This is a genomic window from Pelomonas dachongensis (assembly GCF_043555865.1).
GTDB classification, from domain to species: Bacteria; Pseudomonadota; Gammaproteobacteria; order Burkholderiales; family Burkholderiaceae_C; genus Pelomonas; species Pelomonas dachongensis.
Genome location: NZ_JBIGHY010000010.1, coordinates 1 through 57,360 on the forward strand (window position 1 = coordinate 1; position 57,360 = coordinate 57,360).

General features: G+C 66.1%; 50 protein-coding genes (1 of these 50 only partly in view). 15 read left to right on the forward strand and 35 right to left on the reverse strand.

Annotated features, from left to right (window positions below; genetic code table 11):
* Positions 1-242 precede the first annotated feature (242 nt).
* From ACG02S_RS21780 to ACG02S_RS21790, 3 genes are all read right to left on the reverse strand, one after another.
* Positions 243-758, reverse strand: coding sequence for a hypothetical protein (locus ACG02S_RS21780; protein WP_394472598.1), 516 nt, complete (start codon positions 756-758; stop codon positions 243-245).
* A 70-nt stretch (positions 759-828) separates the two neighbouring features.
* Positions 829-1,407, reverse strand: coding sequence for a hypothetical protein (locus ACG02S_RS21785; protein WP_394472599.1), 579 nt, complete (start codon positions 1,405-1,407; stop codon positions 829-831).
* A gap of 262 nt (positions 1,408-1,669) precedes the next feature.
* On the reverse strand, positions 1,670-2,881 hold the full coding sequence (locus tag ACG02S_RS21790) for a hypothetical protein (protein ID WP_394472600.1): 1,212 nt from the start codon (positions 2,879-2,881) through the stop codon (positions 1,670-1,672).
* Between the two features lie 129 nt (positions 2,882-3,010).
* Here ACG02S_RS21790 and ACG02S_RS21795 point away from each other — a divergent pair, with 129 nt between their 5' ends.
* Positions 3,011-3,553: a hypothetical protein gene (locus ACG02S_RS21795; protein WP_394472601.1), complete on the forward strand. Its 543-nt coding sequence runs from the start codon at positions 3,011-3,013 to the stop codon at positions 3,551-3,553.
* Between the two features lie 180 nt (positions 3,554-3,733).
* Here ACG02S_RS21795 and ACG02S_RS21800 read toward each other — a convergent pair whose 3' ends face one another.
* The 10 genes from ACG02S_RS21800 to ACG02S_RS21845 all read right to left on the reverse strand — a co-directional run bounded on the left by ACG02S_RS21800 (position 3,734) and on the right by ACG02S_RS21845 (position 15,050).
* Positions 3,734-5,839 carry a DUF3732 domain-containing protein gene (locus tag ACG02S_RS21800; protein ID WP_394472602.1) on the reverse strand — a complete coding sequence of 702 codons (2,106 nt, stop codon included), beginning with the start codon at positions 5,837-5,839 and terminating at the stop codon, positions 3,734-3,736.
* Positions 5,836-6,297, reverse strand: coding sequence for a three component ABC system middle component (locus ACG02S_RS21805; protein WP_394472603.1), 462 nt, complete (start codon positions 6,295-6,297; stop codon positions 5,836-5,838). The genes ACG02S_RS21800 and ACG02S_RS21805 overlap by 4 nt, the downstream gene beginning before the upstream one ends.
* Positions 6,294-7,385 carry a hypothetical protein gene (locus ACG02S_RS21810; RefSeq protein WP_394472604.1) on the reverse strand — a complete coding sequence of 364 codons (1,092 nt, stop codon included), beginning with the start codon at positions 7,383-7,385 and terminating at the stop codon, positions 6,294-6,296. The genes ACG02S_RS21805 and ACG02S_RS21810 overlap by 4 nt, the downstream gene beginning before the upstream one ends.
* Before the next feature lie 552 nt (positions 7,386-7,937).
* Positions 7,938-8,453 (reverse strand): DUF6933 domain-containing protein, encoded by a 516-nt coding sequence (locus tag ACG02S_RS21815; protein ID WP_394472605.1) that lies wholly within the window; start codon positions 8,451-8,453, stop codon positions 7,938-7,940.
* A gap of 432 nt (positions 8,454-8,885) precedes the next feature.
* Entirely contained in the window at positions 8,886-9,959 is a 1,074-nt protein-coding gene (locus ACG02S_RS21820) for an NAD(P)-dependent alcohol dehydrogenase (RefSeq protein WP_394472606.1), read from the reverse strand.
* 159 nt (positions 9,960-10,118) lie between these two features.
* Positions 10,119-10,631 carry a hypothetical protein gene (locus tag ACG02S_RS21825; RefSeq protein WP_394472607.1) on the reverse strand — a complete coding sequence of 171 codons (513 nt, stop codon included), beginning with the start codon at positions 10,629-10,631 and terminating at the stop codon, positions 10,119-10,121.
* 54 nt (positions 10,632-10,685) lie between these two features.
* Complete coding sequence (locus ACG02S_RS21830) at positions 10,686-12,263, reverse strand: hypothetical protein (protein WP_394472608.1); 1,578 nt, start codon at positions 12,261-12,263, stop codon at positions 10,686-10,688.
* Complete coding sequence (locus tag ACG02S_RS21835) at positions 12,260-13,126, reverse strand: ABC transporter ATP-binding protein (RefSeq protein ID WP_394472609.1); 867 nt, start codon at positions 13,124-13,126, stop codon at positions 12,260-12,262. Before ACG02S_RS21835 ends, ACG02S_RS21830 begins: the two co-directional genes overlap by 4 nt.
* Before the next feature lie 124 nt (positions 13,127-13,250).
* Positions 13,251-13,460 (reverse strand): DUF3820 family protein, encoded by a 210-nt coding sequence (locus ACG02S_RS21840; protein ID WP_394472610.1) that lies wholly within the window; start codon positions 13,458-13,460, stop codon positions 13,251-13,253.
* Between the two features lie 27 nt (positions 13,461-13,487).
* A complete protein-coding gene (locus ACG02S_RS21845) occupies positions 13,488-15,050 on the reverse strand; it encodes a methyl-accepting chemotaxis protein (RefSeq protein ID WP_394472611.1) in 1,563 nt (520 codons plus the stop codon).
* A 277-nt stretch (positions 15,051-15,327) separates the two neighbouring features.
* Here ACG02S_RS21845 and ACG02S_RS21850 point away from each other — a divergent pair, with 277 nt between their 5' ends.
* Positions 15,328-16,062, forward strand: a complete 735-nt coding sequence (locus ACG02S_RS21850) for a type 1 glutamine amidotransferase (RefSeq protein ID WP_394472612.1) — start codon at positions 15,328-15,330, stop codon at positions 16,060-16,062.
* Positions 16,063-16,069: 7 nt separating this feature from the next.
* On the opposite strand, the gene ACG02S_RS21855 is transcribed toward ACG02S_RS21850, so the two are convergent.
* From ACG02S_RS21855 to ACG02S_RS21910, 12 genes are all read right to left on the reverse strand, one after another.
* The gene (locus ACG02S_RS21855) at positions 16,070-16,657 is read right to left on the reverse strand and encodes a hypothetical protein (RefSeq protein ID WP_394472613.1); all 588 of its coding nucleotides are present in this window, start codon (positions 16,655-16,657) and stop codon (positions 16,070-16,072) included.
* Entirely contained in the window at positions 16,657-17,340 is a 684-nt protein-coding gene (locus tag ACG02S_RS21860; RefSeq protein WP_394472614.1) for a response regulator, read from the reverse strand. Before ACG02S_RS21860 ends, ACG02S_RS21855 begins: the two co-directional genes overlap by 1 nt.
* A gap of 73 nt (positions 17,341-17,413) precedes the next feature.
* Positions 17,414-20,101 carry a DUF4118 domain-containing protein gene (locus ACG02S_RS21865; RefSeq protein WP_394472615.1) on the reverse strand — a complete coding sequence of 896 codons (2,688 nt, stop codon included), beginning with the start codon at positions 20,099-20,101 and terminating at the stop codon, positions 17,414-17,416.
* Positions 20,098-21,069, reverse strand: a complete 972-nt coding sequence (locus tag ACG02S_RS21870) for a magnesium and cobalt transport protein CorA (protein ID WP_394472616.1) — start codon at positions 21,067-21,069, stop codon at positions 20,098-20,100. Before ACG02S_RS21870 ends, ACG02S_RS21865 begins: the two co-directional genes overlap by 4 nt.
* Positions 21,070-21,217: 148 nt before the next feature.
* Positions 21,218-21,850, reverse strand: coding sequence for a potassium-transporting ATPase subunit KdpC (gene kdpC, locus ACG02S_RS21875; RefSeq protein ID WP_394472617.1), 633 nt, complete (start codon positions 21,848-21,850; stop codon positions 21,218-21,220).
* A gap of 14 nt (positions 21,851-21,864) precedes the next feature.
* Positions 21,865-22,569, reverse strand: coding sequence for a TorF family putative porin (locus tag ACG02S_RS21880; protein ID WP_394472618.1), 705 nt, complete (start codon positions 22,567-22,569; stop codon positions 21,865-21,867).
* A 17-nt stretch (positions 22,570-22,586) separates the two neighbouring features.
* Entirely contained in the window at positions 22,587-24,650 is a 2,064-nt protein-coding gene (kdpB, locus tag ACG02S_RS21885; RefSeq protein WP_394472619.1) for a potassium-transporting ATPase subunit KdpB, read from the reverse strand.
* On the reverse strand, positions 24,647-26,443 hold the full coding sequence (kdpA, locus tag ACG02S_RS21890) for a potassium-transporting ATPase subunit KdpA (RefSeq protein ID WP_394472620.1): 1,797 nt from the start codon (positions 26,441-26,443) through the stop codon (positions 24,647-24,649). The genes kdpB and kdpA overlap by 4 nt, the downstream gene beginning before the upstream one ends.
* A gap of 82 nt (positions 26,444-26,525) precedes the next feature.
* Positions 26,526-26,618 carry a K(+)-transporting ATPase subunit F gene (gene kdpF / locus ACG02S_RS21895; protein ID WP_394472621.1) on the reverse strand — a complete coding sequence of 31 codons (93 nt, stop codon included), beginning with the start codon at positions 26,616-26,618 and terminating at the stop codon, positions 26,526-26,528.
* A gap of 177 nt (positions 26,619-26,795) precedes the next feature.
* A complete protein-coding gene (locus ACG02S_RS21900; RefSeq protein ID WP_394472622.1) occupies positions 26,796-27,500 on the reverse strand; it encodes a riboflavin synthase subunit alpha in 705 nt (234 codons plus the stop codon).
* 46 nt (positions 27,501-27,546) lie between these two features.
* A complete protein-coding gene (locus ACG02S_RS21905) occupies positions 27,547-28,752 on the reverse strand; it encodes an ammonium transporter (RefSeq protein ID WP_394472623.1) in 1,206 nt (401 codons plus the stop codon).
* A gap of 152 nt (positions 28,753-28,904) precedes the next feature.
* Entirely contained in the window at positions 28,905-29,252 is a 348-nt protein-coding gene (locus ACG02S_RS21910) for an ArsC family reductase (protein ID WP_394472624.1), read from the reverse strand.
* Between the two features lie 15 nt (positions 29,253-29,267).
* Between ACG02S_RS21910 and ACG02S_RS21915 the strand changes: the two genes are divergently transcribed.
* The 4 genes from ACG02S_RS21915 (at position 29,268) to ACG02S_RS21930 (ending at position 33,750) form a co-directional block, all read left to right on the forward strand.
* Positions 29,268-30,008: a leucyl/phenylalanyl-tRNA--protein transferase gene (locus tag ACG02S_RS21915; RefSeq protein WP_394472625.1), complete on the forward strand. Its 741-nt coding sequence runs from the start codon at positions 29,268-29,270 to the stop codon at positions 30,006-30,008.
* Positions 30,005-30,790: an arginyltransferase gene (locus ACG02S_RS21920; RefSeq protein WP_394472626.1), complete on the forward strand. Its 786-nt coding sequence runs from the start codon at positions 30,005-30,007 to the stop codon at positions 30,788-30,790. The genes ACG02S_RS21915 and ACG02S_RS21920 overlap by 4 nt, the downstream gene beginning before the upstream one ends.
* Before the next feature lie 129 nt (positions 30,791-30,919).
* The gene (locus ACG02S_RS21925; protein ID WP_394472627.1) at positions 30,920-32,371 is read left to right on the forward strand and encodes an oligosaccharide flippase family protein; all 1,452 of its coding nucleotides are present in this window, start codon (positions 30,920-30,922) and stop codon (positions 32,369-32,371) included.
* A gap of 227 nt (positions 32,372-32,598) precedes the next feature.
* Positions 32,599-33,750, forward strand: a complete 1,152-nt coding sequence (locus ACG02S_RS21930; protein ID WP_394472628.1) for a glycosyltransferase family 4 protein — start codon at positions 32,599-32,601, stop codon at positions 33,748-33,750.
* Positions 33,751-33,754: 4 nt separating this feature from the next.
* Here ACG02S_RS21930 and ACG02S_RS21935 read toward each other — a convergent pair whose 3' ends face one another.
* Positions 33,755-35,017, reverse strand: a complete 1,263-nt coding sequence (locus ACG02S_RS21935; RefSeq protein WP_394472629.1) for a pyridoxal-dependent decarboxylase, exosortase A system-associated — start codon at positions 35,015-35,017, stop codon at positions 33,755-33,757.
* Positions 35,014-36,612, reverse strand: a complete 1,599-nt coding sequence (locus ACG02S_RS21940) for an acyl-CoA ligase (AMP-forming), exosortase A system-associated (RefSeq protein ID WP_394472630.1) — start codon at positions 36,610-36,612, stop codon at positions 35,014-35,016. The genes ACG02S_RS21935 and ACG02S_RS21940 overlap by 4 nt, the downstream gene beginning before the upstream one ends.
* 324 nt (positions 36,613-36,936) lie before the next feature.
* Here ACG02S_RS21940 and ACG02S_RS21945 point away from each other — a divergent pair, with 324 nt between their 5' ends.
* From ACG02S_RS21945 to wecB, 9 genes are all read left to right on the forward strand, one after another.
* Positions 36,937-40,347 (forward strand): hypothetical protein, encoded by a 3,411-nt coding sequence (locus ACG02S_RS21945; protein WP_394472631.1) that lies wholly within the window; start codon positions 36,937-36,939, stop codon positions 40,345-40,347.
* 103 nt (positions 40,348-40,450) lie between these two features.
* Positions 40,451-40,708 (forward strand): acyl carrier protein, encoded by a 258-nt coding sequence (locus ACG02S_RS21950; RefSeq protein ID WP_394472632.1) that lies wholly within the window; start codon positions 40,451-40,453, stop codon positions 40,706-40,708.
* Between the two features lie 86 nt (positions 40,709-40,794).
* Positions 40,795-41,607, forward strand: a complete 813-nt coding sequence (locus tag ACG02S_RS21955; RefSeq protein WP_394472633.1) for a hydrolase 2, exosortase A system-associated — start codon at positions 40,795-40,797, stop codon at positions 41,605-41,607.
* Positions 41,604-42,437, forward strand: coding sequence for a hydrolase 1, exosortase A system-associated (locus tag ACG02S_RS21960; RefSeq protein WP_394472634.1), 834 nt, complete (start codon positions 41,604-41,606; stop codon positions 42,435-42,437). Before ACG02S_RS21955 ends, ACG02S_RS21960 begins: the two co-directional genes overlap by 4 nt.
* 5 nt (positions 42,438-42,442) lie before the next feature.
* The gene (locus tag ACG02S_RS21965; protein ID WP_394472635.1) at positions 42,443-43,129 is read left to right on the forward strand and encodes an ABC transporter permease; all 687 of its coding nucleotides are present in this window, start codon (positions 42,443-42,445) and stop codon (positions 43,127-43,129) included.
* A gap of 48 nt (positions 43,130-43,177) precedes the next feature.
* Positions 43,178-44,434, forward strand: coding sequence for a glycosyltransferase (locus tag ACG02S_RS21970; RefSeq protein ID WP_394472636.1), 1,257 nt, complete (start codon positions 43,178-43,180; stop codon positions 44,432-44,434).
* Positions 44,435-44,815: 381 nt separating this feature from the next.
* Positions 44,816-46,687: a GNAT family N-acetyltransferase gene (locus ACG02S_RS21975; RefSeq protein ID WP_394472637.1), complete on the forward strand. Its 1,872-nt coding sequence runs from the start codon at positions 44,816-44,818 to the stop codon at positions 46,685-46,687.
* A gap of 15 nt (positions 46,688-46,702) precedes the next feature.
* Entirely contained in the window at positions 46,703-48,376 is a 1,674-nt protein-coding gene (locus ACG02S_RS21980) for an asparagine synthetase B family protein (RefSeq protein ID WP_394472638.1), read from the forward strand.
* A 19-nt stretch (positions 48,377-48,395) separates the two neighbouring features.
* Positions 48,396-49,511 carry a non-hydrolyzing UDP-N-acetylglucosamine 2-epimerase gene (gene wecB / locus ACG02S_RS21985; protein ID WP_394472639.1) on the forward strand — a complete coding sequence of 372 codons (1,116 nt, stop codon included), beginning with the start codon at positions 48,396-48,398 and terminating at the stop codon, positions 49,509-49,511.
* Between the two features lie 6 nt (positions 49,512-49,517).
* Here wecB and ACG02S_RS21990 read toward each other — a convergent pair whose 3' ends face one another.
* The 8 genes in view from ACG02S_RS21990 to ACG02S_RS22025 are tightly spaced (at most 53 nt apart) and all read right to left on the reverse strand, a layout consistent with a single transcriptional unit that may run on beyond the window.
* Positions 49,518-50,615 (reverse strand): DegT/DnrJ/EryC1/StrS family aminotransferase, encoded by a 1,098-nt coding sequence (locus tag ACG02S_RS21990; RefSeq protein WP_394472640.1) that lies wholly within the window; start codon positions 50,613-50,615, stop codon positions 49,518-49,520.
* Entirely contained in the window at positions 50,616-51,203 is a 588-nt protein-coding gene (locus ACG02S_RS21995; RefSeq protein ID WP_394472641.1) for an acyltransferase, read from the reverse strand.
* A 10-nt stretch (positions 51,204-51,213) separates the two neighbouring features.
* Positions 51,214-52,293, reverse strand: a complete 1,080-nt coding sequence (locus ACG02S_RS22000; RefSeq protein ID WP_394472642.1) for a Gfo/Idh/MocA family protein — start codon at positions 52,291-52,293, stop codon at positions 51,214-51,216.
* Positions 52,294-52,346: 53 nt separating this feature from the next.
* The gene (locus tag ACG02S_RS22005; RefSeq protein WP_394472643.1) at positions 52,347-53,285 is read right to left on the reverse strand and encodes a polysaccharide deacetylase family protein; all 939 of its coding nucleotides are present in this window, start codon (positions 53,283-53,285) and stop codon (positions 52,347-52,349) included.
* A gap of 17 nt (positions 53,286-53,302) precedes the next feature.
* Complete coding sequence (locus ACG02S_RS22010) at positions 53,303-54,619, reverse strand: putative O-glycosylation ligase, exosortase A system-associated (RefSeq protein ID WP_394472644.1); 1,317 nt, start codon at positions 54,617-54,619, stop codon at positions 53,303-53,305.
* Complete coding sequence (locus ACG02S_RS22015) at positions 54,612-55,817, reverse strand: glycosyltransferase (protein WP_394472645.1); 1,206 nt, start codon at positions 55,815-55,817, stop codon at positions 54,612-54,614. The genes ACG02S_RS22010 and ACG02S_RS22015 overlap by 8 nt, the downstream gene beginning before the upstream one ends.
* 2 nt (positions 55,818-55,819) lie before the next feature.
* Entirely contained in the window at positions 55,820-57,025 is a 1,206-nt protein-coding gene (locus ACG02S_RS22020; protein ID WP_394472646.1) for a glycosyltransferase family 4 protein, read from the reverse strand.
* A protein-coding gene (locus tag ACG02S_RS22025) for a nucleotide sugar dehydrogenase (RefSeq protein WP_394472647.1) crosses the window boundary here: on the reverse strand, positions 57,022-57,360 show its end. 978 nt of this gene lie beyond the right edge of the window; only the last 339 of its 1,317 coding nucleotides appear in the window; the start codon falls outside the window, past its right edge — the gene reads right to left on this strand; it ends in the stop codon at positions 57,022-57,024. The genes ACG02S_RS22020 and ACG02S_RS22025 overlap by 4 nt, the downstream gene beginning before the upstream one ends.

Below are 57,360 nucleotides of genomic sequence, written 5' to 3' on the forward strand. Positions count from 1 at the left end.
GTGGCCGTCGTTTGCCAGAGGCTGGTCGGCTGGTCGGAACGGCTGCTTCCGGGTACCAGGGCAGGTCGAGCCTCCCGGTCAGCTCGCCGATTTAGACGCAGCGCCGCGAATGGCAGCGTTGTGCCCAAAGCCGAAATTGGTCGGGTGGCAGCAGGAGGCTGGTTGCGGTCTCTCGTCGCCAGCTCGTCGTGCGGCAGCTATGGACCGTGAAGCGGTCGTCTGGCCAAGCTACGGGCAGCAGCTCAACGCCGAAGTTCAGCGGGCAGCGAAGCGTCCGCTGCAATGACCGGTTGGGCCTCAACGATGGGAAGCCATGCGTCATGCTCTTCTAACCAGTCATGGACTATTAGGAGTTGTTCGAGATCGAAAGCCGGTTGGCTAAGCTGCTTGAATTCGAACCGGTCCGACATGGACGGGGCCATTGACCTAAAGATGACGTTGTTCGCCAGCATCTCGTGCGCGATGTAGTTCCGTTGCTTCACGAACCTCTTGAGTAGTTCGATGTAGTCCGCTCGGAATCCGCGTGAGGCGAGTTCTGACGCTACTTTTCCCAGAGTCCACTTCTCCATTTCCGCGTCGTCAATTCCACACCGCCTGTTCAACAGGTTCTTCAGGCCGAATTCCAAGATCTGCGCTTTGCCCATAAGTAACGCGAAGCATTCGAACGAATTTCGCTCCCCGTAGCTTCCCAAGTTGATCAAGACCTGGCGCTGAAGCTCGGATGGGTCGAGTTGCGGCGGTGCGAGAGGCGCCGTCATCTTTGATGCCCAACGTGGAAGGTGACGGCCGAGCGGGCGCTCAGCAACCGAACCGCAAACGCCCTGGCCGTCAGGCTGCGCCCGTGGACCCGAGCAAGCCGGCCAGCTTTCCGACCTCCGGCTCGATCTCATCACGAGTGGCATAAAGCGGTGCGGCCGACGCCATCCCGGAGATTTTCATAAGGTAGACCATGCCGCCGAAGACGAGCCCAAAGAGTAGCCCGCCTATCGCGCCACCTATGCCGCCTTGCACCAAGCCATACAGGGCTCCTCCGGCTGCAAGAAGGCCCCAGATCCAGCGCCCGATGCTCGTCGCCACCTTCATCTTGTCGCCGGCTTTGACGAGTTCTTCCACATCGTTGAACTGTCGACCACTCGCCTGGTTGGCGACGGCATACACGTAGCTCAACCCCTTCGCGTTCGGAAAGGCGTTGCTCACGGCATTCTCGGTGTAGGCATAGAGCATGGCGATGCGCTGACCCACTACGACGCCGCGCGCGCACTCGTTGTGGACGATGGCGTTGTTGATCCGGTCAATCTGACCGCCATCAGTTCGGATCTCCAAGAAGGAGTACACGCGGCACTCGTTCTCGTTGATGGACTTGCCGGCTTCAATCAGCTCGCCGACGGTGGTAAGGATCTGTCGCATGGTTTGGCTAGAGGGCGTGTCTTGGGTTGTGTGCGCGTTCTGAGGGATGCGCGCTGCTGTCTGGAAAGCCCAGTGAAGGCTACCCGAGGTAGTCGCATCAGTAGCTTTCCGCAAAGCCTCGCATGTGCGCTGAGTCACAGTTTCAGTGCCTCCAAGAAGGGTTGGGCTATCGGTTGGGGACCTAATCGGCCTTGATGAGTCGCTTAGATTTCCCAAGGGAAACAGCCTTCTCGCAAGAAAGGCCGCGACCGGCAACGCAGCGTCACTTCATGCTGGGAGCTGACGTATGGCGAGCCAGCGTCCAGCTGAACGCTTTCCGGGCACCCCCGCGTTGACCCATCAAGGCCAAAAGCCCCGCGCTCAGCAGCGCGAGTGGAGCGGGCTCGGGCAGCTCGTTGGCGACGCCCATCGGAGTCAGGACGAAGACCGCCCAGCCGCCCACGTTGTCCAAACCCGAAGCGAGGATTTGTCCGGCGTCATTGATGTCCAGCGACGAACTAAGCACCCATCCGAACTGGTCATCCTCAACCAGCGAGGTGAGATCGTGCTCCACCCCGTCGAACCACACTGAGGCGCGGCTGCGCCCGTTCGACGAGCGGGTCGAGCCAACAATCACGCCGTGATTGTTGATATCGACCAGGTTTGCGACTCCCATGTCAGTCATCGAAGTTCCGTCCCACAGGAACGAACCGCTCGGACGACCTTCTCCATAGTGGATCGCACCAACGACCTGCCCTAGATCGTTCACCCCGGTGGCATGGCTGGCCAGGCCGTCGAGGACACCGAGATCCGTAGCAACACCGGAGGCGCTCCAGACCATAGCGTGACCCACCACGCATCTAGCTGCCCCAGGCCATTCCATGCACTGATAGGTCGGATCCCCCTGTATCCCGCTCACGCCCACCGCGATGCCGGTGTCGCTCAGTGCTGCCACGCTGCTTTGCGAGCCGCCCGCGGTTCCGAGCTCAATGACCTGCGATCCTGACCAGATCGTGGCCCGCCAAGTCGAGCTGTGCCCAGCAACAACCCCTTGGTTGTTGATTGCAGATGCAACGCCGTCAAACACAGTCGCGGCGCCGTTCCGAAGCACCACTACTTCATAACCGCTCGTTGACAGCACGTTGACCACGATGTCGCCAGCATCATTGATCGCCACTGCTTGTGCTTGTGAGTACGGGTCGCCGGTGATATTGGAGAACCGGCCGAGGTTCGTCGCATCGCCGTTTTGCCACAGTGTTGCGGCAGTACTTGGCCCCCTCAAGTCCCTGGTGTATCCGACCACCTGCCCAGCGCCATTCATCGCGCCGGCGTGAAAGCTGATCGGAGACCACGCGCTTGGCGGCGCGGGCACTGCCGTCGGGTCAGCGACTGCCTTAAGCTGGGTTACCGAGTACGTTGGGACAGGAACTGCCCATGCCCCTGCTGCAGACGCGATGAGTGAGAAGCCGGCGGCAAAGCGTGCAAATGGTTTCATTGTTCGTCTCCCTATCTGCACAGTGTCTCCCAGCTTGGTGAGCCCGCCGGCCCCCATCCCCCCGTCCACGGGAGAAGCAGCGTATGACACGGGCTCGGGTAAATTTGCGCCCATCTTGCGAGAACCGTCATGACGCTGAACCAGTCCATTTCTGCTGTTTTTTCCATCGCGCTTCTCTTCAGCGGCCACGCTAGGGCGGTTGATCAAGCTCAAATCGACGAGGTGACAGCGGCATACCCGGTCCAGAAGTTGATGACGCTGGAGGACACCAAAAGGCGGTACGCGCTTACTGGGCTGTACAAGAGCAAGGAAGACGAGACCCCCGTTATTGCTTTCGCCGAAGTGCACCTCGAGAAGAACGGCGTGTCGGTGGCGTTCCGGCTGAACCTCACATGTGCCCCGACGGACCTTTCGGACCGCACGCGGCCGCTGCCCCAGCAGGTCATCTCTGTAGGCAACCAGAAGGTGGAGGCCTACTGGGTCTGCAGCAGGGAGCCAAGCGGCGAAATGTCGAACCTGTTCCTCATTAAGTCGGACGCTGGAAAGACGTTCGTGAATGGCGAGTTCTCGAAGGAAGGCTTGGTGTTCGTCAGGCTCAATGGAACCCTCGTGCCTTTCAACGCGAAGGGTTTCAGCCAAGCGCTATCCGCAGGCGGGGGCAAGGCGCTGTAGCTTCCCTACGGAATAAGCTCCGCAGGGCGAGGCTTCTAGGGGGCAGCGGTTTGGCTGCCTGCCTGCACTGCAAACCGCAGGCGCCTAAAAACAAAGTTTCGAACTCGGCGCAGGACAAAGCCTGCCAGGTCCATCCAGGCGATGCGGGCGGGCCGATGTCGAACTGGGCCTGCTGTAGGGTCACGTCGCGATGAAGCCACGGTCACGCCAGCGGTCGGCGACGAAGTCCTCGAAGTTGTAGCCCTCGCCGAGCTCCAGTCTGTCGGCATGGTCGCAGACGATGATTTGCGGCTTGTTGCCGACCTCCTGTGCCGTGTCATCACAGAACTTGGCCAGGATGGTGAACATCTTGGCGACGGTATTCAAGTCGTCATCGGCCGTCGAGATGCGTGTGTGCGTGTCCACAGGCGAGTTCGCGGCGCGTGTCGCGGGCTCGTCCGCAGTCTCTTCGGACTGCGGGCTGCCGGGCGCACTGGCGGATGTGTTGTCCTGGTTCGCGCGCAATTGGGCAGCATTGAATTCCTTGCCGTAATCGGCGGAGGGGAAGTAGACCTGCGTCGGCTGGTCGAGAAACAGCACCGGCGGCAGCTTGCAGTCGGCGTAGGCTGCAAACTGGTAGTGCAGGGACAGGAACAGCGTCAGGTGCGAATACAGCCAGTTCGCGCCACTACCCATCGACCGCAGGAAGACTTTCTTCTCCGGCGCGCCGTTTACCCCCGGTGTCTCATGCCATAGGTCGAAGGAATCGATGTCGAACTTCAGGGATCCATTCTTGTAGGAGTCCTCGAAGTCGAAATGTGTGCCGACGATCTCCAGGCGCCGGTTGATATCGCGCTGCAAGGCCAGCAGCCGTGGCGCGACATCGAGCAAAGCCATCTTCGATTTCAGGTCCGCCACCCGGTCCTGGAGCAACTTCACCAACTCCGTGGTCTCCGTGGGCGGACTCTCGATGCGGCGCTCAATGGCGATTTCCAACTTGAGCTTGGCTTTCTGCGCTGCCGCATCGACAGATTTCGAGCGCTGCAGGCGGTCGGCCTCCTGGTCCAGTGGCCGCAGTGTGCGTTCGACCTGCCACAAGGCCTGGCGCGCCTTCTTGAGTTGCTCGTCAATGTCCCGACGCTCCTGGCCAAAGCCCTCGCGGGCATAGGCTGAGACCTTCAACTCACCGTTGAGCCAGTGGATGGCCGCCGAGAGTCTGTTGGCCTCATCTTCGGCGGCTTCCGAGGGTGACGCACAGACCGGGCAAACGGCATGGTCCAGATGGGTCGCTTTCGGGATGGGCAAATCAGTCATGGCTCCGGCGAATCCCTCGACTTGCTGTGTCGAGACGTCAAGCAGGTAGCGAGTGTTCAGGGCCTTCTGGATCTCGGCCATGAGTTCGGCCTTGCGTGTCCGCAGTTCCTTGCGGGTGGCGTCGAAGGTATCGGACTGCCCATCGACCGTGACGGCGATGCCCGTTAAGCGTTCCAGGGCCTGCGCCGGGCGCATCCAGATTTCTTCGGCGGTCAACTCTGTCAGCGGCGTGCCCGCCAGGGCGTGGAACTCACGCAGATAGCCCGCCACCTCTCCGATGCCGGCCGATCTGATCTGCTCCTGCTTGGGGATGACGGCCAGGGCACGCTTGAGCTCGGTTTCAGCTTCGGCGAGTTCCTTGGCCAAGTCGAAATAGTCTTCACCCACGATCCCCATGAAGATCTTGAAGTGATCGATGGCCTGTTCGCGTTTTCGCTTTTCGTCGAAGCGGTAAAAGATCGCATGCCGGTTGGCCACCAGGTTTTGATGCTGGAGCATGAACGAGGCAAAACTGCGGATGGAAGGCGTCGGGCTTTTCTGACCCATGAGCTGCTTCTGCAGCGGGTCGGTGTCGATGTCGTCCATGGTGACGCCGAAGTATCGCCCCAGGCTCTTGGAGAATTCGATCCGGCTAAGCTGGTATTGCGCGGTGAAGAAGTTGTCCACGTCCTTGATGTAGGCCAACACATGCCTGGCCTGCTCGCCACTGACTTCTCTCAGGAAGCATTGGTTGGCGTTGCCTGCCTTGCGGCCGGCGACGACTGCCATTTCGGAAAAGCGCCATACAGTAAAGAATATCTGCGCCCGCTGGGTAATAATTCCCTGCGGAATCGTGTCTTCGGAACTGCCCATGCAGTAGTCGAAGATGTCGAGAATGGCACTTTTGCCCTTTGAAGACTTGCCGGTGATAATATTCAAGCCCTGCTTGAATTTCACACTGTGCGACTCATTTTCATGATCGATCACGCCGATGTATCGAACATAACATTTCATAGCGACTTCAGTCCCAGCAGTCTATAAATGGTCACGACACTCTCATTCCGGAACACCATGGCAAGCTGACGCGCACAACGCAGCATCTTGGGGTCTGCATTCTCTGAATGTTGGTTTTCACTGACGATAACAGACAGGTCGTCGCGGAGTTGGAGGCTCTCATCCGAGCGCAATATCAACAGCGCCTTGTTGGTGATGGGCTTGTATTCCGAGATGCGAAGCGGCAAGCCGACCAATCGGGAGGCCTCGGATGTCATGGTCCGGATCGAACTGGTTCGATTGGCAGTATGCAAATAGTCCTGCATCGCGGGAAATGACACTAGGGGCAGAACTAAATAGCTCAGCAGGATGTCTTTCTCCAGCGGCTCCCTGTTCAGGTAGAAGCTTTGGATCACTGGCGCGAGCGCAAACGCGTTGCGATGCAAGGTATAGAGGTGATCGGCGGCGGCATTCATCATTCCCAGAGTTTCCAGTGAAATTCTTCGTCCTTATTTTCTGGATTCTCGTCGGCCAGCATGTGATATATGCCATTGCGGAATTCAGGCATGGTATTTGCCATGGCGCAAAAAGGTTCCGTCGAAGCTCTCAGACGTGTCAGGTAGAACCTGAGTGACGCCTTCTTGAGAGCCGCGTCGTCCTGCAGGCCGTCGCAATCCAGAATGGCCGCTTCTCGCTCCACAAAATGGTTGCTGCGGTGGTTGTGGAGATAAAGGTCAAGAGAGGGCTTGATGGGAATCTGATCCTTGAGGAGCCCGGAAATCGTGTCCTGCGCAAACAGGCGGTGCAGGGCCGCGTGCTTGAGATATTTTTCGCCCCCAATCTCGAGGATTTTCCTGGCGAAGAGCATGGGCCTGATTACGTCGATATCGACTTTTTCTTCCAGCGGCCGAAGATCTCTCAAAGGGAACTCTTGCGGATGCTTCATGCACGAGGAGTTCAGAGCAGTCAGCTTGGCGGTGAACGCCTCGTGGGTGATCTTCCAGCCGTTCAGGACGAGTTCGGTGCTGAACATGAAGCCCAGCAAGTCATCCAGGTACTGTTGCTGCAGCGACGGTCGTATGGCTTTGAGGTAGCGGGTCTTGTAGCTGTCGATGCGCTCAGGCAGGGCGTCTTCGCCCGGGATGATGAGCATGCGTTCCAACACCTCCATCAGCGCCGCGCGGCTCTCGGGCGCTAGTACCTCCTGCTGTAGTGCCCGCGCCTTCGACGGCTTGCGGGCCGTAGTTTCAGCAGTTTGGACGGCCTCGTACTGCGGCTCGGGTGGCTCCTCCATTTGCGACCGCGGCGCGCCAGCCCCGTCGGTGCCGATCTCCTGCATGCGCTCAAGCCGCTGAACAGCGGTCAGGATGTTCCAGTCCTTGAGGCGGCTCTGGGCGCCGAACTCCTGAGTCGTCAGAAGCACCAGGGACTTGTAGCTCCTGCGGTCAAACCGCTCATGCAGCCAGTTCCGGGTCGTGTTCCAGAAGTTCTGGTGGCTGTCGGTCAGCTTGTCGCTGTAGTGCTTGACCTCGATCTGCGTCTTGCCCGGCACGGTGACATCGCCCATGGCTTCAATCCATAGGCACTCTCCGGGCATGAGGTAGTGGCACTGTTCTACGGCCACGAGCAACTGGTACTGCAGCGCTACGAAAAGTACAGTTGCATCGACGGGCAGAGCTTGCGTATCGGTCTGCAGCTGTCTGGACGGAGGTGGCACGGGCGGTGTCGGATGCAACTCGGAGTCTCCTGTTTCCTCTGTCTCTGGCGGCTGGGCTTATGGAGCATGCCCGCAGTCACCATCCGGCGCGGCCTGCATAGGTCAGGAAACGGCCAGTGCTGGCATTGATTCTTGACATGTAAACAGACTGTAATTGGAACGCTTGGGCTGTTGACCACGCTGGCTGCATCAGGTTTTCAGATATGAGCGGCGAGCCCGGTTGCTCTCAAGTGTCTGCTCTTGCTGGCAGCCGTCATTCAGGGGAAGGCGGCCGAACAGCAGCTCACAGCCTGGACCCGTAGTTCGACCGAGGTCTGCTTCGGGCACTAAGCAGCCGCAGTGGTCGCTTGCGCATTCAGCAGCAACTCGCAGCGGCTTCCCACCCGCTTCAAAGTGAAGCGGTCATCGGCCGATGACCGCCTGCAGTGCCCGGTGCGCAGCGAACGCCGCGAGTGTGGTCTGGTCGGGGGCACCGTAGTCGATGACCTTCAGTGGCGTCTTGGCCAACCAGAGCGATTGCGCTAGCAGTGTTCGATCCGGGAAGTCGAGCAGCCCGACTTGAAGCTGAAATGCCAAGTCGTTGAGCGACCCCAGGACGCGACGGTTCGCCGTCTTTCCAACGGTCCAATGTTGCATGGCACCGCGCTCGGCAGTCGCATCGCCCGCTGGAACGCCGATGGCGGTGAGCATCGGCTCCAGGGCCTCGCAGAGCCGCTGAACGAGGGCTCGACCATCCCGTGCCGGCACCACTACAGGCAGCAAACTCCGCTCACTGACAGCGAGCACCACCTGGATTCGGCCTACGCGGATCAGATTGGCGTACCAGTCGCCCAGCACGGTATCCGCCGGAGCTGGATCTGAATCAGGCGTGGCGTTGAGACGATCGAGGAGTTTCTGAGTGCAGCGAAGGACAAACACGATGCGGAGCCTGGGAGGCAAGCGCCAAGTATCGAGCCTGGCCAATGTTCGCTATCAGCAGTAGTGCGGTCGTACCTCGCCCGGGACATCGAATGCCCGGTGACGGGCGTCGCCGCCACTCGGGACTTCAACATCGACTGACTCAGATCAGCCTGAAAGCGACGCTCGCTCATAGGCGCGCTGCTGAGCCCGTCAGATTCAGCACGTATTGATGAACCTCCCGGCCCGCCGCCGCCTCATCGCGCGTTCGTCCGCAATCCGCACCATGCGAGCCAGCTCGCTGCAGATGGTGAAGAAGCGCAGGCCAACGTCCTGACGCGCCAGCGGCGCCACTCTGGCGCGGCGGCGGGTCGGCTGCAAGGCCCCGTCACCACGACCGAGCTCCGTGAGAGAAGCCGGCCGATACGGGCGGCTGCTGATGCCGCTCCCGCTTCAAGGAGTTATGGCCACCTTCAGCACGCCGTCGCGCTGGTGGCCGAACAACTCGTAGGCGGCTTCGATGTCGTCGAGCTTGAAGCGGTGCGTCACCATGGCCTCCAGGTTGACGCGGCGCGCAGCGATGACGGTCATCAGGCGGCGCATGCGCTCCTTGCCGCCGGGGCACAGCGTGGTGACTATCTTGTGGTCGCCCAGGCCGGCCGCGAAGGCACCGAGCGGTATGGTCAGGTCGCTGGAGTACACGCCCAGGCTGGACAGCGTGCCGCCCGGCCGCAGCACGCGCAGGCAGGCCTCGAAGGTCTTCTGAGTGCCTAGGGCCTCGATGGCCACGTCCACGCCACGGCCGTCGGTCAGCCGCATGATTTCCTCGATGGGCTCAACCTTGCTGGCGTCGATGACATGGTCGGCACCCATCTGTGTGGAGATGTGCAGGCGATTGGCGAGGCGGTCGACACCGATGACCGTCGACGCGCCGCTGAGCTTGGCGCCGGCCGTGGCGCACAGGCCGATGGGGCCTTGCGCGAACACGGCTACCGTGTCGCCGATGCGCACGCCCGCATTCTCGGCGCCGCTGAAGCCGGTGGACATGATATCGGGGCACATCAGCACCTGCTCGTCGCTCAGCGTGTCGGGCACGGGCGCAAGGTTGACCATGGCGTCGGGAACCAGCACGTACTCCGCCTGACAGCCGTCGATGGTATTGCCGAAGCGCCAGCCGCCCATGGCCTTAAAGCCGTGCGCGGTGCCTGCGCCGTCCTGCGAGCCACAGCCGCACAGGCAGGCGGTGCTCCAGCCGCTGGGCGTGATGGCACCGGCAATCACGCGCTGGCCCTCGCGGTAGCCACGCACGCCGGAGCCCAGCTTCTCGATGACGCCCACGGGCTCGTGGCCGATGGTGAGGCCACGCTCGACGGGGTACTCGCCCTTGAGGATGTGGATGTCGGTGCCGCAGATGGTGGTGGTGGTGACGCGGATCAGCGCGTCCTGCGGACCGACATCGGGGATGCGCTTGTCTTCGAGCACGATGCGACCGGGCTCGACAAAGACGGCTGCTTTCATCATGGCCATGGCAATTCCTCCAGAGGGCGCTGCGCGCCTGGAAGGGTTCCACGGCGTCGGGCCACGTCGAGTCGCCGGTTGACCGGGCACCGAGCGTGGAAGCGCGTTGGCAGGTTAGGCCGCGAAGACGCGCGCCGGTTTGAGCCAGATCAGGTTTGCAGCAGGCCGTCAGGGGCAGCGCAGGAAAACGCCTTGCACGGTGCACGAGCCCCTGGGGCCGACCAGGCCGGGCCCCACGCGCGTCAGCGTGGCACCGTCGCTGGTCGTGCAGGTGGCAGCGTTGCAGTGCGTGACGGTGACAGGCGGCGGCTCGGCGCGCGGCAGGTCCAGCGGCGGCAGCGGGCGCGGTTGCGCGCGCGGCGGCAGCGGCTGCGCGCGGGCTGGGGCGGCGGGCAGCAGCCAAGTGCGCTGAGACGGCGGCGGCGATGTGGTCAACCCGCCCAGGCAGGCATCGGCAACGCGCTGGCGCAGCGGCTTGAGCTTCGCGGCCACCTCGTCACGCTGGCGGGCAGGTGCGGACGCGGCACTCTCCACGAGCGCATCCTCGGCCAGCTCCAGCGCGGCAATCGACGTGCGGCAGGCGGACGACCCGGGCAGGTCTTCCGCCTGCGCTGCTGCGTGCAGTGCCACGCACCACAGCCCGCACAGACCCGACACCAGGCACGACGATGCTTTCATCATGGGTGGATCTTGCGCCGTTTGCCGCGCCAGCGCTTGTAGGCCAGGGCCGGCCGTTCAGGTCCGACCGTGCCGGGCCTGCATCTGCAACGCCCCCAGGCCCACCATCGCGGCCAAGGCATAGCCCGCCACGCTGGCGGGCTGCGCGTCGCCGCTGAGCCCCAGCATGTCCAGCGCCGCGACGCCCGTACGCTGCAGGTTCACGTACAGGCCGAACAGGAACAGTGCCAGGAAAGTGCGCGAGCCGTGCGTCAGCCGCCCCAGCAACACGGCTGCCACGCTGAGGCACAACAGGCCGGACACGCAGGCGGCAGCGCTCAGCGGCGCATGCCAGGCCCAGCGCCACAGCGCCGGCGCGCTCACCAGCAGGCCCAGTCCGAAGGCCGCGAGCCCCTGGCGCCAGCCGCGCTCCACCGCGCCGCCGGGCACGGCGCTGGCCAGGGCCAGCGTGCCGCTTTGCAGGTCACGCGCACTGACATCCGCCACTGCGACGCCCCAGGCGGCGAGCACCACCGCCAGCACGCCGTTGATCGTCTCATCTGGCACCAGGGCCGACGCGAGGGCGCCGCCCGCCATCACCAGCGCCAGCAGCGGCTGGCTGACCAGCACCAGGCTTACGTCGGCCAGCAAGCGGCCGGGCCTGCCGGGCAGGTGGGCGCCCAGGCGCATCGGCATAGCCAGCAACCGGGTGAACGGCTGCATCAGCGGGCGCAGCAGCCACTGCAGCGCCCGGGTTGCACGCCAGCGGCCCGCGGTGGGGCGCCGCTTCACGCGGTCTGGCGCATAGCGGTGGAAGCAGAGCGCGGCGGGCAACAGCGGCAGCAACGCCAGCAGCATGGAACCCACACGCAGCGCCACAAGCTCGCGCGTCCACAGGCCCTCGGGCATGTGCAGCAGCGGCAGCGTGGCGTCGAACGGGCCGCCGCCCACCTGCACGCTGGTCACGTCCATCAGCCCGCTCAGGCCCACCAGCAGCGGCGACACGCCGTTGATGTCGAACACCTGCCAGCCACTCAGCTGGATGGCGCCCTGCCCCAGCGCCGCGGGGATGAACGCGAACTGTGCCATCCACAACACCCAGTACAGCAGGTCGCCGCGCTTGCCCATCAGCGGCGCCCAGGCGTCGGACAGCACGGCCAGGCTGGCGCACAACATCAGGCCCGGCGCAAGACCGAGCGCCAGCATCTGCAGGTAAGGCAACGGCTGCAGCGGCCCCTCGCCGCGCACCAGCTGCAGCACCCAGACGGTCAGCATCACCACCATGCCCAGCGAAAGCAGAAAGCCGAACGCGCCCAGCCAGCGCACGCCCAGCAGCTGCGCATTGGTGACGGGTGTGGCGGCCAGCACGCCGGCCGTGCCGCAGCGCACGTCTTCCTGGCTGCGCCCGCGCGCGAGATAGAAGCCCGCCAGGCCGAACATCAGCGACGCGATCAGCGTGGTGGCGAAAGCCAACGCCTCGCTGTCGTAGGCCACGCGCTGCTGGTGCACCACCATCATGGCGGCGCCGCTCCTGGGGTCCAGCACCATCAACCAGGTGGCGGCCACCGCCGCCAGAACGATGAGAAGCGTGCTCACGCGCCGGCTGCGCAGCCGCCATTCGTTGAGCACGAGCGCCTTGGCAAGCGCGGTGTTCATGCGGCCACCCGCGCATCGGCATAGCGCTGCGCCATCAAGGCCTCCTCCAGGCTGGCCTGCACCGGCTGCGCCTCGGCGAACGGCTGCCTGGGATGCACCATGCGCACCTGCATGCGCCCGCCCTGCGGCTGGGCCTGCAACACGTGCACGTGCTGGCGCAGCGCCTCGTAGTCCGCCGGCGCGAGCGACGCCGCCCAGACCTGGCCCGCCGCGCGCGCCAGCACCGCTTCGGGTGTCTCGAACGCCACCAGCCGGCCCTGCCGCAGTATGGCCAGGTGCGACGCCAAGTTCTCGACGTCCGACACGATGTGCGTCGACACGATCACCAGCCGGCGCCGCCCCAGGTCGCCGAGCAGGTGTCGCAAGCGCAACCGCTCCTCGGGGTCCAGGCCCGCGGTGGGCTCGTCGACGATGAGCACGTCGGGATCGTTGAGCAGGGCCTGCGCGATGCCCAGCCGCTGGCGCATGCCGCCGGAGAAGGTCATCGCCGGCCGGTGCGCCTGTTCGTGCAGGTTCACCAGCGACAGCAGTTCATGCAACCGGCGCGCGTCGCGCACGCCCTTCAGCGCGGCGAAATACTGCAGGAACTCCAGCGCCGTGAGGTGCGCGTAGACGCCGAAGTCCTGCGGCAGGTAGCCCAGGCGGCCGCGCATCAGCGCGGGCCTGGCGACGATGTCCTGGCCGTCCAGCAGGATGGCGCCGCTGGTCGGCTTGCACAGCGTCGCCAGCATCTGCATCAACGTGCTCTTGCCCGCGCCGTTGTGGCCGATGAGGCCCACGACACCCGGCTGCAGGTCCAGCGTCACGCCGTCGACGGCGTTCAACTTGCCGAAGCGCTTCACGACATCTTGCATCTGCAGCATGGCCAGCTCCTGTTGTGCGTTGCACACAGGGTAGGCAGGCGGCCAGGCGCCGCGAACGCGCTTCCGACAGACCGCAGCGCATGCGGCTCAGGCGGGCAAAAACCCGGGGCGGACGCGCGCTGCGTCAGCGCCGCAGGGGCTGCAGCAGGCCGCGCAGGTCGTTGTGATCCAGCTCGTACATCAGGGCCAGCAGGCGGCCGATCTGGCCTTCCGGGAAGCCCTCGCGGGCGAACCAGCCCAGGTAGTTGCCGGGCAAGTCCGCGAGCAGCGTGCCCTGGTGCTTGCCAAACGGCATCTCGGTGGTGACGAGCTTCAGAAGGTCATCCGGGTTCATCGCCGCAGTGTCGCCGCGGGGGCGACCTCAGTGCGACATGCGGAACATGCCCACCGCCCGCACCAGCTCCAGTGCCTGGCTCTTGAGGCTGGAGGCCGCGGCGGCCATCTCCTCGACGAGCGCGGCGTTCTGCTGGGTCGTGCGGTCCATGCTGGACACCGCGCCGCCCACCTGCCCCACGCCCTCGCTCTGCTCTGCGCTGGCGGTGCTGATCTCCCCCATGATGGCCGTCACGCGGCCGATGCTGGCCACCACTTCCTTCATCGTGGTGCCGGCCTGGCCGACCTGCTCGGCACCGGCCTCTATGCGCGCGACGCTGTCGGAGATGAGGTCCTTGATCTCGCGGGCCGCCTCGGCGCTGCGGTGCGCCAGCGCGCGCACCTCGCCGGCCACCACGGCAAAGCCGCGGCCCTGCTCGCCGGCACGTGCGGCTTCCACGGCGGCGTTCAGCGCCAGGATGTTGGTCTGGAACGCGATGCCGTCGATGACGGACGTGATGTCGGCGATACGCTTGCTGGCCTCACTGATGCCGCGCATCGTGTCCACGGCCTGCTCGACGACCTCGCCGCCGTGGCGCGCCACGCTGCTGGCGGTGGTGGCAAGCGCGTTGGCCTGGCTGGCGTTGTCGGCGTTCTGGCGCACGGTGGCGCTCAGCTGCTCCATGGACGACGCCGTCTGCTGCAGCGCGCTGGCCTGGGTCTCGGTGCGCGACGACAGGCTGTGGTTGCCCTGCGCGATCTCGGCGCTGGCCAGCGACAGGCTGTCCGCGCCCTGACGCACGGAAGACACCAGCGATCGCAGGCCGCCCTGCATGGAGGCAATGGCCTGCAACAGTTGGCCAAACTCGTCGCGGCCGTTCGCGTCGATGGCGGTGTCCAGGTTGCCCTGGGCGACGTCGTTGATCAGCGTGACGGCGTGGTTCAGCGGCACGACGATCGTGCGCGTGATGGCGAACGCCGCGATGCACGACAGCACCACGATGAGCGCGCAGCTCCCGGCCAGCATGAGCATTCGGCTGGCGTGCACCTCTTGCTGCTCGGCAATGAGGCGGGCGGAGGTTTGGGCGGTGTAGTCGATGTAGTCGTCGGTGGACTTCACCAACGCGGCCAGCAGCGGGCGGCAGCGCTCGTTCATGCGGCCGATGGCGGCCTCGCGGTCGCCCGAGAACACCAGGCGCAGGATGTTCTCTGCGACGAGGGAGTACTGCATCTCGATCTGGACGATCTCGTCCACCCGCCGGCGGGCCTCGGCCGGCACGCCGGCGCGGCCGGACATCTCCTGCAGCGCGTCCAGCGACTTGCGCACGTCCGCCACGGCGGCCGTGACAGCGTCCTTCTCCAGCGCGGCGTCTTCGGGCTTGGTCACCAGCACGAGGTTGCGCGCGGCGATGGCGCGGCGGTCCACCGCCAGCCGCACCTGGTTGGCGGCGGCAGCACGGGCTTCCACGCCATGCACGTAGCCGCTGAACTGATCGGCATCGGCCTTGCTGGCGTGCAGCGATGCGGCGGACAGCACCACAATCAGCAGGATCAGCAGCCCGAAGGCGCCGAGCAGCTTGGACTTGACAGACAGGTTGTTCCAGAACGACACGGCAGCTCTCCCAAGTGGTTGGCGACGATCCCGGATGACACGGTGATCGAACGGTTGTCATCTTCAGCCGCCCGCACCGCCCGCACGAGCCGGTGATGCCTGACTGGCGCACCCACGGTTTGCCCTTCCTCCCGTAGGCAATTTGCCTACACGGCGTACCTGCGGCGGTCTTGATGCGGCCGTGGCACGCGCCCCTCGAATCTTGATGAGGCCTTGAGGCGGCGACGCCTAGATTGGCAAACCTCGCAACACCGCCGGCATCCCGCCGGCCGCTCTGATGAGATCCATCGCCGTGCTGCAGCATGAAGCGCTGCAAGGCCCCGACTTCCTCGCCCACTGCCTCCAACAGCAGGGCTGGTCCACCCGGATCTTCCGACCCGACAAAGGCGAACCCGTACCGCGCCAGGCCCGCGACTTCGCCGGCCTCGTCGTGCTGGGGAGCGACCACAGCGTGCACGACCACCTCGACTGGATCGCGACCGAGCGCGCGCTGCTGGCTGACGCGCTGGCGCACGACGTGCCCGTACTGGGCCACTGTTTCGGCGCGCAACAGTTGGCCGTCGCCGCCGGCGGCAGCGTGTGCCGCAACGCCTGGCCCAACATCGGCTGGAGCCGCGTGTGGCTCACGCCCGACGCCCGCGAGATGTTTCTGGGAGCCGCCGAGCTGCAGGTCTTCAACTGGCACTACGACACCTTCGCGCTGCCGCCCGGCGCCCGACGCACGATGTACGGCGCGCACTGCCTGAACAAGGGTTACCGCCTCGGGCCGCACCTGGGCTTCCAGTGCCATCTGGAGGTCACCGAGGACGGCGTGCGCCGCTGGTGTGAATCCGGCCGCGCTGAAATCGCCGCGCACCCCGGCCCGGCCGTGCAGACCCGCTCGGAGCTGCTGCGCGACCTGCCGCTGCGCGCCCGGCAACTGCAGCGCTTCGCGCGCGAAGCCTACCGCCGCTGGGCCGAGTCGCTGCCGCGCCCGCCGGTGTCGTTTGCAGGCGGCGTGGCCAGGTTCTGAAGCGGGCTCATTCGCAGACCGAGACGTCGATGCCGCGGTGCCCCGTGCGCGCCTCGATGTTGCTGACCGCGCGTTGGAGGCGGCCCATCCAGCGGCGCACCGAACCATCCGGCAGCCGCTCCTCGCGCACGCACAGTTGGTTGTCGATCGCCATCGCCATGCGCTCCTGGGCGGTCGGCCGGGGCGAGTTGGAGCGCGGGTCCTGCGTGGCCGGATTGGCCAGCGCGCCGCGCAGCACCTCCCGGGACGGCACCAGCACCAGCGGCGCCACCGCGGGCGGACCGGCCGGGGCCGCGCCCACCCCGGGCGCCGCTGGGGCGTCACCGGCGCCCGCAGTGAGCTCGCCCGACGACACCGGTACGGGCGCTGGCGCCGCCGCCGCAGGCCTGGCATCCACCCGCCGCGCTGCCGGCGGCGCCGGTTTCTCGGCCGCGGGCTGCAAGGGCACGGGCAAGGGCAGCAAGCGCACCACCGTCCGCCACGACGGCGCCGCCGGCTCGCGGTCCGCCAGCGCGCGCCACACCAGCCAGATCGCCAGGCCATGCACCGCCAGCACCAGCGCCATGCCGGCGGCACGCGAGCGCCGCAACCGCATCAGGTCCGCAGCCGGTAGCCCACGCCCGCCTCCGTTACCAGCCATTGCGGCCGGTTCGGGTCGGCTTCGAGCTTCTTGCGCAGGTTGGCCATATGCACGCGCACGTAATGCACGTCTTCAGCATGGCCCGGCCCCCACACCGCCTTCAGCAGGTGCTGGTGCGTCAGCACGCGACCCGGCGCGCTGGCCAGCTCCTGCAGCAGCCGGTACTCGATAGGCGTGAGGTGCAGTTCCTCGCCGTCTCGCGTCACCGTGCGCAGCGCGCGGTCGACGGCGACGGGCCCGAAGCGCAGCACCGGGTCGGCCGCCTGGCCGCCGCCGCTGCGGCGCAACTGCACGCGCACGCGCGCCAGCAGCTCGGCCACGCCGAAGGGCTTCACGAGGTAGTCGTCGGCGCCGGCATCGAGCGCCTGCACCTTGCGCTCTTCGCCGTCGCGAGCGGACAGCACCAGCACCGGCGACTGCGACCAGCCCCGGAACTCGCGGATGAAATCCAGCCCGTCGCCATCGGGCAAGCCCAGGTCCAGCACGACGAGTTCGGGCCGGCGCGTGGCGGCATCGATGAGGCCGCGCTTCAGCGTGGCCGCATCGAACACCTCCATGCCCTCGCTCTCCAGCGCCATGCGCACGAAACGCCGGATCTCCGGCTCGTCTTCGATCATCAACACGCGCGCTGCGTTCATGGGTGCACCCTTCGGCCTGCGGCCTGTCTTGCCACGCGGGATCGAGCTTGCTTGGGACTGCCCTGCGCTGCGCTCACTCAGGTCTTTCCTGCGGAGGCTGGCCGAGTGGCAACTCGATGCGCACACACGCCCCCCCCGCCGCCGGATTGTGGGCGCTGATGCGCCCGCCATGCGCCTCAACGATGGCCTTCGCAATCGCCAGCCCCAGGCCCACACCTGGCGTGGCGCTCTCGCGGTCGCCTCGCTCGAACTTGTCAAACAACTGCGCCTCGCGGCCGGCGGGGAAGCCGGGCCCGTTGTCGGCCACGTCGATCTCGATGTGGCGCCCGGCCGTGCTCGCGCTGATGCGGATGGCGCCGCTGGCGTACTTGGCCGCGTTCTCCAGCAGATTGACGAGCACGCGCTCGATGAGCACGGCGTCCAGCGCCACCAGCGGCAGTTCGGGCGACAACGTCACCACCACCTCACGCCCGGCCAGCACTTCGTCAAGCCCGGCCAGCGCGCTGCCCACCACCTCCTGCAACGGCAGCCACTGCCGGTTCAATTGCACGGTGCCGGACTGCAGCCGCGCCATGTCCAGCAGGTTGCCCACGAGCGCGCTCATGCGCAGCGCCGAGCGGCGCATGGCGTCGGCAACATCGGCTTGGCTGCCGTTCAACGGCGTCAGCCGGAGCGCATCGGCCAGGCCCACCAGCGCTGCCAGCGGCGTGCGCAGGTCGTGCGAGATGGCCGTCAGCAGCGAGTTGCGCAGGCGCTCCGACTCGATCTGCAGCGTGCTGGCCTGCGCTACATCGATGTAGTGAATGCGCTCCAGCGAGATCGCCAGCAGCGCGGCGCAGGTGTCCAGCAGCTCACGCTGCTCAGGTGACCAGCGCCCACCCCTGCCCTCCACCGCCAGCACGCCGCGCAGCCGCATCGGCGCGGTCAGCGGCAGCATCAGGCAGGCGCTGGCCGGCAAGGTGTCGGTGCCCTGCCCGGCCGGCTGACCGTGGTCGAAGGCCCACTGGGCGACGCCCAGGTCCGGCTGGGTGTTGGCCCCGGGCAGGACGGCCAGCACCTCGCGGCCCGGCGTGGCACCGGCGGCGGGCGTCAGAACGGCGGAGGCGGTGCCGAACTCCGCGCGCAGAAAGCGCGTGGCGATCTCGGCCACCTGCTCGGGCACCAGCGCCGCGCCCAGGTCGCGCGACATGGCATACAGGCCCCTCACTCGGCGTTCGCGCTCCTGCGCCGCCCGCGCCTGCGCCTGCAGGCCGGCAGCGAGCTGGCCGATGACCAGGCCCACCAGCAGCAGCACCGCGAAGGTGATCAGGTACTGCGCGTCGCCCACCGCGAACGACCAGCGCGGCTCGACGAAGACAAAGTCGAACGCCGCCACGCCCAGCAGCGCCGCCAGTGCGGCCGGCGCGCGGCCGAAACGCAGCGCCACGCCGACGACCGTGAGCAGATAGAGCATGGCGATGTTGGTGGGTTCCATGAAGCCCAGCAGGAGCGCGTGGCCGGCCACCGTCACCCCCAGCGTGCCGGCCAGGCCCGCCGCATACCCGCGCAGCGCGTGGGGCGCCAGCAGACCCAGCTCGCGCTGCGGTGGCGGCTGCGGCGACCTGGCATGTGTCGGCAGGGCCACCTGCAGCACGTCCATCTCCTCGGCGAGGTGGCTCAGTGCCTCGGCCAGCGTCGGCCGGCCCGGCCAGCGCCAGGCGCGCTCGCGCCGCCCGACCACAAGGCGGGCCAGGTTGTGCTCGCGGGCATAACCAACCAGCGCCGCACCAATCTCCGGCGCCGACAGCACCGCCGTGCGCGCACCCAAGCTCTGTGCCAGCTCCAGCGTTCGCTGCACGCGCTGGCGATCGGCGTCGCTCGAGCCTCGCGCCGTCTCCACATGCACGGCGTGCCAGTCCAGCTCCAGCTGCTGCGCCAGGCGCGCCGCGCTGCGCACCACCTTGTCACTGGCCGCGCCCGGGCCCACGCAGGCCAGCAGCGACTCCCGGTTGGGCCACACGGCCCCCCGGCGCACGTCCGTGTGCTCGCGCCGCCAGGCCTGCATCTGGTCGTCGACACGGTCCGCCGTGCGACGCAGCGCCAGCTCGCGCAGCGCCAGCAGGTTGCCTTTGCGGAAAAAGTTGGCCGCAGCACGCTCGGCCTGAGCGGGCAGGTAGACCTTGCCCTCCTTCAGCCGCTGCAGCAGCTCGTCGGGCGGCAGGTCCACCACGACCACCTCGTCGGCCTCGTCGAAGACCTTGTCGGGCAGCGTCTCCCACACGCGGATGCCGGTGATGCCACCGACCACGTCGTTCAGGCTTTCCAGGTGCTGCACGTTCAACGTGGTCCACACCTCCACCCCGGCCTCGCACAGCTCCTGCGCGTCCTGCCAGCGTTTGGAATGCCGTGAGCCGGGCGCGTTGCTGTGCGCCAGTTCGTCCAGCAGCAACACGCCGCCGGGTTCGGCCGCACCCCAGCCGAGTGCGGCGTCGAGGTCGAACTCACGCAACACCTGGCCCTTGTGCGCGACGTCGCGCAGCGGCAGCCGCTGCACGTCGCGGGCGATGGCCTCGGTGTCGGCCCGCCCATGCGTTTCGACCACGCCGATGCGCACCACTCGGCCCTGTTGCTGCGCCGCGTGCGCGGCGGCCAGCATCGCGAAGGTCTTGCCGACGCCAGCATTGGCGCCGAAGAAGATCTTCAGCCGGCCGCGCCGGGCCGCTGCCTCGTCGCGCTGGACCTGGGCCAACAGCGCGTCGGGGTCGGGCCGCGTGTCCGTCACAACCAGCGCAGGCGCTTGAAGCGCCAGTAGAGCGCCCCGCTGACCAGCGCGATGGTGGCCAGCGCCATCGGGTAGCCGTAGGCCCATTTCAGCTCGGGCATCTTCTCGAAGTTCATGCCCCAGATGCCCGCCAGCGCAGTGGACGCCGCAAAGATGGCGGCCCAGGCGGCCAGCCGCTTGGTGACCAGGGACTCGTCGACGGTGACCAGGGTCAGATTGACCTGCGTGGCGGCGATGATGGTTTCGCGCGCAGCGTCCAGGCTGCCCTGGATGCGCACCAGATGGTCGTAGACGTCACGGAAGTAGTCCTGCATGGACTTGCAGACCATGGGCACGCGGCCGCCATGCAGCTTGGCGGCCACCTCCAGCAGCGGCGTGACGGCGTGCCGCAGCGTGGCCAGTTGCTGCTTCAGTGCAAACAGCTTCTGCACGACCGCCTGGCGGTCCTGCTGCGGCTGGAACATGGTGGCCTCCAGCGATTCCAGATCGCCCTCGATGCGCTCCATCAGCGGGATGTAGCGGTCCACGACCGCGTCCATCAACGCATACAGCACGAAGCCTGGTCCCTGGCGCAGCAGCTCGGGCTCACGCTCGGCGCGACCGCGTACGCCCAGGAAGCCCTGGTTGCTGCGGTGCCGCACCGACACGACGAAGCGCGGCGCGACGAACACGTGCACCTCGCCCACCTCCAGCCCGTCGGGGCCGGACTCCAGCAGGTGCATGGCGGCGAACGTGATGTCGCCGTACTCCTCGATTTTGGGGCGCTGGTGCCCCTTGCGGGCATCTTCCACGGCCAATGGCGGCAGGTCCAGCTCATGCTGCAGTCGCGCCAGCTCGTCGTCGGTCGGGTCTCGCAGGGCGATCCACACGAAGCCGGTGGGCTGGGCGTGCAGCGCCTCGGACACATCGTCCAGCGCAGGCTCGGCCACCATGCGGCCATCGTCGTAAACGGCGCTGTTGATCAGCATAGGGACGTCAGGGGATACGGGAACATCGCTTCATCCTCGCACGAGCACGGCGCCACTGCTGCCACTGCATCAGGCCCCAGACCGCCGCGAGCGGCAGGACGACGGCGGCCAGGGCAAGCAGCGCGTGCAGCCAGTCCACGCCCGCGCCTCAGCGTGAGGCCGCGGGTGCCGACGCGTCCAGCGCCAGGTTGAGCTGCAGCACCTGCACGCGCGGCTCGCCGAGGAAACCCAGCCAGCGGCCCTCGGTGTGGCGCTCCACCAGCGTCTGCACCGCCGCCACCGTCAGGCCGCGGGCGCGGGCCACCCGGGCCACCTGGTAATCCGCGGCGGCGCGGCTGATGTGCGGGTCAAGGCCGCTGGCCGACGTGGTGACGAGGTCCACCGGCACGGGGGCGGTGTTGCCGGGGTCGGCGGCGCGCAGCGCTGCGATGCGGGCGGTCACCGCGTCGGTCAGCGCCGGTGCCGTGGGCGCCACGTTGGAGCCGGCGGAGTTGGCCGCGTTGTACGGCATGGGCGCAGTGGCCGACGGGCGGCTCCAGAAGTGGCCGGGTTCGCTGAAGCCCTGGCCGATCAAGGCCGAGCCGACGGCCTTGCCGTCCCGCATGACCAGGCTGCCGTTGGCCTGCTGCGGAAACACCGACTGCGCGATGCCGGTGACGAGCAGCGGGTAGGCCAGGCCCGTCAGGAGACTCAGCAGCAAGAACAACGTCAGCGCCGGCCGCCACAGCGGTGCGGGGGTGGGGGCTGTGCCGGCGGCGGGAGAGGAAGGGGTGGTGGACATGAAGCAACTCCAGGTCAGAAGGTCTTCTTCAGGCCGACCACCAGGCCAGTCCTGCCGAGAAACTTGCCATTCGCCGGGCTGGCGTAGGCGGTCTTGCCGGCATCGGTGCCGACGAGGCTGCCGCTGAGCACCAGGCCGGCGAAGTCCTTGGCCAGCGTCATCGAGTAGTCTGTGTACGAGGCTGCCGCATGGCGCCTGACGGTCTGGTGGCCCACGTGCGGCGTCAGCGTCATGCCATCCCCCAGGTCGAAGCTGACCGTCACGTCGAAGTAGCCGGAGCCCCTGCTGTCCGCGAAGCCGAATAGGTCGGTCGTGCTGTGCGAGTACTTGGCGGTGAGCGGTCCATAGGTCAGCGCGCCGTACACCTCCCGCGTGTTGGCGCTGGGGTTGAGCTGGTTGCCGGGGTAGGCGTAATGCAGCAGGCCCACGTCCAGCGTCAGCCCGGTGGCCACCTCTGCCTTGTAGCCGCCGTAGACATCGACCTCGGCCTGGGCATCGCCGCCCGCGTCCCGGATCCACTTGATCGTCGACGCCCAGGCGCCGCCATAGAAGCCGTTCGTGGCCGCGTAGTCCAGGCCACCTTGCAGCGCCGGCTTCAGCCGCGTTTGCGAGATGCCGCGGTAGCGGTAGTCGCTGACAGCGCCGACGTTGAAAGAGAGGTCTCCCGCCCAGGCCGGCAGCGCCAGCGTCAGTGCGAGTGCGGAAACAAGAGTTTTCATGGGAAGGACGAAGAGTTTCAGGCCAGGCCCAAGGCGACCAGGATCAGGTCGATGGCCTTGATGCCGATGAAGGGAACGATGACGCCGCCGAGGCCGTAGACCAGCAGGTTGCGGCGCAGCAGCGCGGCAGCGCCGATGGCGCGGTAGCGCACGCCCTTGAGCGCCAGCGGGATCAGCACGACGATGATCAGCGCGTTGAAGATGACCGCGCTGAGGATGGCCGAGCCGGGGCTGTGCAGCTGCATCACGTTCAGCGCAGCCAGTTGCGGGTAGGTGGACACGAACGCTGCCGGCAGCACAGCGAAGTACTTGGCCAGGTCGTTGGCAATCGAGAACGTGGTCAGCGAGCCGCGCGTCATCAGCATCTGCTTACCGGTCTCGACCACCTCAATGAGCTTGGTGGGGTTGCTGTCGAGGTCGACCATGTTGCCGGCCTCCTTGGCGGCCTGCGTGCCGGTGTTCATGGCCACGGCCACGTCGGCCTGGGCCAGCGCGGGTGCGTCGTTGGTGCCGTCACCGGTCATGGCCACCAGCCGGCCCTGCGACTGCTGCTCGCGGATCAGCGCCAGCTTGGCCTCGGGCGTCGCCTCCGCCAGGAAGTCATCCACGCCCGCCTCGGCGGCGATGGCAGCCGCCGTCAGGCGGTTGTCGCCTGTCACCATCACCGTCCTGATGCCCATGCGGCGCAGCTGCGCGAAGCGCTCGCGGATGCCGGGCTTGACGATGTCCTTCAGCTCCACGACGCCCAGCACCTGGGTGTCATCGGACACCACCAGCGGCGTGCTGCCGCGGCGCGCGGCTTCGTCCACGCTGGCCTGCACGCTGGCGGGCCAGCGACCGCCCAGCGCCTCGACGTGCGCGCGCACAGCGCTGCCGGCGCCCTTGCGGATCTGGCGGGCCCCGAGATCCACGCCGCTCATGCGCGTCTGCGCCGTGAAGGGCACGAACTCGCCGCGATCGCTGGACGTGGTGGACGTCAGGGCCGCGCCGCACTTGCGCTCGGCCAGCGCGACGATGCTGCGGCCCTCGGGCGTCTCGTCGGCCAACGAGGCCAGGCGCGCCACTGTGGCCAGTTGCGCCTCGCTGGCGCCCTGCACGGGCCAGAAGGCGTCGGCCTGGCGGTTGCCCAGCGTGATGGTGCCGGTTTTGTCCAGCAGCAGCACATCCACGTCGCCCGCCGCCTCCACCGCGCGGCCGGAGGTGGCGATGACGTTGGCCTGCAGCATGCGGCTCATACCGGCCACGCCCACCGCCGACAACAGTCCGGCGATGGTGGTGGGGATGAGGCACACCAGCAGCGCCACCAGCACCACCAGGCTGACCGGCTCGCCCGCCCCCGCGACCGCGACGCTGAACTGCGAGAACGGCAGCAGCGTGGCCACGACGCCCAGGAACACCAGCGTCAGCGCCACGAGCAGGATGCTCAGCGCGACCTCGTTGGGCGTGCGCTTGCGCTTGGCGTTCTCGACCATGGCGATCATGCGGTCCACGAACGTCTCACCCGGGTTCACTGCCACGCGGGCGATGACCCAGTCGGACAGCACGCGGGTGCCGCCGGTCAGCGCGGAGAAATCGCCGCCGCTCTCACGGATGACGGGCGCCGATTCGCCGGTGATGGCGCTCTCGTCCACCGAGGCGACGCCGTCGATGACCTCGGCGTCGGCCGGCACCACGTCGCCCGCCTCGATCAGCACGACCTCGCCCTTGCGCAGCGTGCCCGCCTCACGGGGATGCCACTGCAGCGCATCGCGCGAGGTGCCGGGCGCCCAGCCCTCGGCAACCTTGGCCCATGTTTCCTTCTTGAGCCCGCGCAACGACGCCGCCTGCGCCTTGCTGCGGCCCTCGGCCAGCGCCTCGGCGAAGTTGGCGAACAGCACCGTGAACCACAACCACAGCGTGACGGCGACGGTGAAGCCGCTGGGCTGGGCGATGGACAGCGCCGTCGTGAAGGCGCTGCCCAGGTAGACGACGAACATGACCGGGTTGCGCGCCTGCGTGCGCGGGTCCAGCTTGCGGACTGCGTCCACCAGCGCCGCGCGGGTCAGCGCGGCGTCGAACAATGACAAAGACATCGCGCTCATGCAGCGCTCCAGAGGATGAGGTGCTCGACGACCGGCCCGAGGGCCAGTGCCGGCACATAGTTCAGAAGACCGACCAGCAGCACCACGCCGATCAGCAGCGCGACGAACAACGGGCCGTGGGTGGGCAGCGTGCCCTCGCCCGCAGTCAGCCGCTTCTTGGCCGCAAGCGACCCGGCCAGCGCCAGTACCGGCACGATGACGCCGAAGCGGCCGATCCACATCACCAGTCCCAACGCCAGGTTGTAGAACGGCGTGTTGGCAGACAGGCCCGCGAAAGCGCTGCCGTTGTTGTTGCCGGCGGACGAGAAGGCGTACAGCACTTCACTGAAGCCGTGCGCGCCAGGCGCGGCGATACCGACCCGACCCGGTGCCGCCGACACCGCAACCGCCGTGCCGATCAGCACCGCCAGCGGCGCCAGCAGGATGGCCAGCGACACCATCTTCACTTCGAACGCCTCGATCTTCTTGCCGAGGTACTCGGGCGTGCGGCCGATCATCAGCCCGGCCACGAACACAGCCAAGATCGCGAACACAAGCATGCCGTAAAGGCCCGAGCCGACGCCGCCGAACACCACCTCGCCCAATTGCATCAGCACCAGCGGCACCGCACCGCCCAGCGGCGTGAAGCTGTCGTGCATCGCGTTGACCGCGCCGCAGCTGGCAGCCGTGGTGATGATGGCGAACAGGGACGAGGCCTGGATGCCGAAGCGCGCCTCCTTGCCCTCCATGTTGCCGCCCGGCTGCGTGGCGCTGGCGGTGGAGTCCACGCCCAGCGCAGCCAGACGCGGGTTGCCGGCCTGCTCTGCCGCGGTGGCCGCCACGACCGCGACGACGAAGATCACCGCCATCGCGCCCAGGACGGCCCAGCCCTGCCGCATGTCGCCCACCTGACGACCCAGCACGAAGCACAGCGCCGCGGGGATCAGGAAGATGGCCAGCATCTGCAACGCGTTGGTCGCAACCGTCGGGTTCTCGAACGGGTGTGCCGAGTTGGCATTGAAGAAGCCGCCGCCGTTGGTGCCCAGCATCTTGATGGCGAGCTGGGACGCGACCGGGCCGACGGCGAGCGTCTGCTGCTGGCCGCTCCTGTCTACCAGGACCGGCTGGCCTTGTGCGTCCTTCAACGGCTGGCCGTCGCCGCCTGCCTGGGGCTCCTGCCAGGTCTGCTGCTCCAGCGTGGTGACCTGCTGGTAGGGCTTGAAGGTCTGCACCACGCCCAGGCCGGCCAGCGCCAGCGCGAATGCGAAGGACAGCGGCAGCAACACCCACAACGTGGCACGCGTCAGGTCGGCCCACACATTGCCGACGGCCTGAGCGCCGTGGCGGGCAAAACCGCGCAGCAGCGCGCACACCACGGCAATGCCGGTGGCGGCCGACAGGAAGTTCTGCACCGTCAGCGCCAGCATCTGCGTCAGGTAGCTCATCGTCGACTCGCCGCCATAGCCCTGCCAGTTTGTGTTGGTGACGAAGCTGATGGCAGTGTTGAACGCCGAGTCCGGCGCAACGGCACCCATCCCCTGCGGGTTCAGCGGCAGCACGGCCTGAAACCGCTGCAGGGCATAGACCGCCAGCACGCCCAGCGCGTTCAAGACCACCAGGCCCAGCGCGTAGCGCAGCCAGCCCTGCTCGTGGTCGGCATTGACGCCGGCCAGTTTCAGCAGACCGCGCTCGGCGCGCTGCAGCCAGGCCACGCGGCCCTCCATCGCGGCGTGTATCCACCGCGCCAGCGGCCAGGACAGCGCCAACAGCGCCCCCATGAAGGCGATCAACTGCATCCATGCAGAGCTGGTCATGATTGCCCCTCCCCCGATGAGTCCATCGGTCGGTCCCCCGAGGGGACGGCCGCGTGCTTGGGACGGCCCAGCGCAGCGCGGCTCATGACAAGTCCTCCGGGAACAGCAGCGCCCAGAACAGATACCCGACCAGCCCGACGACGAGCGCGGCAGCGGCAAGCTCGAAGCCACTCATGACTTCACCCCTGCCAGCTTGGCGCAGCCCCAGGCCGCGAGCGCGGTCAGCAGCGCGAGTGCCGCGCACAGACCGATAAAAACGATGTCCATCACACCTCCATGACGATGGAGGTCATTCTGGAAATCGCGCCGTCAAAGCCTCGACAAGATCGAGGCGGGCGGTATCAAGAACGCATCAAGATTTCGTCAGCGCCAACTGGGTGATGTCGATGCCGCGCTCCCGAGCGATGGCTTCCAGCACCGGCAGCAGCGGCCCCAGCTTCTCGTCCAGCGCGTCGCGCACCGTGTCGACGACCACCTGCGTGCTGCGCTCGATCTCGATGTGGATGGCGTCGCCGACGACCTTGTCGCCGAACGTCGTCATGCGCAGCGTCTCGGGGATCAACCAGACCTCGAACCAGCCCGAGCCATCGCGCTCGCGCTGCGCCTCGGCCACGGTCAGGCTGCAGCCGTTGACGCCGATGTAGCCCTTGGCGAACACGTAGCGCATCCACGGCGCCGGCAGCGCGAAGCGGATGACGTGGTTGTTGTCCGGCCGGCGGATCTCGGCGATGCGGGCCGACACGTCCACATGTCCCGACAGCGGATGGCCGCCGATCTCGACGCCCTCCTTCGCCGCGCGCTCGACGTTCAGGCCCGAGCCGACTTTCAGGGCGCCCAGCGTGGTGAGGTTCAATGTCTGCGCCATCACGTCGAACGTCGCCACGCGGGGCGCCGGGCGCTCTGTGACGGTCAGGCACACGCCGTCGCAGGACACGCTGGCGCCGATGGCCAGTTCGTCGTCGAAACCATCGGGGAAATTCAGGTGCAGCGTGTGCAGGCCTTCGCGGGCCTCGATGGATGCGACGCGGGCGACGCCCTGAACAATGCCTGTGAACATGTAAAACAGGCTCCCGTGGGAGCCCCGAAAAGTGGTTCGGTCCAGCTTACCAGCTGACCTCGCGGTCCGGCGTCGCGCCGATCTTGTGGATGGACAGGTCGGCGCCCTCGAACTCCTGCTCGGCGTCCAGACGCAGACCCACGAACTGGCGGAGCAGGCCGTAGACGACGAAGCCGCCGGCCAGCGCCCACGTCACACCGGCGACGGTGCCAATCAACTGCGCGCCGAAGGACACGCCACCCAGCCCGCCCAGCGCACGCTGGCCGAAGATGCCGCAGGCGATACCGCCCCAGGCACCACACAGGCCATGCAGCGGCCATACGCCCAGCACGTCGTCGATCTTCCAGCGGTTCTGCGTCAGCGTGAAGAACTGAACGAACAACCAGCCGGCCACACCGCCGGTCACCAGCGCGCCCAGCGGATGCATGACGTCGGAGCCCGCGCACACCGCCACCAGCCCGGCCAACGGGCCGTTGTGGGCGAAGCCGGGGTCGTTGCGACCCAGCAGCACGGCCACCAGCGTGCCACCGGCCATCGCCATCAGCGAGTTCACGGCGACCAGGCCGGAGATCTTTTCCAGCGTCTGCGCGCTCATCACGTTGAAGCCGAACCATCCCACCGTCAGCACCCAGGCACCCAGGGCCAGGAAAGGGATGCTGGACGGCGGATGGGCGCTCATCGCACCGTCCTTGCGGTAGCGGTTCAAACGCGGGCCCAGCAGCAGCACGGCGGCCAGGGCAATCCAGCCACCCACGGCATGCACGACGACGCTGCCGGCGAAGTCATGGAACTCGGCACCCGTGGTCGCCTTCAACCAGGCCTGAATGCCAAACGCCTGGTTCCAGGCGATCCCCTCGAAGAACGGGTAGACGAAACCGACAATGACCGCCGTGGCCATCAGTTGCGGGCCGAAGCGCGCCCGCTCTGCGATCCCGCCCGACACGATGGCCGGAATGGCCGCCGCGAAGGTCAGCAGGAAGAAGAACTTGACGAGGTCATAGCCGTTCTTCTGAGCGAGCTGCTCAGCGCCGATGAAGAAGTGCGTGCCGTAGGCGACGAGATAGCCGACGAGGAAGTAGGCCAGCGTGGACACGGCGAAGTCCACGAGGATCTTGACCAGGGCATTGACCTGGTTCTTCTTGCGCACCGTGCCCAGTTCCAGGAACGCGAACCCCGCGTGCATGGCCAGCACCATGATGGCGCCCAGCAGGATGAAGAGCGCGTCCGCGCCCTGCTTGATCGATGACTCCAACGCTGTCTCCGGTCGCCGGCTCCAGGCTTGGGCACCACGCACCAAGTCGAGCCGGATCGCACCGAAATTGCAAATTCAATGCCCGGTTTGGAGGCGCGGCACACAGGGCAACGCGCATCAAAAGCAGATTGCACATCCGCTTTTGGTGCGTTTCACGCACTCTTTTCGAACTCTTCCGCACTGAATCCGAGCGTCAGCCGTCCATCCGCCCAGCGCACGACGGGGCGCTTGATGACGCTGGGCTCGCGCAGCATCAGCGCCGTCGCGCTGGCGTCATCGACGACGGCCGCCCGGGTGGCTTCGTCCAGCTTGCGCCAGGTCGTGCCGGCGCGGTTGACCAGCTTGTCGCGGCCGAAGGCCTGCAGCCAGGCCGGCAATTCGGCGGCCGGCACGCCCTGCTTCTTGAAGTCGTGGAACGCGACTTCCATGCCCTGATGGGCCAGCCAGGCGCGGGCCTTCTTGACGGTGTCGCAGTTGGGGATGCCATAGACGGTGATCATGAGCGGGACCGTACCATGCCGACCATGATCGACTGGCTGGACGAAGTCTCTCTCGACTTTCCCCCGAGCTCACGCGCCCTCGGCCCGGAAACTGACGCGCCGGGGCTGCTCGCTGCCGGCGGCACGCTGACGCCGCAGCGCCTCGCCGCCGCCTATGCGCGCGGCATCTTTCCCTGGTACGGCCCGGGCCAGCCGCCACTGTGGTGGGCACCGGACCCGCGCATGGTGCTGCAGACCGCGAACTTCAAGCTGTCGCGCTCGCTGCGCAAGACCGTGCAGCGCTTTGCCACCACGCCCGGCTGCGAGATCCGCGTGGACTTCGACCGCGCCGCCGTGCTCGCCGCCTGCGCGAACGCGCCGCGCGAGGGACAGAGCGGCACCTGGATCGTGCCGGAGCTGCAGGCCGCCTACCTGGCCTGGCCAGCCATGCACAGTGTCGAGACCTGGATGGACGGCGAGCTGGCGGGCGGGCTGTACGGCGTCAATCTGGGCCGCATGTTCTACGGCGAGTCGATGTTCATGCGCCGCACCGACGCGTCCAAGATCGCGCTCGCCGCGCTCGTCTGCCTGTGCCGCGGGTTCGGCATCCCGTGGATCGACTGCCAGCAGAACACGCGTCACCTGGCCTCGCTGGGGGCTTCCGAAATGCCCCGAAGCGTGTTCGAAGCCCACCTGGCGGCCCACACCGGCGAGCCGTCACCCGGGCCCTGGACCTATCATCCCGACTACTGGCAGCGCCTCCTCGACCCGACGTGACCTACCCCAAAGAACTGCCGCTCGCGCAGATCCAGTTCTATGCCACGGCCGCCTACCCGTGCAGCTATGTCACGGGCCGACAGGCGCGGTCCCAGGTGGCCACGCCCAGCCACCTGATCCACGCCGACGCCTACTCCAACCTCGTCGCCGCGGGTTTCCGCCGCAGCGGGCTGTTCACCTATCGCCCCTACTGCGACCAGTGCCGCGCCTGCATCGCCCTGCGCATACCGGTGGCGCGGTTCGAAGCCACGCGCTCTCAGCGTCGCGCCTGGAAAGCGCACAAGAGCCTGCAGGCCAAGGTCATGCGGCTGGGCTACTCGCCCGAGCACTACGCGCTGTACCTGCGCTACCAGGCCGGCCGCCATTCGGGCGGCGGCATGGACCACGACAGCGTTGACCAGTACACCCAGTTCCTGCTGCAAAGCCGCATCAACAGCCGCCTGGTGGAGTTCCGCGAACCGCTGCCCGACGGCCAAGAAGGACTCGGGGCCCTGCGCATGGTGTCGATCCTCGACATCCTCAACGACGGGCTGTCGGCGGTGTACACCTTCTACGACCCGGACGTCGAAGCCAGTTTCGGCACCTACGGCGTGCTGTGGCAGATCCAGCAGGCGCGCGACCTGAAGCTGCAGCACGTCTACCTGGGCTACTGGATCGCCGAGAGCCCCAAGATGGCCTACAAGGCGGGGTTCAGGCCGCATCAGATCCTGCGGGACGGTGAATGGAAAGACGCCGCCCAGCAGCCGTTGCCATCGCAGCGGGACATGCAGCCTGTCCGATAAGATCCGCCCCCGCACACGCGGGCTCCACCCCAGCAGGCGAAGTCGAACACGCGGATGCTGCGAGGCAACGCCCTGCGGTTGGCCCTCTCTCTCTAGATCCAGTCCGAGCTGGTCCGGACCCACTTCACGATGAGCACTCGACTGGCGCTGCTGTTCTCGTTCCTCGATCGCTACAGCGGCCTCGTACTGGCAGTCGCCTCATCGATGATCATCGCCCGGCTGCTCACGCCGGCTGACATCGGTGTCTTCTCGGTGGCCTCGGCGCTTCTGCTTATGGCCAATGCCGTGCGCGACATGGGAGCGGGCCAATATCTGGTGCAGACCAAACAGCTGGGGGACGAGCAGATCAAGGCTGTGTGGACGCTGCAGACGGGCATGGGTCTGGCCCTGGGCCTGCTGGTGGCTGCGCTGGCGGTGCCGGCAGCGCATTTTTATTCGGAACCACGGATGACGCCGGTGATGCTGGTGATGGCGGTCAGCTTCGTGGTCAACCCGGTGGGCGCGATCACCTACGCCATGCTGATGCGCCACATGCGCTTCCAGCACGTCGCCATCATGCGCTTCAGCGCCAGCCTGGTGGGCGCTGTGGTCGCGGTAGCCACCGCCTACCAGGGCCACGGCCCGCTGAGCCTCGCGCTGGGCGCGTTGGCCAGCACGGTGACCAACGCCGTGGCGTCGCAGTTCTTCCGCGCACGCGAAACGCCATGGGGGTTTTCCGTTGCCAGACTGCCGGAGGTCCTCAGCTTCGGCGGTCGCATCGCGGGCACGCAGGTGGTCAACAGCGTGCTCATGGCCACGCCTGACTTCGTGCTGGGCAAGCTCCAGTCTGTCCACGCGGCAGGCATGTACTCGCGCAGCAACGGTCTGGTGAGCATGTTCAACCGACTGGTCACCGACGCGGTTTTCAACGTGGCCGTTGCGCTGTTCTCGGAACAGAACCGCAGCGGCAAACCGGTGAAGGCGGGCATGCTCCGCGCCCTCAGCTACGTGACAGTGCTCAACTGGGTGTTCGCGGTCAATCTGATCTGCCTGGCGCATCCAGTCACCGTGGCTCTGTACGGCCATCAATGGGACGAGTCGGTTGCGCTTACCCGGCTGCTTGCCGTGGCTGGCGCCTTGGTCGCCCCTGTGCCCATTTGCATCGCTATCACTACGGCACTCGGGCGGGCGGACCAGATCTTTAGGATCTCGCTATTGCTGGGTGTTCTCACCGCGATGGCCACGCTGGCCGGCGCCAGCCTGGGGCTGCTGCCCATGGGACTGGCGATCTGCGCGGCCTCCGGCGTTGCGTGCGTGGTCTGGTTGTGGTTGACCAGCAGCCTGGTCGGCTGCGGCTTGAAGCCAATGCTGCACACGCTGGCTCGCAGCGCGCTGGTCGCTGGTTTGTGCGCCACGCTGCCCGCCGTTCTGGTGCTCACCCTCGGCGCCCAACCTGCCTCACCGTGGATCGTTTTGCTGATTGCGACGTTCGGCGGGCTGGCCTTGCTGCTGGTCGCCTTGGTGTTGACACGGCATCCGCTGGCGCACGAAATCCTTCCCCTGCTTCATCGCGCCCAACGGCGTGCCTTGCCCTGGCGATGACCGCTTCCGACCTTCTTCCGCTCTGTTACATCGGTCTCGTCTGTGACCACAGCGATTGGCATCTGGAACAAACTACTCCGTCGGGGCGGGATCAGCCTCAAGCTCGGTTCGTTCTGAGCAATGTCAGTGCTGTCTTGTGGCAGCCCCGTCGCATAACCCACGAAGAAGTCAAGGTCGTCAGTACTAGTGCTCAAACTGCACGTCTCGCACGCAACTGACGCAGGCAAATGTCACAACCAACCTATCTACTTGTGGTGCCCTGGGCACTACACCACGTTGGCGGTGTAAATCAGGTGGTGTTGAACTTGGCGCGTTCCGCCCTACGCGACGGACGTTTTCGCCCGTTGATTCTCATTGCTGACTGGAACGCCCGCGAGCCGATTTTTGAAGAATTCCAGGGCATTTCGACCGTACGCTGGCGCATACCCGGTTGGACGCCCCGCGGCGTTGCGCGCGCCATGTTCGACCGTTGGATCTCAAGGCCGCGGTTCAACCGGCGGTTCGCCGCGTTCTGCGTTGCGCGCCAGGTGGAGTTGGTCAACTGCCACTACCTCAGCGATTCAACGCACGGAATCGCGGGCGCGCTTGCTGCACAAGCGCGACATATCCCCCTTGTCATCTCCGTGCATGGCACTGACATCACAACTGCAAAGAATGACGCGTCACGCCTTCGCGAACATCGCGCGCTGCTGGAGCAATGCACGGCAGCGGTCGCACCGTCTCATAACCTCGCCGAGCGCTGCCACCAGGTACTTGGTCTCTCGCGCCGACCAGAGGTGATTCACAACGGCGTAGACACCGAACAGCTGTTGCGCCCACCGCCGAAACCCATCCCGCCCGCACCGGTGGTGCTCAGCATTGGGAAGTTTGAGCGCCAGAAAGGGCAAGATGTGCTGCTGCAAGCATTTGCAGCGTTGGCAACAGAGTTCCCGGAAATGCAGCTGTGGCTCGTGGGAGCGAATGCTGCGGCGTTACAAGGCCTGAGGTCTGTCGCCGCCGGGTCTACTTTCGCCAATCGCGTTCACTTCCACATCGACGTGCCTCACGCCGAGATTCCCGCGCTTTTTAGGGCTGCCCGACTGTTCGTGCTGCCAAGTCGTCAAGAGGCCTTCGGCATTGTGCTGCTGGAAGCAGGTTGTCTGGGCGTACCCGTCATTGCCACGCATGTCGGCGGCGTTCCGGAGATCATCACGGATGGAGAGACCGGTCTACTTGTGCCGCCGGACGATCTGGAAGCGCTGGCAGAAGCGATACGGCAGGTCCTGCGGCATCCCGCCGAAGCCCAAGCGCGCGCCGCACGTCTGGCGGCGAGGGTTCAACAGCAGTTCTCGTGGAGGCAGGCCTTCGCCCGCTACATTGCCTTCATTCAAGCACATTGAGGCATCAGACGATCACTTCCGCCGCACTGGGATGCCCCAGAAAACCCTCAGGGCTGGCACTGCGCCCATAGGCGCCGCTCTGGTAGACCACCGTCAGATCGCCAACGTCTCCTCGGGCCATCTCCATGCGGTCGGCCAGCAGGTCCAGCGGCGTGCACAGCGGCCCGACGATGCTGGCGGGCTCTGTCGCCGTCTCATTGCGACCTTGCGGCTCGACGGACGCCGGATAGTTCTTGCGCACCACCTGGCCAAAATTGCCCGACGCCGACAGATGGTGGTGCAGGCCGCCGTCCGCCACCAGGAAGACCTGGCCGCGCGAGATCTTGCGGTCCACGACGCGGCTGACGTAGACACCCGCCTCGCCGACAAAGTAACGGCCCAGTTCGATGACCAGCTTGGCCTGCGCCAAGTCGGCCCGGGCCCGCTGCTGCAGCGCGGCCAAGTTGTCGCTGATCGACGCCAGGTTCAGCCGTGTTTCTCCCGGGAAGTACGGGATGCCAAAACCCCCGCCCAGGTTCAGGAACTTGACGGGCGCTGGCGCCGAGTCGGCCAGACGCAGCGCCAGCTCGTAGCTCTTCTGCTGCGCCTCGCAGATGGCCTCGGCTTTCAGGTTCTGCGAGCCGGCGAACAGGTGGAAGCCCTCGAAGGCCAGCCCATCACCCGCCAGCGCGCCGACTTGGGTCAGCACCTCGGGCACCGCCTCGGCATCGATGCCGAACTGCTTGGGCCCGCCGCTCATGCGCATGCCCGAGCCCTTCAGCTCGAAGTCGGGGTTCACGCGCAGCGCCACGCGGGCAGGCAGGCCCAGGCGCTGCGACGCCGCCGCCAGCACCTTCAGCTCACGCGCCGTCTCGACGTTGACGAGCACACCGGCCGCCACAGCCTGGCCCAATTCGATGTCGCGCTTGCCAGGGCCGGCGAAGCTGATCTCGTGCGGATCGGCGCCGGCGTTCAGCGCCACCTGCAGCTCACCGGCCGACGCCACGTCGATGCCGTCCACCAGCCCTGCCATCCACTGCACCAGCGCCGGCATCGGGTTGGCCTTCATCGCGTAGTGCAGCTCGATGCCCTGAGGCAGCGCCGCGCGCAGTTCGGCCACGCGCGCCGTCAGCAGGCCACGGTCATAGGCATAGAACGGCGTCTGGCCCACGCGCTCCGCCAGCACGGACAGGCGCTGGCCGCCGACCAGCAGCTCGCCGTTGGCGTCGCGAGGAAACAGCACGGGCGCGTGTTCGAGGGTACGCTTGGGGACAATGGGTTCGCTCATGCGGCGTTGCGTTCCAGCCAGTCGGTGGACAAGGTCTTGCGGTCGATCTTGCCGTTCGGGTTGCGCGGCAGCGGGCCGGTCCGTGGATCGATGCCATGCGGCACCATGTACGCCGGCATGCGCGCTTTGCAGGCAGCGGTCAGCGCGGCCAGGTCCAGCTCGGCAGCGCCCTCCGGCGGCGTGGCGATGACCTGGATGGCCTGCCCCAAAGTGTCGTGATGGACGCCGAAGGCCACGCACTCGCCGACGAGACCGGTCGCGTACAGCACCTCCTCGACCTCGGTGGGACTGACGCGGTACCCAGACGTCTTCATCATCTCGTCGCGCCGGCCGACGAAGTACAGGAAGCCTTCGGCGTCGCGTCGCACCGTGTCGCCGGAGAACACGGCGTACTCGGGCAGCTGCAGCCCGCTCTCGCGGCCGCCCACGACCGAGCCCACAACAGGCAGCGGCTTGTAGCGCTCCGCCGTCTTCTCGGCGTCGTTCCAGTAGCCCAGGCCGACCAGCGCACCACGGTGCACCAGCTCGCCTGGCTCGTCAGGCGCGCACTCGCTGCCGTCCTCGCGCAACACCAGGATCTCGGCGTTCGGAATCGCCTTGCCGATGGAGTCCGGCCGGCGGTCCACCTCTTCAGGCGGCAGGTAAGTCGAGCGGAAGGCCTCGGTCAAGCCGTACATCAGGAACGGCTTCGCTGACGGCGCCTTGGCACGCAGCAGGTCCAGCGTCGCCCGCGGCATGCGCCCGCCGGTGTTGGCGAAGTAGCGCAGGTGGGTGTCGATGGCCGTCGGCCACTCCAGCTGCGTCAGCTGGATGTAAAGCGGCGGCACGGCGGTCAGGCCGGTGACCTTCTCGCGTTCCATGGCCTTCAGCACGTCCTTGGGCATCAGGTAATTCAGCAGCACGACGCGCGCGCCGCTGTGGAAGCCCGTCGTCAGCTGGCTGAAACCGGCATCGAACGACAGCGGCAGCGCGGCCAGCAGCGTGTCGCTGGCGCGGTTCCGCAGGTAGCTGGCCACGCTCTTGCCGCCAGCCACCATGTTGCGGTGCGACAGCACGACGCCCTTGGGCCGGCCGGTGGAGCCGGACGTGTAGAGGATGGCCGTCATGTCGGAGTCGATGACGCGGTGGCCGGCGCGGACGGGTGATGCCAGCAACTGCGCCCAGTCGTGCAAAGGAACCGGCGCCGAGCCGGCACCCCTGGTCAGCACCACGTGGCGCAGCGAGGGGCATTGCGTCAGCACGTCGCCCAACTGGGCCAGCCGCTCGGTCGAAGTGACCAGCACGCGCACATCGCAGTCACGCAGGATGAAGCCCACCTGGTCGGGCTTCAGAAGCGGGTTCAGCGGCACGAACACGCCGCCCGCCGCCGGTGCGCCAAAGCTGGCGACGACGGTCTCGAAGCGCTTCTCTAGGTAGATGCCCACGCGCTCACCGCGGGCCAGGCCAAGCGCCATCAAGCCGCTGGCGAAGGCGCGCACGGCGGCGTCCAGTTCGCCGTAACTCAGCGTCGTCCCGCCATAGGTCAGGGCCGGGGCCTCGGGCGTGCGCTCGGCGGCAACGGCCACCAACTCGTTCAGCAACAGTGATTCAGGCATGGCAGGGAATGAGGAAGCCGAACGTTGGCAACGGACGCTTGAGACCAGGATGTTGCTGCGGCGTCTGCCTCTGCGCAGGCCATGCAAGCGAAGTCAAACTGCAAAAAATTATCGCACGCACTCTTTGTCCAGCCGGCTAGAGAAGCGCCGCGGCAAGAACCGCAAGCAAAGTTGGACAGCCGTTACCGGGAGTAAGGATTACAACGGACGTGACTCCACGCACGACACAGCCAAGAGGCTACGTAGACAGCCAGCCTTAAAGGCGACAATGCCCGCAGCTTAGATGGGCGTCAGTGCATGGCGTCTTAGGGCAGAGAGTAGCCAATGAACGAACACGATCGTCGAGAGTTTTTGCGTCGCTGGATGGCCACCGTGGGCGTAGCCGCGCTGCCGGCCTGCGGCGGCGGCAACGCTGAAAATGCGGGCGCAGGCGCCTCTGCCGGCGCCGCCGCGGTAAGCCCACCCGCATCTGGCAATTCATCTGGCGCGTCAGATGCCGCGACGAGCCCGAACGTCTCGCCCGCACCTGCAATACCCGCAGCGCCCTCTCCATCATCCACCTCGACAGCGAGTCATTTCACGGTGAGCGCTGGCGCGGGGGTCACGCAAGCGCCATTCACACTCGGCTATGCGTTCCGGAACGGAGAGATTCCAGCCGGCCAGTCCGCCATCGCTTCGATCGCTGGCGTACAAGTCCAGGTCAAGAACCGCTGGCCAGACGGCTCATTGAAATTTGCGCTGCTGTCTGGCGTCGCCACACTGACGAGTGGCCAGGCCATCACGGTGCAGATGTCCGCCGGCAAGGCGGCCACCTCGACTACCGCGGTCACGCTGGCACAACTGAAGTCCGCAGGCATGACGGCCGAGGTCGGCGCTGGCGCGTTTGGCAAAGCGACGTGGTCAGACTCGGACTGGGAATCACCACAGTCGACCTGGGTCAACGGACCGCAGATGTCGAGCTGGATCTATCGCAAGCCCGTCGGCGCAGACAAGCATTTGGTCGCCTGGCTCGAAGTGCGATGCTATGTGAACGGCGCGGTAGAAATCCTGCCGTGGATTGAGAACGGTTTCATCCAGGTCGCTTCACCGAGGAACTGCAATTCCACCTACACGTTCTTGTTGAACGGGGTGCAGCGGTTCGCGCGAACCATCGATCTCCCGCATCACAGCCGCACACCCTTGCTTGAAGGAACGATGCTGTCGCACTGGCTGGGCAGCGACCCCGGCACCGTCGCACGCCAAAGCAGGCACGCCTTGCAAGCCTCGGAACTGGTGCCCAGCTATCACGGCGAACTCAAACCGGGCGCTCCCGCAGTGGCGAGACTGCCCTCGACGTTTGTTCCGCTGCAGCAAGGCAGCTACTCCCCCGGCATGGGCAACACCGGCTACCAGGCCGCCATCGGACTGCTGCCGGAATGGGATGTATCCTTTCTGGCCAGTGACGAGCTGGACGTGACCTATAGGGCCGTGCAGCGAAATGCCTACAGTGCCGGGCGTTATCCGCTGCACTACCGGGACGAAGCCACTCAGCGTCCACTACGATTCAGCGACCACCCGAATCTCAGCACCAATTCCTCGACGAAGCTAATATTTCCTGCTCGGGAATCCGGCACGGCGGCTCAGCACTGGGACATACCCCACCACCCTTCGGTTGGCTATGTAGCGTATCTTGCGACGGGCCGCTTCTACTTTCTGGAGCAGTTGCAGTTTGCGGCAACGCGCAACTTCCTCGGACAGGTCGACAACCAACGTCAATACAGCCGGGGCATATTCCTGTCGGCCTCTGGCGCTGCAACGACACGCGGCGCCGCTTGGGCCATACGCACGCTTGCTCAGGCCGCCGTCGCCACTCCCGATGATGACTCGCTCAGCGTCGAATTCTTGGCGTCGCTGACAGCGAATGTTGAGTTCAATTACGCGACCTACGTCGCGCAGCCAAACAATCCGTTCGGCATCGTGGCACCCTACGGCGATGCCTATGGCAATTCGACGGATGGCAAAGTGACCGAGGCGCCCTGGCAACAGGACTTCTACACGGCAGCATTTGGCTATGCGCTGGCCATGCAGCCCCGGCTGTCCGCGGAAGCCTCAAAGCAGCTGGAAGCGTTTTTTGCATGGAAGGCCAGAAGTGTCATCGGCCGCCTAGGTGGCACTGGCAGCACCGAATGGCTCTATCGCGACGCCGCCTCGTACACAATGGTCGTGGCAACGGTCGATCAGCCCGATTGGATGGGCGGCACGGGCCCTTGGCCAGCAAACTGGGGCGTCCTCTATCAGTCCACACTCGGCGTCGCGAATCCTGGCACTGCCGGGGATCTGAGAGGTGCGTATTTCCCCGAAAGCACCAGCTATTGGGGCAACCTCCTGCCCGCCATCTCCTACGCCGTGCGTCATCGCGTGCCTGGTGCCGCAGAAGCCTATGCACGCATGACAGGCGCCTCCAATTGGCCGGCCTTCATTGCGAACATGAGCGTCTCACCGGTCTGGGGCGTGCATGCGATCCCTGGCGGGGCGGCTGGACCGATCGCACCGCCGGTTCCGCCTGCGCCAGCTCCGCGGCCGCCAGTACCACCACCACCAGCATCCAGCCCCCCCCCCGCCCCTACTCCCCCCGCGCCTGCTCCGGCTCCCGGTGGCTCATCGCCAGCAGAGGCGAGGCCTCCTCAGGTGGCAACACCAGCGTGGGCGAAGGGGCTGGCGCCGTGGCAGTGGAAGGCGATCCCAGGAACAGCGCTATCAAACATCGAGCCAGCCGTTCGCCCCTTGGGCAGCACAGGCCCCAGCTCAAAGATCAGTGCCTGGTGTGGCGCCACGCTGAAGCGCAAGGGCAGCATCTACATGCTGGGTGCCGCGGGAGGGCATGCGGACTACGCGGGTAACGAAGTCAACGCACTCGACCTGCTAGCCGACAGCCCGCGATGGGTCGAACTATGCAGACCCTCTGCTCGCACCGACGTCCTGAACAACGCACAGTTCTATCTTGACAACCGCCCGGCTGCTGTGCATACGTACTATGCAACCCAGTACATTGAGCGGCTGGATCGCATGGTAGTGGTTGCCAGCAAAGGACTGCTCGGCCCGTTCGCTGAGCCACCCGCGGGTTATCCGCTAGTCGGCATGTCGCGCTCATTCAGTTTCGACAGGTCCAAAGGTGACTGGGACGGCCCCGACTACATTAGCCAGTTCCCGGGATCCGGCGATCCCACCGCATGCCTCTGCGTCGGCCATCCATTGACCGGGGACATTTACTACTCCCGCAACAGTGGTGATGGTTGGTATAGGTGGACCAGCATCACCAATCGTTGGGACAGGCTTTCCAGCGTCAGCCGTGCTCCCTGGTATTCAGGCGCGGCCATCGACACGTTGCGCAACCGCATGTTGGTCGTCGGCAGCTACACGCCCACCGCGCCCATGGTGCTAAACCTAGACGGCAGCAGGCAGCCCGTCAGTTTCAATGGCCTAGGTGCCGAGGCGCTCACGCTGGGCGGCTACAACGGCGTCGTTTACGACGAAGTCAATGACCTGTTCATAGTCGTGTTCAATGACAACAGCAAGATCAGAGTCCTGACTGTCCGAGCGGCCGACCTCCATGTTGCAGACCCGTCGCCCGGGGGTGTAGTGCCAAAAGCCAGGCAGAACGGAATTCACAACTCCGTTCAGTACGTGCCGCAGCTGCAGGGAATTGTGATCGCGAATGACTATTACGGCGACGTGCTGTTCATGCGAACAAGCTAAACACTGCGGGATTCCCCTCGGATGAAGGGTTGAGCTTAATCAGCAGGACGGTTTTCAAGGCGAAGCCTCGTAAACTGCCGCGCTTGCATTGCGGACCCTATTCATGGAAAACGATCAGGTACTCGGCCACGTACTGAGGCTTCTCGATGATGTACTCAGCCTTCAGGGCCGGGCCCAGACGTTTGAGCGCAGCACGCAACTTCTCGGCGCCCTGCCCGAACTCGATTCCATGGCCGTTGTCAGCCTGATCACTGCCCTGGAAGAGCAGCTGGGTCTGGTCGTGGATGACGATGACATAGATGGTGATACGTTCGCGACCGTCGGGGCCTTGACTGACTTCGTGGCAGCCCGCGTGGGCTGACGCGGTTTGGCAGCCGAAATGGGCCGGTTGAACGATGCACCGGTCCGTCACGCAGGTTCTGTGGCCACCGCGCGCTCGCGACGACGATGAACAGAGAAATCTTTTTTCTTCCAGCTGGCGAGGGCGAGCAAAGGCTGTGCATCTTCCATTCGCCCGCCACGCAGACGGTAGGTCGGGTGCTCTATCTTCACCCGTTTGCCGAAGAGATGAACAAGACCCGGCGCATGGCAAGTCTTGCGGCCCGTGCCATGGCGCAGGCCGGCTATGCTGTGCTGCAGATGGATCTGAGGGGGTGCGGAGATTCGTCCGGCGACTTCCACCAGGCCAGCTGGGCCAGCTGGCAGGATGACGTGCGGCTCGGCCTCACCTGGTTGGACTGCCATGCGGGTGATTCGCCGCTGTGGCTGTGGAGCTTGCGCGCGAGCAGTCTGCTGGCCAGTGAGGCATGGGGGCGTGCTGTCAATCACCTGTTCTGGCAACCCGTGACGTCCGGCCAACTGGCGCTGCAGCAGTTTCTGCGGATGAAGATGGCGGCGGAGCTGGGCGGCGGTCAGAAAAAAGGCGTTGTGCAGACGCTGAAGCAGCAACTCGCGGGGGGCGAGGCGGTGGAAGTCGCTGGATATCGGCTGTCGCCCGACCTGGCGAACGGCTTGGAGACCGCTCGGCTTGTGCCGGCGGGCCCGGCTGCACGGGTCGAATGGATAGACATCACGTCGCGTGCCATGGGCGGGCCATCCGCGGTGGTTTTCGCACCCGTCGTGCAACAAGCGATGAACACGTGGCACGACGCCGGGTGGCGCGTCGCCGCGCGGCAAGTGGTCGGCCCCAGCTTCTGGGCGAGCACCGAGATTGAAACCTCTCCTGCGTTGATTGACGCCTCCTTGGAGGCGTTGCTGTGAAGGAGTCGGTTCTCCATTTCGACTGCAACGGGGATGCCTTGATCGGCATTCTGGCCGAACCTCATGGCGACGCCGCGAAGGTTGGCGTCGTGATCGTGGTCGGCGGCCCCCAGTATCGGGCCGGCAGCCACAGGCAATTCACGCGACTGGCTCGCCATTTGGCTGCTGCGGGTCACGCTGTGCTGCGGTTCGACGTCAGAGGGATGGGAGACAGCGAAGGACAGGCCCGCGAGTTCGACGCGATCGAGGACGATATTGCAGCTGCAGTGAATGCTCTCTCCCACCGTTGCGCCAGCCTGAAGCACATCGTGTTGTATGGCTTGTGCGACGGCGCATCGGCAGCGTTGATCTACTGCGGGTCCCGGAACGATTTCCGTGTTAGCGGCCTTGTCCTGCAGAACCCGTGGTTTCGCAGCGCTCAGGGCGAAGCCACTGCACTGGTCAGGAGTTACTACGCCAAGCGGCTCGCGTCGCCCGAGTTCTGGAAAAAGCTGCTGCGCGGCGGTGTCGGACTGCATGCGCTGCGCGGCTGGATAGACAACAGGCGACTCGCCTCACAAGCTCCGCAGGTGGCAGACACTTTCCACACTCGCATGGTGCGCGCATGGCGCAGCGACGACCGCCCACTGTTGCTGCAGATCTCCTCCGAAGATTTGACTGCGCAGGAATTCACGATGGGCTTCGATCTTCAGCTGCCGGCGTGGAAGCGGCGTACGGCCTTGACCTGCAGCACCCAGCCTGGCGCAGACCATACATTCTCCAACGCAGCGCATGAACGTCGGATGCAAGACGAAATACATGGCTGGCTTCAGCGGGAGTTTCTGACATGAACCGAATGGCTTTCACTCGATGGGTTGCAGGCGGGGTGCTGGCCCTGCAGTTGGCTCCAGCACTTGGCCAGCCTGAGCATCCCTGTGGCAGCCTGGAAAACGCATACGGTCCATTTGACTACCGACGGGAGCGGGGGCGCTTACTGGAGATCGTGGATCGCGCCCACTTCAATAGCGATGTGCGCAATTTGCGCCGAGGCCAGAGTGGATCGCTGGGGGGCGATATCGACTACACACTGCGCGCGTCACCCAACCACCACCTGGCACTCGCCTCTATCGCCGAATTAGGGATCCGATCAAAGCAACGGCACCCACAAGCATTGAAACGCAGCATTGACTGCTATTTTGACAGAGCGATGCGATTCCAGCCGGATGACCACTTGGTCCGGATGCTGTATGCCTCATTCCTCCAGCGGATGAACTTCAATGCCGACGCTCTGGTCATCGTCGAGTCAATCGAGAGAATGCCCAACCTGGTCGGCATGTCGCACTTCAATCTCGGCATGCTGCTAATGGATCTGGGTGAAACCGAGCGAGCATTGGGCCATGCATGGCAGGCACTTGAGATGGGATGGCCGAGGACAGACTTGAAGGAGCGGCTACAAAAGGGAGGCAAATGGCGCGATCCGCCTGACGCTGGCGCACAGGCGCCGCAAGCCGCACAAAGTGCCTCCCAGGCAGCACCGCGCTGATCTTCGCGCCATCTCAGGATACCCATGCCGAGTCCACGCCGAGTTCTATTGATCGCCTACCACTTCCCGCCTTTGGCGGGATCAAGCGGCATCCAGCGCACCCTGCGCTTTGCGCAGCAGTTGCCCGATTACGGCTGGCAGCCCATCGTGCTAACCATTCAGCCGCACGCCTACGAGCGATGTGCTCCTGATCTGCTGCGCGAACTGCCACCTTCATTGCCCGTGGAACGAGCATTCGGCTTGGACAGCGCACGCCATCTCGCCATCGGCGGCCGCTATCCAGGCTGGCTGGCACGACCGGACCGCTGGACGACATGGCGCTTCGATGCCGTGAGAAGGGGCTTGAGGCTGATCCGTGAGCATGGTATTCAGGCGTTGTGGAGCACTTATCCCATCGCCACGGCCCATGTGATCGGCGCCGCTTTGCAGCGCAGATCCGGATTGCCGTGGATTGCGGACTTTCGCGATCCGATGGCGCAGGAGAACTACCCTGCCGATCCTGCCACGCGAGCGCGGTTCCTGGACATCGAGAAGGCCTCGGCGCATCGTGCTGCGGCGATGGTGTTCACGACCCCTGGCGCCGCGCGGATTTACCAGCAACGCTACCCAAACGCAGCACGGAAAATGAGCGTGCTGGAGAACGGCTACGACGAAGCCAGCTTCGCCGATGTGGAGCGCAAAGGGACGCCTCAGCCGCTCAACCCTGGTCATCTCACGGTGCTGCATAGCGGCATCGTCTATCCCTGGGAGCGTGACCCCACCCACCTGCTGATGGCAATCGCAACCCTCAAGCGTGACGCACCGCACGTTGCGCACCGGTTGCGCCTTCGATTTCGTGCTCCCGTGCACGAGGATCTGCTTAAGCGCCTGGCGACTCAGCAGGGTGTCACCGAGTTGATCGAGATACTGCCGGCAACTGGCTACAAGGAAGCCCTTGCCGAGATGCTCGCCGCCGACGCGCTGCTCGTGTTGCAAGCGGCCAACTGCAACGAGCAGATCCCGGCAAAGCTGTATGAGGCATTGCGCTGCCGCCGGCCGGTGCTGTGTCTTTCGGACCCAAATGGAGATACCGTAGGCGTGCTGCGGGCGCTAGGGCTGCACACGCATGCAGCGCTTGACGACGCCACCGCCATCGCGCGGTTGCTGACGGACTTTGTCCGAGCCGAAGACGCCGCCGAGAGCTACCCGCGTCCAGACCCCGCCCAGGTCGCGCTGGCTTCACGCGACGCCCGCACAGCCGAGCTGGCACGGCTCTTGGGCACCGTCACTGCGGGCCAGATGGGAGCCCGACCAAATGATGCGTAAAGCCACGCGGACCGCCAATGGCTCGTCCAAGTCCTTGTGAAGTCGAGCATGGCGCAAGAGTCCGAACCCGTCCGCTGGCAAGTCACACCGCTCAAATCGAAGCTGGGCCTGGGCCAGCACCGCACGCACTGGGACAGGCTCAACGAACGCCTCATGAACGGCCACGCCATGCTGAGCGCGGACTTCGTAGACGCCTCGCTGCGGCATCTCGGCATCGGTGACGTGCTGCTTGCAACGGCACTTGACAGCAACGGTGAGCCCGTCGGCATGATGCTGTTGAACGCGAAGTCGCAAGGCATGGGCGTGCGAAGCACCTTTCTACCCTCGCAGATGCAGATCGGCCCGATCCTGGTGTCGCCCAAGCTCCATCTCGACGGCCTGATGGACGCCCTGCCCGGCCCTGCCTGCGAACTGGACCTGCTCTGCAACGACCCGCGATTCGGTGACCTGCGGGAACTCCCCGGCCAGCCGGTGAGAAGCCTGCCTCATACGCTGACGATGAGCATCAGCCTGCGCGGCAGCTTCGATGACTACTGGGCTCAACGCCCGCGCAACCTGATTAAGAACATGCGTCGCTACTTGCGGCGCCTTGAATCCGAGGCAGGTAGCGAGCGACTGCACGTCGTCAGCGCACCCGACCAGATGGCGGCCGCCTTGGCTCGCTATGGCGCGCTGGAAAGCAGCGGCTGGAAAGGCCGCGAAGGCACAGCCGTGGGAGAGGACAACCTTCAGGGCCGCTTCTACACAGAGGTCATGCAGGAGTACGCAACCCGTAACGAGGCGTTGGTCTACGAACTGTGGCTTGGCGACCAGCTGATCGCCGCCCGGCTAGTGTTGCTACGCCACAGGACGGCCATCATCCTCAAGACCGCTTACAACGAAGCCTTCGAGCGGTTGGCGCCGGGCCGCGTGCTGCTGCTGCGGGTCCTGGAGGACTTGTTTGACCGCGCGAGCGGCGGCGAAGTCGAGTTCTACACCGACGCCAGTCCTGACCAGCTGGCCTGGTCGACGTCCCAACGCTGGATCAACCATGTGAGCGTGTACCGGTACCAAGGCTTGCCCCTTCTCTACGGCCTACTGCGACGCAGCAGACAGGCCTGGAAGCACTATCGTCCGAAGCTACAGCTCGATGCCGACGTCATGGCACAGCGCAGCGGCTCCACCGTGGAACGCTTCGCGCACCCGCGCGAGATGCCCGATGACGCACTGGCACTGCTGCGTAGGGCCGAAGACACCTATGTGGAACTCGGTGCTGACTGGTTCGGGCTGTTGGCGGACACCGTCTTCACTGGCGGAGCGACTCGCGCGGAATTTCTTGTGCTTAAGCGTCAGGGTCGCTCGATCGCCGTGCTGCCCGTCAGCCTGCAGTCTGACGGAGGTAGCTCCGAAGTCGGGGCGCTGTCCAACTTCTACACGACGCTCTATGCGCCGATTCTCGAGAACGATCTGACCTCCGACGACCTGCTGCCACTCACGACGGCACTGCGTCGCAGCCACCGGGGCACGGCGGCATTTCGCTTCTCGCCCATGGATCCGCAGACGCGAGAGTTCCGCCTTCTGCGCCAGGCGCTGCGGCTGGCAGGCCTGCGGCCTCAGCAGTACTTCGCCTTCGGCAACTGGCACCTGCGAGTCGAAGACGACTGGGCCACCTACCTGAAGAATCGCAGCGGCCAGCTTCGCAGCACCATCAAACGCATGTCCAAGCGGCTGGCCGCCGAGCCCGGCGGCCGGCTGGAGATCATCCGTGACGAAACCGACGTGGAGCGCGGCATCGCTGCCTATGAGGCCGTTTACGGGGCGAGCTGGAAGGTGCCCGAACCGTTCGTGGACTTCGTCCCCGGGCTCATCCGCCTGTGCGCCCGCCGCGGCTGGCTGCGCCTGGGCCTGGCCTGGATCGGCGACCAGCCGATCGCGGCGCAGCTGTGGATCGTCAACGCCGGTCGCGCGCACATCTACAAGGTCGCCTACGACGAGGCCTATAAGGCCATCGCGCCCGGCACGCTTCTCACCGCGCTGCTGCTGGAGCAGGCCATCGACCACGACAAGGTCACCGAGGTCGACTACCTGATCGGCGACGACGCGTACAAGAAGACCTGGATGAGTCACCGCCGTGAACGCCACGGTCTCATCGCCTACGACCCGGCGACGCTGCGTGGCCTGAAGGGCCTGGCTCGCCAAGCGCTGGGCAACACCTGGCGGCGTCTGCGTGCTCTGCGCGCGCCGGCCCAACCCGTCGACAATCCCACGTCCTGATTCCGCCCCGAGTCCATGCAAGCCAACGCCCTGCCGCCCGACACGCCCTTCGCTTCCGGCCTCCCCCGCTTTGCTGCGTCGACCGCGGATCCGCTGGCAGACTGGCAGCAGGCCTACGCCAAGCGCGGCCCGGCCTGCGCCGCCGATGTGGGTGGCGAGTTCGCCATCGCGCTGGAGCTGCCCGGCGGGGGCAGCTTCCTCGCGGTGGACCGCTTTGCGGTGCACAGTCTCTGCTACGCAGTGCAGGACGGGAAGCTGCATTACGCGACACGGGCGGATGACCTCGCGCGTCAGTTGGGCACGCAGGAGCTGGACCCGCAGGCCTTGTTCGCCTACCTGTTCCACCACTGCATCCCATCGCCACGCACCATCTACGCCGGCATCCTGCGGCTGCCGCCCGCGCACTACGCGTTGTATGAAAACGGCCAGCTGACCGTTGCGCCCTACTGGGTGCCGAGGTTCGAGGAACAGGTCAACCCGGACTTCGGCGCGTTGCGCGACGAGTTCCGCGGCATCCTGCGCAGCGCCGTCAAGGAGCGCCTCGCCGCCCCCGGACAGACCGCCTGCTTCCTCAGCGGTGGCACCGACAGCTCCACCGTCTGCGGCCTGCTCGGCGAGGCCACCGGCAAGGCGCCGGCCAGCTATTCCATCGGCTTCGATTCCGAGGGCTACGACGAGATGGAATACGCGCGCATCGCCGCCAAGGCGTATGGCGCGGAGCATCACGAGTACTACGTGACGCCGGCCGACCTCGTGAAGGCCATCCCCGATGTCGCGGCGCACTACGACCAGCCCTTCGGCAACTCCTCAGCCGTGCCGGCCTTCTACTGCGCCAGCAAGGCGCGCGCCGATGGCCACACGCGCATGCTGGCCGGCGACGGCGGCGACGAGCTGTTCGGCGGCAACACGCGCTATGCCAAGGAGCGTGTGTTCCACGTCTACAGCCAGATCCCGTCGCCGCTGCGCGCCGGCATGCTGAACCCACTGTTCATGAACCCTGTGACCGGCAACATCCCGCTGCTGAAAAAGGGCACCAGCTACATCCGCCAGGCGCGCGTGCCCATGCCGGACCGCATGCAGAGCTACAACCTGCTGGACCGGTTGGGCATGGCCGAGGTGCTGACACCTGCCTTCCTGGCCGCCGTGGACACCGACGGCCCGCGCCAGCACCAGCGCGCCACCTGGGCCGCCGGGCCGCACGACGCCAGTCTGGTCAACCAGATGCTGGCCTTCGATTGGCGCTACACGCTGGCCGAGAACGACTTGCCCAAGGTCGTCGGCACCACTGGCCTGGCGGGCGTGGACGTCAGCTTCCCGCTGCTGGACACGCGGCTGCTGGACTTCTCGCTGAAGCTGCCGACGAGCTACAAGCTCAAGGGCCTGAAGCTGCGCTGGTTCTTCAAGGAAGCGCTGCGCGGCTTCCTGCCGGACGAAATCCTGACGAAGAAGAAACACGGCTTCGGCCTGCCCTTCGGACCGTGGGCGGTCAAGGATGCGGCGCTCAACGCGCTGGCAGCCGAGTCGCTGCGCGGCATCGCGGCCCGCGGCATCGTGCGCGCAGAGTTCGTGGAGAGCCTGCTGACCCAGCGCCTGAAGGAACACGCCGGCTACTACGGCGAGATGGTCTGGATCCTGATGATGCTGGAGCAGTGGCTGCGATCGCACGCTCCCGACTACCGTTTTGCCTAAACCCCTGCTGACGAGCACCATGCCCACCACTCGCCCTCTCATTCATCTGATCGCTGGCGCTCGCCCCAACTTCATGAAGATCGCGCCGTTGATGCGGGCGATTGCTGCGGATGGCCGCCTGCAGGCGCGCCTGATCCACACCGGCCAGCACTTCGACCGCGACATGAACGACGTGTTCTTCCAGGAACTTGGAATTCCGACACCCGACGTGCGACTGAACTGTGGTGGCGGCACGCATGCAGAGCAGACCGGCAAGATCATGGTGGCTTACGAAGCATGCGTCTCTGCGGAGAGACCGGCGTGCTGTCTCGTGGTCGGTGACGTCAATTCAACGCTCGCCTGCGCGATCGTTGCCAAGAAGGCCGGAGTGCCCGTTGCGCACGTCGAAGCAGGGCTTCGCAGCGGTGATCGAGGCATGCCGGAAGAAATCAACCGCTTGGTCACCGATGCCATCACTGACTGGTTCTTCGTGACTGAGCCATCGGGCCGTACTCATCTTCTGCGTGAGGGCCAACTGAGCGATGCCATCCACGACGTCGGCCATGTGATGGTGGACAACCTGCTGTACCAAGCCGCCAAGCTGGAACGTGATTTCGAAACCGCGACGCTGGAGACCGATGGCGTGAAGCGGCAACTGGGCCGCTATGCGGTGGTGACGCTCCACCGCCCCAGCAATGTCGATGGTGAGGAGAACCTGCGCCGCGCGGCCGGTGTGGTGAACGCGCTGGCGACCGAGGTGCCTGTCGTGTTCCCGATGCACCCACGCACTCGCAAGAACCTGGAAATGCTCGGCATCCAACTGGCAGCGAACGTGCATGTCCTTGGCCCTCAGTCCTACATGTCGTTCCTGCACCTCTGGAAAGATGCCGCCGTCGTGTTGACCGATAGCGGTGGCCTGCAGGAGGAAACCACGGCGCTGGGCGTGCCGTGCGTCACGATGCGCGAAAGCACCGAGCGCCCGGTGACCGTGGACGAAGGCAGCAATGTGCTTGCCGGAACCGACCCGGCGCGGGTGCTCGAGGCCTGCCGGCAAGTTCTGGCAGGTCATGGCAAAGTGGGCCGCCGCCCTGCACTGTGGGATGGTATGGCTGCAGAACGAATCGTGCGGGAGCTTGTGCGCCGGCTACAGGCCTGACTCGCGTCAGGCAAGCGCCTCGGCCAAAGCCGCCACGACCGAGCCCTGCTGCGCGTCCGTGAGGTCCGCGCTCATCGGCAGGCTCATCACGCGCTGGGCCGCGGCGATGCTGTGCGGGCAGGCTTCAGGGCTGCTGTACTTCGCGTACGCCGGCTGGTGGTGCAGCGGCCGCGGGTAGTGCACGGCCGTCGGCACGCCGGCTTCTTTCAGCCGCGCTTGCACAGCCTCGCGGTCGTTGACGAAAACGGTGTACTGCGCCCACACGCAGTCGCGATCCTCGCGAACGGCCAGCAACTGCACGCCCGGAATCGCGGCCTGCAGCTTGCGCTTGTAGGCATCGCCCAGTTCCAGCCGGCGACGCACTTCCCACTCGAAGCGGTCCAGCTTGCCCAGCACGACGGCGCATTGCAGCGTGTCCATGCGGCCGCCGACGCCCATCCGGGTGTGCAAGTAGCGCTGGCTCTGGCCGTGCGTGCGGATCTCGCGGCACGCCTGGGCCAGCACGTCGTCGCTCGTGAAGATGGCGCCGCCATCGCCGTAGCAGCCCAGCGGCTTGCTAGGGAAGAAGCTCGTGCAGCCGAAGGTGGACAAGTTGCAGCTCTTCTTGCCCTGATAGCTGGCACCGAAGCTCTGCGCAGCGTCCTCGATGACGGCGAGGCCATGCTTCGCAGCGATGGCATTGATCGCGCCCATGTCCGCCACCTGCCCGTACAGGCTCACCGGCATGATGGCTTTGGTCTTGGCCGTGATGGCGGCCTCGATCAGCGTGGGATCGATGTTGGCCGTGTCGGGCTGGATGTCGACGAAGACCGGCACGCCGCCAGCCAGCACGATCATCTCGGCCGTTGCCGCGAAGGTGAACGGGCTGGTGATGACTTCGTCGCCAGGCTGCAGGTCCAGCGCCATCAGGCAGATCAGCAGCGCCTCGGTGCCACTGGCGACGCTGATGCAGTGCTTCGCCCCCGTGTAGGCGATCAGCGCGGCTTCCATTTCCTTGACCTCCGGGCCGAGGATGTACTGGCCGTGGTCCAGCACCGTCTGGATGCGGGCGTTGATGTTGTCGCGCAGGGCTGCGTACTGGCTCTTGAGGTCGATGAAGTCCATTCAGGCCTCGATCAGTTGGAGTTGTTGGCCGCTCAGGCGGTAGCGGTCACCGGTGTGGGGACACGTGGCCTCGACGGGCTGGACACTGCTGGCGGGCAACTCCAGGCGCTCGCCGAAGCGGCTCATCCAGCCGATCTGCTTCGCCGGCACGCCCACCATCAGCGCGAAGTCAGGCACGTCGCGGTTGATGACGGCACCGGCGCCGACGAAGGCATAGCGGCCCACGGTGGTGCCGCAGACGATGGTCGAATTGGCGCCTAGCGTGGCGCCGCGCTTCACCAGCGTGCGGCGGTACTCGTCCTTGCGCGTGACGGCCGAGCGCGGGTTGTAGACGTTGGTGAACACCATGCTGGGGCCGCAAAACACGTCGTCCTCGAGCGTCACCGCGTCGTAGACCGACACATTGTTCTGAATCTTGACGTTGTTGCCGATGGCGACGTCGTTGCCGACGTAGACGTTCTGGCCGAATGAACACTTCGCGCCGACGCGCGCGCCGGCGCTGATGTGCACGAAGTGCCAGACGCGACAGTCGGGGCCGAGCTGGGCACCTTCATCGACGATGGCGCTGGGGTGGATGGTGGTGGCCATGGCGTCGTCCTCAGTAGGCCAGCGGCAGGTTCACCCGCTTGCCGTCGCGTGCGCTCATGTACATCGCGATCAGCAGCTCCAGCGACTTCAGGCCCTCGCGGCCGTCGGTCTCGGCATGCGCCTGGCCGCACAGCGTATTGATGACGTTGTCATAGTAAAGCGGATGGCCGAAACCGTAGACGGACGTGGTCTGGTAGCTGGCGTCGGCGATCTGGCCGTCCATCTCGTGCGGTGCGTCGAACTGCCAGTGCTGGACCTCGTTGACGGCCACGCCGCCGATGCGCACGGAGCCTTTCTCGCCTAACAGCGTGATGGAGCCTTCCAGGTTCTTCGGGTAGGTCAGCATGCTGACGTTGACGGTGCCCATGGCACCGTTGCGCCACTTCAGCGCGGCCACGCCGCTGTCCTCGACCTCGATGTTGCGCGCCAGCGTGCCCGTGTAGGCCATGACGCTTTCCACAGGCCCGCAGATCCAGTCCAGCAGATCGATGTAGTGGCTGGCCTGGTTCATGAAGGCGCCGCCATCAAACTCCCAGGTGCCGCGCCATTCGGCGCTGTCGTAGTAGGCCTGCGGGCGGGTCCAGAACACGTTGACCGCAACGTTGTACAGGCGACCGAAACGACCTTCCGCCACGGCCCGCTTGAGCAGTTGCAGCGTCGAGTTGCGGCGGTTCTGCTTGACGACGAACAGTTGCACACCGGCGTCATCGCAGGCCTTGACCATGGCGAGGCCGTCCTGCCAGCGCGTGGCCATGGGCTTCTCGGTCATCACGTGCACGCCGGCACGCGCCACCTCGATGGCCTGGCGCGGGTGCAGGCCGCTGGGCGTCGTCAGCACGACACAGTCGATTTGCAGTTCGGCCTTCGCCGCCAGCAGTTCAGTCAGCGAGGCGAAGCCCCGAGCGCCCGTCTTGGCGACGGCATCGGCAAGCGTTGCCGGGTTCACATCGGCCACGGCCACCAGTTCGGCGCGCTCGCCATGCTTGCGGATAGCCTCAAAATGGTTCTGGGCGATGCGGCCGCAACCGATCAGTGCGAAGCGGACCTTGCGGCCCAGGGCGGGGTGAATGGACGGGCGCAAGGCAGTCATCCTGAGCATGGATAGGCCGTCATTGTCGTGCGGGCGCCGGCGCGCCCGCCGGATCAGCTCAACAGGTTGCGCGCCAGCCGCAGGCCGAACTTGAAGCGGCCCCGGTCCCAGGGCGTGAAACGCGGGATCTGGAAGACGTCCTCGCCACGCCGGGCCGCGGCCCAGCGCGTGGACACGGCGGCGTCGAAGCCCAGTTCACGCACGATCGCCGGGTGCACCTCGGGCAGGTAATCGGTGCCCGGCTTGCCATTGGGATAGGCGAACAGGCCCACGCGCTCGCCCAAGGTCTGCTGCAGCACGTCGCGGCTGCGACCGATTTCGTCGGCGGCGGCGTTTGCATCCAGCGTCGCCAGGATGGGATGGCTGACGGTGTGCGCGCCGATCTGCATGCCGGCCCCGCGCAGCGCCCGCACCTGGTCGCTGGTCATCATCAGGTCGTCGGGCGGACGGATCTCGGCACGCGCGGCGATGGCATCGACACAGCTCACCCGGGGTTCGGGGGCCAGGTATTTGACGCGCCCGATCAGCTGCTCCAGCAACTCACGGCGTGTATCGGTTTCGCCCAGCGCGTGCTGGCCGAGGTCGGCGCCCTTCGCATCCTGCAGGCCGCGCAGGTCGAGCGTAGGCAATGTGCTGCGGCGCACCGCCTCGATCAGCGTGTCGTTCCACATGCGGCCGCCGTTCAGGAAGCCGGTCGCAACAAAGAAGCTGCAAGGCAGGCCGTGGCGCTGCAGCAGTGGCAACGCGACGTCGTGGTTGTCGGCATAGCCATCGTCGAAGCTCAGCGCCGCAGCGCGGGCCGGCAGGCTGCCGTCCTGCAGCCGGCGTGCCGCCTCGTCCAGTGGCAGCACGTTGAACCACGAATTGACCCAACCCAACAACTCGTCGAACCGGGCGGCGTCGACCTCGTCCGGAAACAGCGGATCGGGCTCGCGCAGCACACGGTGAAAGATCAGCACGTTCAGCCGCGCTGAGCTGCCTGCGGGGGACATCAGGGAGAACAGCGGCTTCAAAGCGACGGCACCTTTTTCTTCTTTTCGAAACGCTTCTTCAGGAACTCGGGCCAGTAGATCAGCGGCTCTTCCTTCTCCTTCTGCCACTCCTTGCGCACCAGCCAGCGCCGGCCGACGACCGCCAGGATCAGCAGGTTGTACGGCAGGTCCCAGTAGCTCAGCGACAGGAAGGCGCCGCCCACCGCATAGCCGGCGAGGCTGACCTGCAGCATGCCGCCCAGGTCGGACAACCACTGCGTCTGCGGCTGGAGGCGCCCTTTCACGCGCAGGTGACCGGCCGAGAACCACACCATGGTGAACAGCGTCACGAACAGAAATAGACCGATGAAACCGTGCTCGCCCAGCACCATGAAGTAGATGCTGTGCGCTGCGTGTACACGCAGCGGCTCCGGTGCGTAAATGGCAAAGATCCCGGCACTAGAGACCATGAAGCCGCCGCCGAAAATGCGGTCTTTCGCCAAGTTCCAGGCCATACCCCAAGCGTTGATGCGGCCCAATGCGGAATCATCCTGCTCATAGGTCTTGATGGTGTTCATGCGATCCCACCACTCTTGTGGCATCAAAGACAACATGACGACCGCCATGACGACCATAACGATGGCACCCAGCAATTTGTTCTTGCCACGCCACCACAGAACCAGGCCCATGGCCGCAATGGCAAGCAGCGCGCCGCGCGAATGGCTACCCAGCGCCGCCATCGCCATCAGCACCATGCAAACCGTCATCGCGATCTTGGCCCATTTGGCCTGCATCTGCAGTTGCAGGAAACGCATCAGCGGGATGACGATGACAAAGGCCAGCGCAACCTCGTTGTTGCCTTCAATATAGGTGTTCTCTGGCCCCCAGACCCGGTAGCTGCCGCCGGTGGCCAGCGTGAACGCGCCACCCTTGACGCCGAAGAAGCCGATGGACACGACCAGCACCCAGGTCAGCAGCAGCATGTGGCGCTTGCTGTGCAGCAGCACCAAAGCCACGAGGATCATCAGGTCGATCTTCATGACCCGTGTCCACAACTCGAAGCTCTCGTCAAACAGCATCGAGAACGGCAGCGTGATACACATCCACAGCATGAACAGCATCAGCGTGATGTTCTCGCGGTTCAGCGAGTAGTCGCGCCGGTCCTTGGTGATGAACAGGCCGATCAGCGTCGCACCGCCGATGGCCGCGGCGATCGGCATGGTGCGCAGCGTCCAGGTCAACTGGTGCGGGTTCATGATGCTGATCCACGTCCAGCCCAGGATGCCGATCCACGGCCGGCGGAACGCCTGGATAACGATCCAGGCGATGACGGCTGCCAACACCAGGTCACGCATGACCGGCCTCCCTTCGCCCGCGGACGACCTGCTGCATCAACGCATGCAGCTCCGCGATGCTGCTGTCCCACGAATAGGCCATGGCGGTGAGCCGCACCGCGTCGCGGTCCGCCTCGCGCGGCAACCAGCGGCGCAGCGCGTCGGCGATGGCCTGTGCCGAACGCTCGGCCAGCAACTCACCGGCACCCGGCGCGTCGCCCAGCACCTCGGGAATGCCGCCGACGGCGCTGGCCAGTGCCGGCGTGCCACAGGCCAGTGCCTCCAGCAACGCGTTCGGCAACCCCTCGCGGCTGGACGGCAGCAGGAACAGGTCGGCCGCGTTGTACCAGTCGGGCAGCGCGGCGTTGGGCACGGCGCCCAGCAGCGTGACGCGACGGCCCAAGTCCAGCCGGGCGATCTGCGCCTGCAGCCGCTCACGCTCCGCGCCTTCGCCGGCGATGTACAACTGCAGCATCGGCCAGTCCTCGCGCAGCAGATGCACGGCCTCGACCAGCAACGCATGCCCCTTCAGCTCCAGCAGGTTGCCCACGCTCAGCAGCATGGGGCCTGGCACGTCCAGGCCCAGCCCCTGACGCGCGGCGACACGATCACGCGGCGCGAAGCGGTCCAGGTCCACACCGTTACGGATGACATGCAGCTTGCGTTCAGGCACGCCCCACCCGCGCAGGACTTCCACCAGCGCGGTGCTGACGCCGATGCAGGCGCTCGCCTGATCGCAAGCGTCCAGCATGCGGGCCCGGGCGCGTTCGTCCTGGCCGATGAGGTTCAGATCCGACCCGCGGGCCGTGATCAGCAGCGGCTTGCCCAGCTGGCGTGACAGCGCGGCAGCTGCCACGCCATCCGGATAGAAGTAGTGCGCGTCGATCAGGTCGAACTGCAGACCGTGCCGCGCGATCCAGCGCGCCGCCGCGCGCGCCATCGCGTCGGGCTGGCGGTGCATGCCCAGCTTGGGCAGCATCAGGTAGCGCGGATGGTCGGCGCGTTGGCCCTGCCATTCCTCGCGCAGCGGCGTGCGTGCCCAGGCCGCGTAGTCGCCAAAGGCGGCGGCCTTGAACGGGAACCAGGGCACGGGCGCGACGACATGCGCCTCGACGTCGGGCTGGCGTCTGCGCAGCTCGCGCAACCGCGCCGCGACGAACAGTCCGTGCTGAGGCCGCGCGGCGCTCGGGTAGAGCGAGGAGAAGGTCAGCACGCGCATGCTCAGGCCTGCAAGGCTTCCAGCGCGATCTGCTCGAAGCGCTCGCCGGCCACACGATGACCGAATCGGGCCTCGACCAGTTCCCGCGCCGCCTCGGACAGGCGCTGGCGCGCGGCGGCGTCTGTCATCAACTGCAGCACGCCGCTGGCCAGCGCTGCGGCTGAGTCGGCTAGCAGATAGTGCCGGTCGGCATCGACCGGCAAGCCTTCGATGCCGATGGCGGTCGACACGACCGGGCAGCCCATCGCCATCGCCTCGAAGGCCTTGATGCGGGTGCCGCCGCCCACGCGCAGCGGGATCACGAACGCCTGGGCATCGCGCACATGCTCGCGCACGTCGTCGACGAAGCCGGTGAAGCTGACGCGCGGCGCGGCCTTCTGGACCAGCGAGGCCGGCGGGTTGCGCCCCACCACCCGCAGGCGGGCATCGGGCCGCTGCGCCAGCACGCGCGGCCAAACCTCGTCGATGAAGAAGCGGATGCCGTCGACATTGGCTTCCCAGTCCATCGAGCCCGTGAAGACGACGACGGGGCCATCGGCGGACGGCGCCTGCGGCGCCTGCCAGCTGAAGAAATCGAGATCCACGCCGGTCGGGATGGTGCGCACGTTGTCGAGGCCGTAATGGGTCTCGAACTGCTTGGCGTCACGCTCGGACACGGCCACGACGCGCGTGAAGCGCTTCAGCGCCTGCGCCTCGAACGCCTGCATCTTGCGATGCTGGCTGCGCCACAGCCAGCGCAAGGGCGCCTGTGCGGCCGTCTCGGCATGGCGTTTGAAGATCTCGGCCTCGACGTTGTGCGTGAAGCAGACAGACGGCGGCAGCACGCCGGCCGGCAGCAGCACGGCGGCATGCACGAAGTCGAAGACAACGACGTCGAAGCGTTGGGCCGCCAGCGTCTGCGCCACCACCCGCAGCGCCTGTGGCGTGCGGTCGGACGCGACGTTGACGGGCAGCGCGCCCAGCAGGTCACCGGCCCGGCGCCAGCGCGGCTGCGCGGCCTGCGGCTCCCAGCGCACGAAGTGGTCGCACATGGCGGCCAGCTCCGGTGCCCAGCGCTGCGCCTGCTCGGCCGTGGCCGGCGAGATCAGCGTGATCTCGAACGCGCCGCCATGCATGGACCGCAGGATGTTGCCCGTGCGGATCTTGCCGCCCGCATCGGCGGGCAGCAGAAAAACAGGCGAGACGAACGCAAGCCTGGGTTTGGTCACCAGCAGATGCCCTCGTACTTTGCAAAGCCCGCGTCTCGCAGGTCGGCATAGCCGTTCAAGTCCACGATGCGCGCCGTCTTGGCGACCGCGATGATGCGTTGACGAGTCTCCGCATCGGCGTGACCCACGACCACGATCTCGGCGCGCGCCAGCGCCGCGTCGGGCGTCTCGTGCAGCAGCTTGTCGAGGTGGGGAATCTCGCGGTCGATGTATTCTTTGTTCTTGCCCAGCAGCCGCGCAATCTTGACGAACTTGTCGTAGATGGCGAGATCGAAGCCCTTGCCCAGCAGCTTCTCGGCCAGCACCACCAGCGGCGAGTCGCGCAGGTCGTCGGT

What these genes read in the sequence shown, in the direction of transcription:
- ACG02S_RS21780 (WP_394472598.1), bottom strand. Translation starts at nt 758, where the DNA reads ATGACGGCGCCTCTCGCACCGCCGCAACTCGACCCATCCGAGCTTCAG.
- ACG02S_RS21785 (WP_394472599.1), bottom strand. Translation starts at nt 1,407, where the DNA reads ATGCGACAGATCCTTACCACCGTCGGCGAGCTGATTGAAGCCGGCAAG.
- ACG02S_RS21790 (WP_394472600.1), bottom strand. Translation starts at nt 2,881, where the DNA reads ATGAAACCATTTGCACGCTTTGCCGCCGGCTTCTCACTCATCGCGTCT.
- ACG02S_RS21795 (WP_394472601.1), top strand. Translation starts at nt 3,011, where the DNA reads ATGACGCTGAACCAGTCCATTTCTGCTGTTTTTTCCATCGCGCTTCTC.
- ACG02S_RS21800 (WP_394472602.1), bottom strand. Translation starts at nt 5,839, where the DNA reads ATGAAATGTTATGTTCGATACATCGGCGTGATCGATCATGAAAATGAG.
- ACG02S_RS21805 (WP_394472603.1), bottom strand. Translation starts at nt 6,297, where the DNA reads ATGATGAATGCCGCCGCCGATCACCTCTATACCTTGCATCGCAACGCG.
- ACG02S_RS21810 (WP_394472604.1), bottom strand. Translation starts at nt 7,385, where the DNA reads ATGGGCGATGTCACCGTGCCGGGCAAGACGCAGATCGAGGTCAAGCAC.
- ACG02S_RS21820 (WP_394472606.1), bottom strand. Translation starts at nt 9,959, where the DNA reads ATGGCCATGATGAAAGCAGCCGTCTTTGTCGAGCCCGGTCGCATCGTG.
- ACG02S_RS21825 (WP_394472607.1), bottom strand. Translation starts at nt 10,631, where the DNA reads ATGATGAAAGCATCGTCGTGCCTGGTGTCGGGTCTGTGCGGGCTGTGG.
- ACG02S_RS21830 (WP_394472608.1), bottom strand. Translation starts at nt 12,263, where the DNA reads ATGAACACCGCGCTTGCCAAGGCGCTCGTGCTCAACGAATGGCGGCTG.
- ACG02S_RS21835 (WP_394472609.1), bottom strand. Translation starts at nt 13,126, where the DNA reads ATGCTGCAGATGCAAGATGTCGTGAAGCGCTTCGGCAAGTTGAACGCC.
- ACG02S_RS21840 (WP_394472610.1), bottom strand. Translation starts at nt 13,460, where the DNA reads ATGAACCCGGATGACCTTCTGAAGCTCGTCACCACCGAGATGCCGTTT.
- ACG02S_RS21850 (WP_394472612.1), top strand. Translation starts at nt 15,328, where the DNA reads ATGAGATCCATCGCCGTGCTGCAGCATGAAGCGCTGCAAGGCCCCGAC.
- ACG02S_RS21855 (WP_394472613.1), bottom strand. Translation starts at nt 16,657, where the DNA reads ATGCGGTTGCGGCGCTCGCGTGCCGCCGGCATGGCGCTGGTGCTGGCG.
- ACG02S_RS21860 (WP_394472614.1), bottom strand. Translation starts at nt 17,340, where the DNA reads ATGAACGCAGCGCGCGTGTTGATGATCGAAGACGAGCCGGAGATCCGG.
- ACG02S_RS21870 (WP_394472616.1), bottom strand. Translation starts at nt 21,069, where the DNA reads ATGCTGATCAACAGCGCCGTTTACGACGATGGCCGCATGGTGGCCGAG.
- kdpC (WP_394472617.1), bottom strand. Translation starts at nt 21,850, where the DNA reads ATGTCCACCACCCCTTCCTCTCCCGCCGCCGGCACAGCCCCCACCCCC.
- ACG02S_RS21880 (WP_394472618.1), bottom strand. Translation starts at nt 22,569, where the DNA reads ATGAAAACTCTTGTTTCCGCACTCGCACTGACGCTGGCGCTGCCGGCC.
- kdpB (WP_394472619.1), bottom strand. Translation starts at nt 24,650, where the DNA reads ATGAGCGCGATGTCTTTGTCATTGTTCGACGCCGCGCTGACCCGCGCG.
- kdpA (WP_394472620.1), bottom strand. Translation starts at nt 26,443, where the DNA reads ATGACCAGCTCTGCATGGATGCAGTTGATCGCCTTCATGGGGGCGCTG.
- kdpF (WP_394472621.1), bottom strand. Translation starts at nt 26,618, where the DNA reads ATGAGTGGCTTCGAGCTTGCCGCTGCCGCGCTCGTCGTCGGGCTGGTC.
- ACG02S_RS21900 (WP_394472622.1), bottom strand. Translation starts at nt 27,500, where the DNA reads ATGTTCACAGGCATTGTTCAGGGCGTCGCCCGCGTCGCATCCATCGAG.
- ACG02S_RS21910 (WP_394472624.1), bottom strand. Translation starts at nt 29,252, where the DNA reads ATGATCACCGTCTATGGCATCCCCAACTGCGACACCGTCAAGAAGGCC.
- ACG02S_RS21915 (WP_394472625.1), top strand. Translation starts at nt 29,268, where the DNA reads ATGCCGACCATGATCGACTGGCTGGACGAAGTCTCTCTCGACTTTCCC.
- ACG02S_RS21925 (WP_394472627.1), top strand. Translation starts at nt 30,920, where the DNA reads ATGAGCACTCGACTGGCGCTGCTGTTCTCGTTCCTCGATCGCTACAGC.
- ACG02S_RS21930 (WP_394472628.1), top strand. Translation starts at nt 32,599, where the DNA reads ATGTCACAACCAACCTATCTACTTGTGGTGCCCTGGGCACTACACCAC.
- ACG02S_RS21935 (WP_394472629.1), bottom strand. Translation starts at nt 35,017, where the DNA reads ATGAGCGAACCCATTGTCCCCAAGCGTACCCTCGAACACGCGCCCGTG.
- ACG02S_RS21940 (WP_394472630.1), bottom strand. Translation starts at nt 36,612, where the DNA reads ATGCCTGAATCACTGTTGCTGAACGAGTTGGTGGCCGTTGCCGCCGAG.
- ACG02S_RS21945 (WP_394472631.1), top strand. Translation starts at nt 36,937, where the DNA reads ATGAACGAACACGATCGTCGAGAGTTTTTGCGTCGCTGGATGGCCACC.
- ACG02S_RS21950 (WP_394472632.1), top strand. Translation starts at nt 40,451, where the DNA reads ATGGAAAACGATCAGGTACTCGGCCACGTACTGAGGCTTCTCGATGAT.
- ACG02S_RS21955 (WP_394472633.1), top strand. Translation starts at nt 40,795, where the DNA reads ATGAACAGAGAAATCTTTTTTCTTCCAGCTGGCGAGGGCGAGCAAAGG.
- ACG02S_RS21965 (WP_394472635.1), top strand. Translation starts at nt 42,443, where the DNA reads ATGGCTTTCACTCGATGGGTTGCAGGCGGGGTGCTGGCCCTGCAGTTG.
- ACG02S_RS21975 (WP_394472637.1), top strand. Translation starts at nt 44,816, where the DNA reads ATGGACGCCCTGCCCGGCCCTGCCTGCGAACTGGACCTGCTCTGCAAC.
- ACG02S_RS21980 (WP_394472638.1), top strand. Translation starts at nt 46,703, where the DNA reads ATGCAAGCCAACGCCCTGCCGCCCGACACGCCCTTCGCTTCCGGCCTC.
- wecB (WP_394472639.1), top strand. Translation starts at nt 48,396, where the DNA reads ATGCCCACCACTCGCCCTCTCATTCATCTGATCGCTGGCGCTCGCCCC.
- ACG02S_RS21990 (WP_394472640.1), bottom strand. Translation starts at nt 50,615, where the DNA reads ATGGACTTCATCGACCTCAAGAGCCAGTACGCAGCCCTGCGCGACAAC.
- ACG02S_RS21995 (WP_394472641.1), bottom strand. Translation starts at nt 51,203, where the DNA reads ATGGCCACCACCATCCACCCCAGCGCCATCGTCGATGAAGGTGCCCAG.
- ACG02S_RS22000 (WP_394472642.1), bottom strand. Translation starts at nt 52,293, where the DNA reads ATGACTGCCTTGCGCCCGTCCATTCACCCCGCCCTGGGCCGCAAGGTC.
- ACG02S_RS22005 (WP_394472643.1), bottom strand. Translation starts at nt 53,285, where the DNA reads ATGTCCCCCGCAGGCAGCTCAGCGCGGCTGAACGTGCTGATCTTTCAC.
- ACG02S_RS22010 (WP_394472644.1), bottom strand. Translation starts at nt 54,619, where the DNA reads ATGCGTGACCTGGTGTTGGCAGCCGTCATCGCCTGGATCGTTATCCAG.
- ACG02S_RS22015 (WP_394472645.1), bottom strand. Translation starts at nt 55,817, where the DNA reads ATGCGCGTGCTGACCTTCTCCTCGCTCTACCCGAGCGCCGCGCGGCCT.